Source organism: Paenibacillus alkalitolerans, from assembly GCF_016482785.1.
GTDB classification, from domain to species: domain Bacteria; phylum Bacillota; class Bacilli; order Paenibacillales; family YIM-B00363; genus Paenibacillus_AE; species Paenibacillus_AE alkalitolerans.
The window spans coordinates 1-57,671 of the sequence record NZ_JAEMXM010000009.1 but is presented as its reverse complement, the minus strand read 5'-3'; the positions used below and the strand labels follow the sequence as shown (position 1 = coordinate 57,671).

Annotated in this window: 55 protein-coding genes and 1 pseudogene (1 of these 56 running past the window's edge); 5 read left to right on the top strand and 51 right to left on the bottom strand. The window is 54.1% G+C overall.

The genetic code is table 11. The features are described 5' to 3' along the window. Positions 1-473 carry the 5' portion of a CPBP family intramembrane glutamic endopeptidase gene (locus JET16_RS15620; RefSeq protein WP_199617306.1) on the bottom strand. It extends 115 nt beyond the left edge of the window, so 473 of the gene's 588 nt are visible here — the first part of the coding sequence; its start codon is at positions 471-473; the stop codon falls past the left edge of the window. A 170-nt stretch (positions 474-643) separates the two neighbouring features. On the opposite strand from JET16_RS15620, the gene JET16_RS15615 reads away from it, so the two are divergent. Both JET16_RS15615 and JET16_RS15610 read left to right on the top strand, forming a co-directional pair. Then, positions 644-1,180, top strand: coding sequence for a methylated-DNA--[protein]-cysteine S-methyltransferase (locus tag JET16_RS15615; protein ID WP_233531676.1), 537 nt, complete (start codon positions 644-646; stop codon positions 1,178-1,180). Next, positions 1,177-2,082 carry a DNA-3-methyladenine glycosylase family protein gene (locus tag JET16_RS15610; protein WP_199617304.1) on the top strand — a complete coding sequence of 302 codons (906 nt, stop codon included), beginning with the start codon at positions 1,177-1,179 and terminating at the stop codon, positions 2,080-2,082. The genes JET16_RS15615 and JET16_RS15610 overlap by 4 nt, the downstream gene beginning before the upstream one ends. Before the next feature lie 81 nt (positions 2,083-2,163). Here the strand turns inward: JET16_RS15610 and JET16_RS30610 are convergent, their stop codons facing one another. The 19 genes and pseudogenes from JET16_RS30610 to JET16_RS15520 form a co-directional block, all read right to left on the bottom strand. Then, positions 2,164-2,298, bottom strand: a complete 135-nt coding sequence (locus JET16_RS30610) for a hypothetical protein (protein WP_267908704.1) — start codon at positions 2,296-2,298, stop codon at positions 2,164-2,166. 6 nt (positions 2,299-2,304) lie between these two features. Then, entirely contained in the window at positions 2,305-2,847 is a 543-nt protein-coding gene (locus JET16_RS15605) for an accessory gene regulator ArgB-like protein (RefSeq protein ID WP_199617302.1), read from the bottom strand. Beyond that, positions 2,844-3,518 carry a hypothetical protein gene (locus JET16_RS15600; RefSeq protein WP_199617300.1) on the bottom strand — a complete coding sequence of 225 codons (675 nt, stop codon included), beginning with the start codon at positions 3,516-3,518 and terminating at the stop codon, positions 2,844-2,846. The genes JET16_RS15605 and JET16_RS15600 overlap by 4 nt, the downstream gene beginning before the upstream one ends. Positions 3,519-3,620: 102 nt before the next feature. Further along, complete coding sequence (locus tag JET16_RS15595; protein WP_199617298.1) at positions 3,621-4,928, bottom strand: replication-associated recombination protein A; 1,308 nt, start codon at positions 4,926-4,928, stop codon at positions 3,621-3,623. Between the two features lie 114 nt (positions 4,929-5,042). Continuing rightward, positions 5,043-5,798, bottom strand: coding sequence for a tRNA threonylcarbamoyladenosine dehydratase (locus tag JET16_RS15590; RefSeq protein ID WP_199617297.1), 756 nt, complete (start codon positions 5,796-5,798; stop codon positions 5,043-5,045). Between the two features lie 252 nt (positions 5,799-6,050). Then, positions 6,051-7,850 carry an aspartate--tRNA ligase gene (gene aspS, locus JET16_RS15585; RefSeq protein ID WP_199617296.1) on the bottom strand — a complete coding sequence of 600 codons (1,800 nt, stop codon included), beginning with the start codon at positions 7,848-7,850 and terminating at the stop codon, positions 6,051-6,053. Positions 7,851-7,899: 49 nt separating this feature from the next. Beyond that, on the bottom strand, positions 7,900-9,153 hold the full coding sequence (gene hisS, locus JET16_RS15580; RefSeq protein WP_199617295.1) for a histidine--tRNA ligase: 1,254 nt from the start codon (positions 9,151-9,153) through the stop codon (positions 7,900-7,902). A gap of 505 nt (positions 9,154-9,658) precedes the next feature. Then, positions 9,659-11,245: a coproporphyrinogen III oxidase gene (locus tag JET16_RS15575; RefSeq protein WP_199617294.1), complete on the bottom strand. Its 1,587-nt coding sequence runs from the start codon at positions 11,243-11,245 to the stop codon at positions 9,659-9,661. A gap of 90 nt (positions 11,246-11,335) precedes the next feature. Continuing rightward, on the bottom strand, positions 11,336-11,512 hold the full coding sequence (locus tag JET16_RS15570; RefSeq protein ID WP_199617293.1) for a hypothetical protein: 177 nt from the start codon (positions 11,510-11,512) through the stop codon (positions 11,336-11,338). 164 nt (positions 11,513-11,676) lie between these two features. Beyond that, a pseudogene (locus JET16_RS15565) lies at positions 11,677-11,862 on the bottom strand (glycoside hydrolase family 125 protein); the annotation flags it as partial. A 15-nt stretch (positions 11,863-11,877) separates the two neighbouring features. Further along, the gene (locus tag JET16_RS15560; RefSeq protein WP_199617290.1) at positions 11,878-12,786 is read right to left on the bottom strand and encodes a metallophosphoesterase family protein; all 909 of its coding nucleotides are present in this window, start codon (positions 12,784-12,786) and stop codon (positions 11,878-11,880) included. Continuing rightward, the gene (locus JET16_RS15555) at positions 12,783-14,150 is read right to left on the bottom strand and encodes a family 4 glycosyl hydrolase (RefSeq protein ID WP_199617288.1); all 1,368 of its coding nucleotides are present in this window, start codon (positions 14,148-14,150) and stop codon (positions 12,783-12,785) included. The genes JET16_RS15560 and JET16_RS15555 overlap by 4 nt, the downstream gene beginning before the upstream one ends. Beyond that, positions 14,147-15,106, bottom strand: coding sequence for a carbohydrate kinase family protein (locus JET16_RS15550; protein WP_199617287.1), 960 nt, complete (start codon positions 15,104-15,106; stop codon positions 14,147-14,149). Before JET16_RS15550 ends, JET16_RS15555 begins: the two co-directional genes overlap by 4 nt. A 12-nt stretch (positions 15,107-15,118) precedes the next feature. Further along, on the bottom strand, positions 15,119-16,126 hold the full coding sequence (locus JET16_RS15545; protein ID WP_199617286.1) for a LacI family DNA-binding transcriptional regulator: 1,008 nt from the start codon (positions 16,124-16,126) through the stop codon (positions 15,119-15,121). Positions 16,127-16,150: 24 nt separating this feature from the next. Beyond that, positions 16,151-16,978 (bottom strand): carbohydrate ABC transporter permease, encoded by an 828-nt coding sequence (locus tag JET16_RS15540; RefSeq protein ID WP_199617285.1) that lies wholly within the window; start codon positions 16,976-16,978, stop codon positions 16,151-16,153. A 21-nt stretch (positions 16,979-16,999) separates the two neighbouring features. Then, complete coding sequence (locus JET16_RS15535) at positions 17,000-17,911, bottom strand: carbohydrate ABC transporter permease (protein WP_233531674.1); 912 nt, start codon at positions 17,909-17,911, stop codon at positions 17,000-17,002. A 56-nt stretch (positions 17,912-17,967) separates the two neighbouring features. Then, positions 17,968-19,272, bottom strand: coding sequence for an ABC transporter substrate-binding protein (locus JET16_RS15530; RefSeq protein WP_199617284.1), 1,305 nt, complete (start codon positions 19,270-19,272; stop codon positions 17,968-17,970). Positions 19,273-19,846: 574 nt separating this feature from the next. Continuing rightward, on the bottom strand, positions 19,847-20,290 hold the full coding sequence (gene dtd / locus JET16_RS15525) for a D-aminoacyl-tRNA deacylase (RefSeq protein ID WP_199617283.1): 444 nt from the start codon (positions 20,288-20,290) through the stop codon (positions 19,847-19,849). A 25-nt stretch (positions 20,291-20,315) separates the two neighbouring features. Beyond that, positions 20,316-22,535 (bottom strand): RelA/SpoT family protein, encoded by a 2,220-nt coding sequence (locus JET16_RS15520; RefSeq protein WP_199617464.1) that lies wholly within the window; start codon positions 22,533-22,535, stop codon positions 20,316-20,318. Between the two features lie 219 nt (positions 22,536-22,754). On the opposite strand from JET16_RS15520, the gene uraA reads away from it, so the two are divergent. Next, positions 22,755-24,032, top strand: coding sequence for a uracil permease (uraA, locus tag JET16_RS15515; protein WP_199617282.1), 1,278 nt, complete (start codon positions 22,755-22,757; stop codon positions 24,030-24,032). A gap of 47 nt (positions 24,033-24,079) precedes the next feature. On the opposite strand, the gene JET16_RS15510 is transcribed toward uraA, so the two are convergent. From JET16_RS15510 to JET16_RS15490, 6 genes are all read right to left on the bottom strand, one after another. After that, on the bottom strand, positions 24,080-24,592 hold the full coding sequence (locus JET16_RS15510; RefSeq protein WP_199617462.1) for an adenine phosphoribosyltransferase: 513 nt from the start codon (positions 24,590-24,592) through the stop codon (positions 24,080-24,082). A 2-nt stretch (positions 24,593-24,594) separates the two neighbouring features. Next, positions 24,595-27,015 (bottom strand): single-stranded-DNA-specific exonuclease RecJ, encoded by a 2,421-nt coding sequence (gene recJ / locus JET16_RS15505; RefSeq protein WP_199617280.1) that lies wholly within the window; start codon positions 27,013-27,015, stop codon positions 24,595-24,597. Positions 27,016-27,050: 35 nt separating this feature from the next. Next, a complete protein-coding gene (locus JET16_RS15500; RefSeq protein ID WP_199617279.1) occupies positions 27,051-28,010 on the bottom strand; it encodes a cation diffusion facilitator family transporter in 960 nt (319 codons plus the stop codon). Continuing rightward, positions 28,007-28,897, bottom strand: a complete 891-nt coding sequence (gene secF / locus JET16_RS30175; RefSeq protein WP_325176701.1) for a protein translocase subunit SecF — start codon at positions 28,895-28,897, stop codon at positions 28,007-28,009. The genes JET16_RS15500 and secF overlap by 4 nt, the downstream gene beginning before the upstream one ends. Continuing rightward, positions 28,887-30,113, bottom strand: coding sequence for a protein translocase subunit SecD (gene secD, locus JET16_RS30170; RefSeq protein WP_233531693.1), 1,227 nt, complete (start codon positions 30,111-30,113; stop codon positions 28,887-28,889). Before secD ends, secF begins: the two co-directional genes overlap by 11 nt. Before the next feature lie 113 nt (positions 30,114-30,226). Then, positions 30,227-30,520: a post-transcriptional regulator gene (locus JET16_RS15490; protein ID WP_325176700.1), complete on the bottom strand. Its 294-nt coding sequence runs from the start codon at positions 30,518-30,520 to the stop codon at positions 30,227-30,229. Between the two features lie 163 nt (positions 30,521-30,683). On the opposite strand from JET16_RS15490, the gene spoVB reads away from it, so the two are divergent. Next, positions 30,684-32,243, top strand: coding sequence for a stage V sporulation protein B (gene spoVB, locus JET16_RS15485; RefSeq protein WP_199617278.1), 1,560 nt, complete (start codon positions 30,684-30,686; stop codon positions 32,241-32,243). Between the two features lie 17 nt (positions 32,244-32,260). Here spoVB and JET16_RS15480 read toward each other — a convergent pair whose 3' ends face one another. Further along, entirely contained in the window at positions 32,261-32,995 is a 735-nt protein-coding gene (locus JET16_RS15480) for a DUF421 domain-containing protein (protein ID WP_199617277.1), read from the bottom strand. Positions 32,996-33,150: 155 nt separating this feature from the next. On the opposite strand from JET16_RS15480, the gene JET16_RS15475 reads away from it, so the two are divergent. Then, the gene (locus JET16_RS15475; RefSeq protein WP_233531670.1) at positions 33,151-33,543 is read left to right on the top strand and encodes a TIGR04086 family membrane protein; all 393 of its coding nucleotides are present in this window, start codon (positions 33,151-33,153) and stop codon (positions 33,541-33,543) included. Between the two features lie 117 nt (positions 33,544-33,660). Here the strand turns inward: JET16_RS15475 and yajC are convergent, their stop codons facing one another. From yajC to JET16_RS15355, 24 genes are all read right to left on the bottom strand, one after another. Next, a complete protein-coding gene (yajC, locus tag JET16_RS15470) occupies positions 33,661-33,990 on the bottom strand; it encodes a preprotein translocase subunit YajC (RefSeq protein WP_199617459.1) in 330 nt (109 codons plus the stop codon). 39 nt (positions 33,991-34,029) lie between these two features. Continuing rightward, complete coding sequence (tgt, locus tag JET16_RS15465; RefSeq protein ID WP_199617276.1) at positions 34,030-35,166, bottom strand: tRNA guanosine(34) transglycosylase Tgt; 1,137 nt, start codon at positions 35,164-35,166, stop codon at positions 34,030-34,032. Positions 35,167-35,186: 20 nt separating this feature from the next. After that, positions 35,187-36,230 carry a tRNA preQ1(34) S-adenosylmethionine ribosyltransferase-isomerase QueA gene (gene queA / locus JET16_RS15460; protein WP_199617274.1) on the bottom strand — a complete coding sequence of 348 codons (1,044 nt, stop codon included), beginning with the start codon at positions 36,228-36,230 and terminating at the stop codon, positions 35,187-35,189. Positions 36,231-36,234: 4 nt separating this feature from the next. After that, on the bottom strand, positions 36,235-38,370 hold the full coding sequence (locus JET16_RS15455) for a SpoIID/LytB domain-containing protein (protein ID WP_199617272.1): 2,136 nt from the start codon (positions 38,368-38,370) through the stop codon (positions 36,235-36,237). Next, positions 38,367-39,380, bottom strand: a complete 1,014-nt coding sequence (ruvB, locus tag JET16_RS15450; RefSeq protein WP_199617270.1) for a Holliday junction branch migration DNA helicase RuvB — start codon at positions 39,378-39,380, stop codon at positions 38,367-38,369. Before ruvB ends, JET16_RS15455 begins: the two co-directional genes overlap by 4 nt. An 18-nt stretch (positions 39,381-39,398) precedes the next feature. Then, positions 39,399-40,052, bottom strand: coding sequence for a Holliday junction branch migration protein RuvA (gene ruvA / locus JET16_RS15445; RefSeq protein WP_199617268.1), 654 nt, complete (start codon positions 40,050-40,052; stop codon positions 39,399-39,401). Further along, positions 40,049-40,552, bottom strand: a complete 504-nt coding sequence (gene ruvC, locus JET16_RS15440) for a crossover junction endodeoxyribonuclease RuvC (RefSeq protein WP_199617266.1) — start codon at positions 40,550-40,552, stop codon at positions 40,049-40,051. Before ruvC ends, ruvA begins: the two co-directional genes overlap by 4 nt. Before the next feature lie 186 nt (positions 40,553-40,738). Further along, complete coding sequence (locus JET16_RS15435) at positions 40,739-42,022, bottom strand: ArsB/NhaD family transporter (RefSeq protein ID WP_199617264.1); 1,284 nt, start codon at positions 42,020-42,022, stop codon at positions 40,739-40,741. A gap of 187 nt (positions 42,023-42,209) precedes the next feature. After that, positions 42,210-42,848, bottom strand: a complete 639-nt coding sequence (locus JET16_RS15430) for a BofC C-terminal domain-containing protein (RefSeq protein ID WP_199617262.1) — start codon at positions 42,846-42,848, stop codon at positions 42,210-42,212. A 132-nt stretch (positions 42,849-42,980) separates the two neighbouring features. Then, a complete protein-coding gene (locus JET16_RS15425; RefSeq protein WP_199617260.1) occupies positions 42,981-44,441 on the bottom strand; it encodes a LysM peptidoglycan-binding domain-containing protein in 1,461 nt (486 codons plus the stop codon). 785 nt (positions 44,442-45,226) lie between these two features. Beyond that, complete coding sequence (gene ilvE, locus JET16_RS15420; protein WP_199617258.1) at positions 45,227-46,105, bottom strand: branched-chain-amino-acid transaminase; 879 nt, start codon at positions 46,103-46,105, stop codon at positions 45,227-45,229. A 25-nt stretch (positions 46,106-46,130) separates the two neighbouring features. Then, on the bottom strand, positions 46,131-47,009 hold the full coding sequence (gene pheA / locus JET16_RS15415) for a prephenate dehydratase (RefSeq protein WP_199617256.1): 879 nt from the start codon (positions 47,007-47,009) through the stop codon (positions 46,131-46,133). Next, positions 47,003-47,959 carry a homoserine kinase gene (thrB, locus tag JET16_RS15410; RefSeq protein ID WP_199617254.1) on the bottom strand — a complete coding sequence of 319 codons (957 nt, stop codon included), beginning with the start codon at positions 47,957-47,959 and terminating at the stop codon, positions 47,003-47,005. The genes pheA and thrB overlap by 7 nt, the downstream gene beginning before the upstream one ends. Beyond that, the gene (gene thrC / locus JET16_RS15405) at positions 47,952-49,028 is read right to left on the bottom strand and encodes a threonine synthase (RefSeq protein ID WP_199617251.1); all 1,077 of its coding nucleotides are present in this window, start codon (positions 49,026-49,028) and stop codon (positions 47,952-47,954) included. Before thrC ends, thrB begins: the two co-directional genes overlap by 8 nt. 36 nt (positions 49,029-49,064) lie before the next feature. Then, complete coding sequence (locus tag JET16_RS15400) at positions 49,065-50,351, bottom strand: homoserine dehydrogenase (protein ID WP_199617249.1); 1,287 nt, start codon at positions 50,349-50,351, stop codon at positions 49,065-49,067. Between the two features lie 58 nt (positions 50,352-50,409). Next, a complete protein-coding gene (locus JET16_RS15395; protein ID WP_325176699.1) occupies positions 50,410-50,874 on the bottom strand; it encodes an ACT domain-containing protein in 465 nt (154 codons plus the stop codon). A 142-nt stretch (positions 50,875-51,016) separates the two neighbouring features. Then, complete coding sequence (gene obgE / locus JET16_RS15390; RefSeq protein WP_199617247.1) at positions 51,017-52,327, bottom strand: GTPase ObgE; 1,311 nt, start codon at positions 52,325-52,327, stop codon at positions 51,017-51,019. A 14-nt stretch (positions 52,328-52,341) separates the two neighbouring features. Next, positions 52,342-52,953, bottom strand: a complete 612-nt coding sequence (locus tag JET16_RS15385) for a Spo0B domain-containing protein (RefSeq protein WP_233531668.1) — start codon at positions 52,951-52,953, stop codon at positions 52,342-52,344. A gap of 173 nt (positions 52,954-53,126) precedes the next feature. Next, positions 53,127-53,438: a 50S ribosomal protein L27 gene (rpmA, locus tag JET16_RS15380; RefSeq protein ID WP_199617245.1), complete on the bottom strand. Its 312-nt coding sequence runs from the start codon at positions 53,436-53,438 to the stop codon at positions 53,127-53,129. A 41-nt stretch (positions 53,439-53,479) separates the two neighbouring features. Beyond that, positions 53,480-53,815, bottom strand: coding sequence for a ribosomal-processing cysteine protease Prp (locus JET16_RS15375; RefSeq protein ID WP_199617244.1), 336 nt, complete (start codon positions 53,813-53,815; stop codon positions 53,480-53,482). A gap of 12 nt (positions 53,816-53,827) precedes the next feature. Then, the gene (rplU, locus tag JET16_RS15370; RefSeq protein ID WP_199617243.1) at positions 53,828-54,139 is read right to left on the bottom strand and encodes a 50S ribosomal protein L21; all 312 of its coding nucleotides are present in this window, start codon (positions 54,137-54,139) and stop codon (positions 53,828-53,830) included. A 176-nt stretch (positions 54,140-54,315) separates the two neighbouring features. Next, complete coding sequence (locus JET16_RS15365; RefSeq protein WP_233531666.1) at positions 54,316-55,581, bottom strand: Rne/Rng family ribonuclease; 1,266 nt, start codon at positions 55,579-55,581, stop codon at positions 54,316-54,318. Between the two features lie 24 nt (positions 55,582-55,605). Next, the gene (locus JET16_RS15360; RefSeq protein ID WP_233531664.1) at positions 55,606-56,478 is read right to left on the bottom strand and encodes a M50 family metallopeptidase; all 873 of its coding nucleotides are present in this window, start codon (positions 56,476-56,478) and stop codon (positions 55,606-55,608) included. Beyond that, complete coding sequence (locus JET16_RS15355) at positions 56,471-57,292, bottom strand: peptidoglycan DD-metalloendopeptidase family protein (RefSeq protein WP_199617240.1); 822 nt, start codon at positions 57,290-57,292, stop codon at positions 56,471-56,473. Before JET16_RS15355 ends, JET16_RS15360 begins: the two co-directional genes overlap by 8 nt. Positions 57,293-57,671 lie beyond the last annotated feature (379 nt).

Genomic DNA, 57,671 nt, shown 5'->3' with positions numbered 1-57,671 from the left:
TATCCGAGCCAGGCGGCATAATCGTAATGGGAGACTGCAAACAGCAATGAACTGATGATCGCCGCAAGCCAAAATCCAATCCGCCGATCCAGGAATGAAAAGATCATTCCCCGAAAAATTATTTCCTCAAGCGGAGATGAAATTAAGACCGATACTAAAGGAGCAGCGAGCGGTGTCGCGAACCCGATCTCCGGGCTGGCGATCCCGAATCCGTATTTCACAACGACTATTCCAACGGCTTGCATGATGAGTCCTGCAACAAGCGCATGATATACCGCTTTCCAATACGAGGACTCTTTCACGAAATTATAATCGATACTGTTCAATTCGTTCCGAAATAATATGACTGCCGTTAATCCCAAGGCTACCGGCAAAACAAGTGCCACTTCTTTAACGTGTGCGGCAAGCTCGGCAGTAATCATAATGATATAAAATGATAAGAGCCATATTCGTCTATCTAATTTCCGCAGCATTATTCCGAAACTCACCCCTCGCTTTAAGCAAAATAATTCGGGGTTGACGGGTAAAATCCTTTTTGCAAAAAACAATCTTGTCGTCCATTCTTAATCTTGCGGTTTCATTCCCGCAAACACGCGTTTCTATGCCTAGCCTGTTATAATAAGTATCAGGAGGCGGATTCATAATGATGGCATATGCTAATGAAGCAGGAAAACTTTTCGCTTATTTGAAGAGTGAATTGGGATGGATAGTTATTCGGGGAGACGGAAACGGAATTGAATCGGTGCATTTTCAAACAGAGAAACCTGAGCTTGAGACCCGGGTTACATCTTCGGAGGACAGCATCGTTCAACGGTGCGCGAAGCAAATTCAGGAATATTTGAATGGAGAACGGATAACTTTCGACTTGGCGCTGCGGCCTGCAGGAACGGCGTTTCAACAGTCCGTATGGGAACAATTGCTCCGCATCCCTTGCGGGGAAACAAAATCCTACGGCGACATTGCTCGTTCCATCGGCAAACCGAACGGAGTCCGCGCGGTGGGTGGCGCGATCGGCCGCAACCCAGTCAGCATTATTATCCCCTGCCACAGGGTGATCGGGTCCGACGGAAGCTTAACCGGTTATGCCGGAGAATTGTGGCGTAAACAATGGTTATTGCAGCATGAGAAGCGGTCGGATACGGATGTCGAAATATCGCAAAAGGAATCGTTTTACGCATGATCAAGTTCCCGCTGCAAGTAACACCTCCGTTCGATCCCCACGCCTTGTTCTCGCGCCTGTCTTTTACAGGCAACCGTCCCAGTTTGATCGCCGCTGACACCGAGCGCCAACGGCTCATCCGAACCGTGCGTGTCGGGCCTAAAGCGCTGCCGCTCATTATCGATTTCGGCGGTACGGTGGACGCGCCTCTCGCGTCGCTTTCCATTCCAGAAGAAGCGACGCCGAACGAACGGGACCAACTGTTAGAAATCGCCTCTCACATGGTCTCGGCCGATATCGATCTTTCGCAAATGTACAACCATTTTGCCGATAACGACCGTCTTCATTCCTTATTCGCCCGTTTACGAGGATCGAAGCTGTTTCTCGACCCCGATCCGTTCGAATGTTTGGTAAGGACGATCATTTGTCAACAGTTGAATTTGTCATTTGCGGGAACTTTAATTGAACGGCTTGCCCGGCTCGCCGGGGAGGAATATGTGATCGATAACCGTTCGATGCTGGCTTTTCCTACCGCCGAAGCCATTGCAACGTTAAGCGTGGAACAACTGCGCAAAGTGTCGTTTTCTCAACGGAAAGCGGAGTATGTTATCGATGCCGCCAGGCTAGTCGTTGACGGCGGAATCGACTTCGCAAAGCTTGCCGCTATGCCGGACGAGGAAGCGATTGCGCAATTGATCCGGTATCGCGGGATCGGCCGCTGGACGGCGGAATGCCTGCTTATTTTCGGATTCGGTCGGCCCGACCTGTTGCCATCGGCTGATATAGGTCTGCGTAACGGATTAAGAAAAATGTACGGACTTAGCACGCAACCGAGCGCTTCCGAAGTCGAAGCGTTCGGAAAAAGCTGGTCGCCTTGGCGGACCTATATCACGTTTTATTTATGGGAGTCTTTAAGGCTATGAGATACCGTAACAGAAAAAATTAGAGGGAAGATCGCTCTTCCCTCTCACCAGAAAGCCTATTGATAAGTAAAAACCAATTGACTACTTACCCAATTTTTCTTTCAATTCCGCCGGAGCTTCCGGATGATTCCAGTACATCGCGCTCGGAGCTGCGGCAACGGCTAATGCCAGTACCGCAAAAAACGCACCAGAGAGGACAGCGATTGTTCTTTTCATCGAAAACTACCTCCGATCAATGATTTTAAATAATAAATAAAAGGGCTTTGTTAACGTAAGGGATTGTAAAAGAAAAGCGTTGGCGACAACGGATGATTGAATCATAAAATTAACCGCCACGATCAATATCGAAATCCATTTGAGCTTCCCGCTGTGTTTTTCCACAAGTTTATAAGTGAAATTCGGATTATTCGGAGAAAATATAGCAACAAGCAGCAAGGCGATTCCATTCGTCACCCAACCGTAATCGGCAAACGAATAATCGATGTGCGCGATTGACAAGATGGCTACAACGGAACATACATCGCACTTCCAAGAGCTGTGCAGGTGAGCGCCGCCGGAAAAAATACGAAGGATAACGAACGAAGCGATCGCGATGAAACCTTGCATAAGATGGGCGGTAATAAGAGAAAAGAATAGAATTATAAATGTTGTTGCTACAGAATGCAAAAAAACGCTAATCCCATAAACCAGTACCTCTGTAGAGGCTGCTTTCTGATTATGTTTTCGGATGAAATGTGCCAACCATTGAGAGGCTGCGACGATCATTTCTTCCTCCTCAGATATCTCTCTTCTATTTCTTTCATATTAATTAAGTATGTAATAATCAATCCGATAATCATGACAACGATTAAACCTATCAATTCATATACCATCGGCCTTTTGTGGTAAAAAGCGACTATCGCGGTTTGGGTCAAAGCCACTGTAGATATAAAGATTCCAGCAATAAAGAAATCTCTCGGCTTAAGCTTGTCCTTCTTTAAAGTAAACCTGTTGGCGATCAACATGAATCCAAGCTTTTTCTTGTGAATAACAAACAGAATTATAGAAATAACGATTGTACTCGGTATGATCATATAAACCGATTGCAACTGATCCGGGTCAATCAATCCGGTTAACGAAGGAATCAGGATAACAGCCGTCTGCACCACACCGAATACAATATAACCGGTTGCCATGATCAACGCGGAATAGGCGATTGGCAGTTGAAACAAAGCTGCGACCAATATAATTCCGACAATAATATTAACCAAGATGTACATATCGGTATAGCCGAGAAGTTCTTTCTGAAAATAATTCACTGCAGTTAAGACGGCCGCAGAGCTAATGAGTCGAAAAATGTTATATTTCATCGGCAATCGATAGATCGAAAACGCAAGAAGCAGAAGAGATAGATTGTCGACGAACCCTGCCAAAAGGGTCAATATAGTAGCTGTCATGTGGAATAATCGCTCCGAACCAGCAATGAATGATTGCTCTCTGGTTCTAGAATACTACAAATCTAGTCTTTCGACAATGAGAGAATTGAACGGAACCTGCGGTCAGTCCTTTCTCCTCCGTTGCTGGTTCTCTCTCATCTTCGCTTCGGTGCCTTGAAGCGACGCCTCAAAGAACGTATATCCGGACAACCGGTCCGGCAAGTATTGTTGATCCACATAGTGCCCGGGGTAATCGTGCGGATATTTGTAGCCGGTGTGCCCGAGCTGTTTAGACCCTTTATAATGCGCGTCGCGAAGGTGAAGCGGAACCTCGGCCGAGCCGATTGTATCGAACGCTTTATATATACGATCCATAGCGTTGCCGATGGAATTCGACTTCGGACTTTCCACCGCGAACAGTATCGCCTGGGCAATGTTGTATCTCGCCTCGGGCCAGCCGATTTTATGGTAGGCGTCCATTGCGGTTACGGCCTGCACCATCGCCTGCGGATTCGCCAAGCCGATATCTTCGCTGCATGCGACAATGAGCCGGCGCAAAAACACCATCGGATCCATCCCCAATTTCTCTACAGCGTAAAGAAACCAGAACAATGCCGCGTCCGACGATCCGCGCACGCTCTTGTGAAACGCCGAAAGCACGTCATATTGCGTCGATTCGTCAGCCGCCACCGTCGGTTGGCGTATGGACTCTTCCGCGGCGGCAAGCGTAATGCGGATGGTGCCGTCCGCGGCGGGCGGCGTCGTCAACGCAGCCAACTCCAACGCGTTCAGCGCCCGGCGAAGGTCGCCGCCCGCAACAAGCGCGATATGCGACAACGCCTCATCGTCGGCCTGTACCGGCAGCGCGCCAAGCCCGCGCTCGCGGTCGGCTAGCGCGCGGCGCATCGCCTCGAGCGCATGCCCTGGCGTAAGCGGCTCCAGACGAAACAATGTCGACCTCGACAGCAGCGCCCCGTTGATCGAGTGAAACGGATTTTCCGTAGTAGCGCCGATAAAGACGATCGTTCCCGCTTCAACGGCGGGCAATAAAGCGTCTTGCTGCGATGTCTTGAACCGGTGAACCTCATCTAAAAACAATATCGTCTTTTTGCCGTATAACGCCCGGTTATCTTTCGCCTGCTCAATAGTTTCCCTCACGTCTTTGACCGAGGCGTCCACCGCGTTCAATCGAACGAATTGTCCGTCGGTCCGGTTGGCGATGACGTGCGCGAGCGTCGTTTTTCCGGTTCCCGGGGGCCCGTACAGCAATATCGACGTCACTTGGTCCGCCTCGATGGCACGCCGCAGCATTTTGCCGGGGCCGACGATATGTTCTTGCCCTATATACTCTTCGATAGTCCGGGCCCGCATCCGCTCCGCGAGCGGCTGCCGTCCGGCGTTCGCTTCAGCTCCGTATGTAAACAAATCCATAACTCGACACAACTCTCTTCATTTCGATATATGTCTATTATAACTGGTTTTTGACGAACTGAAAAAACAAGCGTTCTACGAAAGCCGCAGAACGCTCACTTATATTCAATGAACTTACGATTGTATTCCGTGCTTCACAAGCAAGTCTCTGACGATGACGCTAACCATAAACAATCCGGCCACCGGGGGCACGAACGAATTGCTCGAAGGCGGATTTTTCGCTTTACGAATTTCCGGGGCATTCTCGGGAACGATTCGCTGCGTCACGTCTTCGCGCGGCCGTTTCGGCTCCTCGGTCGAGAACACAACCTTGACGCCCTTCTTGACCCCCGCTTTGCGGAGCTCGCGGCGGACGACCTTCGCAATCGGATCGGTATGCGTCTTGGAGATGTCCGTCACTTGAAACTTGGTCGGGTCCATCTTGTTCGCCGCGCCCATGCTGGAGATGATCGGAATGCCCCGTTCCAGGCACTGCTTAATCACGTGGATTTTGTAGGCAATCGTATCCGAGGCGTCCATCACATAGTCCAGCGGGTATTCGAACAGCTTCTCGTACGTCTCTTCCGTGTAAAACATGCGGAGCGATACGGCATCGCAATCCGGGTTGATCAATTTGATCCTGTCGCGCATCAAATCCGCTTTCGGTTGGCCTACCGTTGTAGTCAGCGCGTGTACCTGCCGGTTAATGTTGGTCACATCCACTACGTCTTTGTCGATCATCACGATGCGGCCGACGCCGGTGCGCGCAAGCGCCTCCGCCGCGATCGAGCCGACGCCGCCGATGCCGAGCACGGCCACCGTGCTGCGCCGCATCACATCCAATCCTTCCGGACCGATGGCCAGTTCCGTTCGAGAAAATTGGTGAAGCATAGGTTTAACGGCCTCCAAAATAAGATGATAGGGTCAAAAATTGAACTTATTTATCCCGCTAAGATCATTTTTTGACCCTATTTTGCCCGTCACATGTACTGTACGGCCAAATAAGCTCAATAATTGACCTTATCCTCGCTTTTCGCCTATTCATTCAGGTCAAACATGATGGAATAGGGTCAAAAAAGGGTCTTATTGCGATCGATAAGCTCAAATTTTGACCCTATCCGGTACACGGTCTGTCGGCCGGTCTCAGGCTCCGGCGGTCCCAGCGCCTGTTGCGGCAGGCGCCTTCGCCGCCACGCGAATCGATAGCTGCTGAAGCTGCTTGTCCTCGACAGGCGACGGCGCGCCGCTCAGCAGGTCGGATGCGCTGGCCGTCTTCGGGAACGCGATCGTCTCGCGCAGGTTCGAGCGGCCGGTCAGCAGCATAACAAGGCGGTCGAAACCGAACGCGATGCCTCCATGCGGCGGAGTGCCGTAATCGAACGCGTCAAGCAAGAAGCCGAACTTGTCGTGCGCTTCCTCCATTGTCAGGCCGAGCGCCGCAAACATGCGCTCCTGCACGTCGCGCTTGTAAATACGCATCGAGCCGCCGCCGACCTCGTAGCCGTTGAGAACGAGATCGTACGCCTGCGCCCGGATGCGGCCCGGATCGGTCTCGAACAGCGGCAAATCCTCGTCGCGTGGACGGGTGAACGGATGGTGCTCCGCGACCCAGCGCTTGTCTTCTTCATCCCAGCCGAGCAGCGGGAAGTCGACGACCCAGGCGAATTTATACGCATTCTCGTCGATCAAGCCCAGCTCCTTGCCGATCTTCAAGCGCAAATTGCCCAGCACGTCCGCAACGACCTTCGATTTGTCCGCGCTAAAGAGCAGCACGTCTCCCTCTTCCGCACCAAGCCGTTCGGTCAACGCAGTAATTTCCGCTTCGCTCAAAAACTTCACGATCGGCCCTTTCCACTCGCCGTCCTTCACGACGATGTACGCCAAGCCTTTGCCGCCGTAACGAGCCGCGAACGGAGTCAGATCATCGAGCTCCTTGCGGCTCCAGTTCGCGCATCCCTTGGCGTTCAAAGCCTTTACGACTCCGCCGCCGGCTACGACGGACGCGAACACTTTCACGCCGGATTCGGAGACGATGTCGGATATGTCCGCAAGCTCCAACCCGAAGCGCAAGTCGGGTTTGTCGGAACCGTATTTGCCGATCGCATCCGCATAGGACAGCCTTTGGAACGGCGTCGGCACGTCCACGCCGATCGTTTCTTTGAACAACCGCGCAACCAACCGCTCCATAATTTCAAGCAGCTGGTCCTGCGACAGGAACGACGTCTCGATGTCGACCTGCGTAAATTCCGGCTGCCGGTCGGCACGCAAATCTTCATCGCGAAAGCAGCGCGCGATTTGGAAATAGCGTTCCATTCCGGCCACCATCAACAATTGTTTAAAAATTTGCGGAGATTGAGGCAAGGCGAAAAATTCCCCCGGATGCACACGGCTCGGCACGAGATAATCGCGCGCGCCTTCCGGCGTGCTCTTCGTTAAAATCGGCGTCTCGATTTCAACGAAGCCTTCTTCCGTCAAGAAGTCGCGAAACAGCTTCATCGCTTGCGCGCGAAGCATGAGCGTGCGCTGCATCTCCGGACGGCGCAAATCGAGATAGCGGTGCTTCAACCGCACCGTCTCGTCGATTTCGATCCCGTCTTCGATAAAAAACGGCGGGTTTTTCGCCGTATTGAATATTTCGATTTCAGTCACCTGCACTTCGATTTCTCCGGTCGCCAGGTTCGGATTGACAGTTTCGGGATCCCTTTCCACTACTTTGCCCTTAACGGCAATAACGTACTCGTTGCGGCACCGGTCCGCAATCTCAAGCGCTTCGCCGGAAAAGGCAGGATTGAACACGATTTGCATAATACCGCTCCGGTCGCGCAAATCGATGAACAGAACGCCTCCCAAGTCGCGCCGGCGCTGTACCCATCCGTTGAGCACAACCGCCTGGCCCACGTGCTCCTTCGTCAACAATCCGCAATGATGCGTCTTCAACATCATGATGTTCAAGCCCCCTATATAATTAAAAAATGTTTAACTTAACCGACTCCTATTGCCCTTCAAGCAGACGATCGGCAAGTTTATCCAATGCCACGGCTTCCTGTTCGCCGGTAGCGAGGTTTTTCAAAACGATTTCTCCGCGCAAAAGCTCGTCATCGCCCAAAATTGCAGCGTACTTCGCAGCCAGCCGGTCGGCCGATTTCAGCTGCGCCTTCATCTTGCGTCCGCCGTAATCCTTCTCCGCCGCAATCCCCTTCTCGCGAACCGCGTTGAGCAGCGATACTGCGCGTCTTTCGGCAGCCTCGCCGAGCGCCACGAAATACACTTCGGGTTTCGTCGCGGCAGGGAGCTCCGCGCCTTGATTTTCTAGAACCAGCAGAACCCGTTCAAGACCGAGCCCGAAGCCGACTCCCGTCTGCTCCGGTCCGCCGACGTCCGAAACCAAACCGTTGTAACGTCCGCCTCCGCCGATCGTGTCGATCGAGCCGATACCCGCCGCTTTAAACTCGAAAGCCGTGTGCGTGTAGTAATCCAGTCCCCGCACCAGCTTCGGATTGATGTCGTACGGAATGTTCATCTCCTTCAAATACGATTGCACTTTGTCAAAATGATCCGCGCATTCCGCATCCAAGTGGTCGAGCAGCGACGGCGCGCCCGCGAAGTGCTCTTGGTCGACCTTGCAATCGAGCACGCGGAGCGGATTGCGTTCCATCCGGGACCGGCAGTCTTTGCAAAGCAGATCCTTCTTGGGCGCCAGGAATGCAAGAAGCTCTTCGCGGAACGCCGCGCGAATGGCTGGCGTACCGACGGAATTGATCTCAAGCGTAAATCCTTGCAAGCCGATTTCCTTGTAAAATTGATGCCCGAGCGCGATCACTTCGGCATCCAACCCCGGATCGGAAGAACCGAACGCCTCGATGCCGAATTGGTGGAATTGCCGGTAGCGGCCAGCTTGAGGCTGCTCGTACCGGAACATAGGTCCGATGTAATACAGCTTCGTTATGTCCGGATCGCCGTACAGCTTGTTTTCCACGTACGCCCGAACGACGCCGGCCGTTCCTTCCGGGCGGAGCGTCATGCTTCTGCCGCCTTTGTCCTCGAACGTGTACATTTCTTTCTCCACGATATCCGTCGTTTCCCCTACGCCGCGTTGGAACAGCTCCGTCGCTTCAAATATGGGCGTCCGTATTTCGCCGTACATAAACCGCCGACATACTTCCCTTGCTTTGCTTTCAAGAAACTGCCACCGTTCCACCGTTCCCGGCAGCAGGTCTTGCGTTCCTTTCGGTTTTTGAAACGCCATAGTCTAACGACCTCCAGAAAAAAATAAGAAAAACTTCTATCTGAAATAAAAAAACTCCCGCCCCTCTGCCTAATCGCAAAAGGGACGAGAGATATGCAATCACCCGTGGTGCCACCCACATTCCGAAAACCGCTCTTCTTTCGCGGAATTCGCTTTATACGTATAACGCCCGTCTAGCGCATGGGGCTAATAACCGGTTCGAAATCGATCCGCCGTTCGCCGCATGTTCTCGGGGAAGTCTTTCGCTCGTCCATCGCAAAGGCGCTTGCAGCCGTATGACGCCTCTCTCTGTGTGCGTGGGTCCGAACTACTTTGTCCCGTCACCGAATCATCGTGTTATTGAAATTGTTATTTATTCTAATCACCTTATGCCGGAAAGTCAAGAAAAGAAAGAACCTGCAACGAAACGGCCGCAGGCTAAGGAAAAAATATATGTCAAAAAGGGGGTCAAGAACAGTGTATTCGATTTACGTTAAAAGGACATAGAAATTGCATTACAATACGGTTACAATTTGGAAACCGTTTCCACGGTTGTCTTGTCGTTATACGCCGTTTGCAATAACGCCAGTTTTTTCGACGTATATTCCTTGTAAGCTTGATTGTAATGAAACGGTTCTTTCGGATTCGGAAATCTTTCTATACGTTCCTGGACGTGTTGTCCGTCCCCAACGGCAGCGTCCGTTTTCGGGAACACGACTTTACTGACCGCACCGCATCCCAGACCGACAACCGTTTGCCGTTCTTCCATCATCAAGATATTGTACAGGCTTTCCTTCCCTTCCAAGCTGTAGCCGACGTTTTCCAAGTTGCCAAGTATGTTCTTCTGCCTGTACAAGTAATAGGGAACATAGTTGTGCCGCTTTGTCCACCGGATCGCCGCCTCCATCATGTCCCTTATTTCATCCCTCTCGGCCACATCGTATTTCTCGCGGTCTTTCGTCATCTTGGATGCCCGTTTGAATGAGAGCGTGTGAACGGTCAACGACTCCGGCAGCAGCCGCTCCACTTGATTCAGCGTATGCCCGAATTCCGCCATTCCTTCGTTCGGCAGACCGATAATAAGGTCCATATTGATGTTGTTCATTCCCATTTCCCGGGAAAGTATGAATTTGTCGACGGTTTCTGCCACGGTGTGGTGGCGACCGATCGTATCGAGCGTCGACTGCGTGAAGCTTTGGGGATTGATGGAGATGCGGTCTACGTTCCATTTTTTCAAAACTTGCAGTTTTTCCGGTGTGATCGTATCCGGCCTTCCCGCCTCCACCGTCAACTCCCGTACGTTATCCATGCCGGGGAACGATTCGTGCAGCGTGACGAACAAGGCGTCGATTTGCTCCGCTTCGATGCTTGTCGGCGTCCCTCCGCCCCAATAAATCGTCGTGATTCCGAGTCCCGCTTCTTTCAACCATCGTCCCGTCTCTCTGATTTCAAAGTGCAATCCTTCGAGGAAGGCGTCGACGGAGCCGTTGTTTCCGCGAATGTCGTATGCGGGAAACGTGCAATATGCGCACTTGGTCGGGCAGAACGGTATGCCGATGTATACGCTCACTTCCCGTTCGTTAATGCGGTGCAAATCGGGAATCACCTTCAATTGGCGAATTGCGACGTCCGTAAGCAAATCCGCTTTTTCCCCGGAAACGAAATATACCTCCCGCAGCATTCGCCGTGCCGTCTCCCCATCGTGTTTGAGCAGCATATTGTGCATCAGCTTGGTGGGACGCACACCGGTGAGCGTCCCCCAGGGCTGCTCCAGCCCGGTCGCATGTTCAAGCGCCTTCAGCAGGCCTGCTCCGATCGTCCTCTTCAACACCTTCTTCCGGTCGTCGCCGGCGATGCTTGCAAGAGGCCGCGAGTACTCGCCGGTCCAAGCTTGTTCTTCGTCCTTCTGTGTGAGCGTTACGTGAACGCCTGCCTCGCCGGCAATTTCGCGAATGTTTAGTTCGAGCCGTACGGCGATATCGAATGGATGAGCTTGATCCGGCTGTTCCCCGTTCTGAATGTTGACCTCCGCGTCATCGTAAAACAGCTTGCAAAGATGAAACAACTCCATATCGAAATCGGTAAAACCGATGCGTTGAATAAGAAAGTTCATTGAAAACGTCCCCGCTTCCCTTAATACATTGTACGTGGTTAGCATACCACAAGACGAAAATAGGCGCTAACGGTCTGTCGCCGTTAACGCCTAACGCTTCATTCCAGGTTGAATTCGGCGCGAGGCCGGATCGAGCTCCCCCGGCTCCGACGCGAATTCGGCAAACTCGCCCGCCGCGGATGCAGCCGACGCAGCTTCCCGCGGCTCGGGCTGCAGCCATTTGGCGAGTCCCCTTTGCAGCGACGCTTCTTTACCGGATTGATGCATGATGTAAGTAGGCCCCTTCCGCCGGTACATCTATAATGTGATCTTCCATCAGTGTTACCAAGCGGAACGGAAATTAGTACGGATATGAAGTTGCAGCGTCACGGGAGACGCTTTCCAGCCCGTTCGGGACGTTCGTCGCGGACTTGATGAGAGACAGGCGCTCAATCCCTGAGCCACATCGCCGGAATATCGCCCGTAAATACGAAGACGGTGCCATCCGCAAGCCGCTTGACCGTCGTTGCGAGCGTATTCGGATAACAGTTGCGAAACAGCTCCAGCAGCTTCGGATGGCCCGAAAGCTTCACCTCCGCCTCTTGCAGAACGGACAAAACGGATTTCGGCAATGTCATCAAGCGATCATCCTTCTAAGTAAATTGTACGGCTTCTCCGTTGTCCAGACGCAGCCATGTTACGAAGGACCTTCGCCCTTCGTGCATTCGAACGACCCGTGCGCCGCGCCGCAGCCCGCCGTAGCAGTTATATCCGGTCACCCGCCCGTAGCAAAGCTTGACGCCGTGGAGCGTTCCGCAATAATCATTATCGTGGTCGTGCCCGACGAAGACGCCCATGACGTCACCCGTCTCGACCATCGCCGCAAACATGCCGCTGTTGATCTTCGGACAGCATACGTCCTCGCTCTTGATCCCGACCGCCTTGCCCAACCGCCATACCGTCTCGTATTCGGGAAGGGGAATGTGGAAGAAGGCTAGCGCCGGGAGCGGAGCGGCCTTGCCGGCGTTCAACCTCCTTGATTGCGACGTGTACCAATACACCTGATCCGTATGAAGCCATTCGTAGCCGCCTACAGGTTCAGGCGACTCGGCCCCGGAATCCAGAAAGTAGAACACGGCGGCGTCGCTTCCGGAATCCTTGCTCCCGACCGTCAACGCATAATTGCCCGTTCCGCTTACATCGGCGGGACCCGATTGAGTGAGGCAGCCGGAGTTTTCCAGTTGAATCGCCAGGAGCTCTTCCCGGGTCACGCCCTGCTCCGCGTCGTGATTGCCGAAGACAGCCGCCCAAGGCACGCCGGACGCCGTTACGGGCGCAATCGCCCGCCGGAACGAGGAAGCCGGATCGGTTACCCCGGCGCTCCATATCATATCGCCGGTCAACACAACCAAGTCGGGCCGCTCGGTCGCGATAACCCGTTCGACCAGAGCGGCCGTCTTTCCGTCTTGTTCCATCTCGCCGCCGCCGCCGAAATGCATATCCGTAAACTGCACGATCGTAAACGTGCCGTCCGCGCGAAACTTCAGTCCGCCGCCGCTCATTTCCAGTCTCCCAAAATATCCCGGTACACATCCGCATAATCGTGGAAAAGCCTCTTCGCCAGCGAATAAGAGCCGACGAGCGGGTGAACCGTCAGCGCCTGGACAGCCAGCTCTACAGATCGCTCTCGGACCGCCTGCACGGTTAACCGTTCGAACAGCTTGACGTTCCTCATCAGCAAATACATTTCCTCCTGAACGGCGCCGATGATGACCGGCTTTACGCCATCCTTCGTAACGGTGCACGAAACCTCCACGACATCGTCGTCGCGAAAGCCATCGATGCTGCCGTCGTTCGGTACAGACAATACGATACGGTTCCGTTCTCCGGTTTGAAGCGACTCGACGAAATCGAGCATCACGCCGGCGTAACCGAGCGAATCGGGCAGCCCCAGCTGCCCGGAAGACGGAAGCGTCTTCGCCTGCGCATTCGTCTCGATCGCCATGTAAGACGCTTCGCGCTTGTGCGTGTAGTACAAATAGGTTTGAATCGCCCGGTCCGGATCGCGCTCGATATCGATTTCACGCAGCGCCGCGAGCATGTCCCTGTTGTTTTGAACGATCATCTGCCCCCGCGTCATACCGGACTTCACAATATTGTTGATCGCTTTCTCGCGGTGATAGTAATAGTATAAATATTCGTTGGGTAAGTAAGGAAGCGACTTCAACAGATCGGGGTCGAACATCTTGAATTCATCGATCCGGTTCGTTAACGCAGGGTCGTTCTTCAACCGTTCCAGCAAGTCCTCACCCTTGTAAACCGCCTTCCTCATCCACGACAGATGGTTCAACCCGAACCATTCGACATACAGCTCTTTCGGATGAGCGCCGAGCGTCTCGGCTATACGCAGCCCCGTATGGCTCGGTGTGTCGCATATCCCGATCACCCGATCGTAGCCCGCGGCGCGCAGCGCCTGCGTCACAAGGCCGGATGGGTTGGAAAAGTTAAAAATCCAGGCGTCCGGAGCGTATCTTTTCGCCATTTCGCAGTATTCCAGCAACACCGGAATCGTGCGGACCGCCATGGAAAATCCGGCAGGCCCGGTCGTCTCCTGCCCGATCACTCCGCAGTTGAGCGCAATCTGCTCGTCGGTATAACGCGACGGTTCCTTGCCGACGCGAACAGTGGTGACGATATAATCGGCGCCCTTGATCGCTTCAAGGCTGTCCGTCGTCGTCTCCAACTGCAGCGGAACGCCGCTTCGCCCGATCACGACGGCGCATAGCCGGCCAATCAACGCGAGCTGCTCCTCATCCGTATCGTGAAGCACCAGCTTCGTAATGTTCGCCTGCTCCGCTTTCAACGTCAGGCTCTTCGTAAACAGAACGGCGCGGACGCCGCCGCCGCCGATCAATGTCAATTTCATAACGCCGCCTCCCAAGCGTCCGATATCGTTCCGTCGAAGCCGGCAACAAACGCTGCCAGAGCTTCCCGATCGGGCGTTCCCGCACTGCCTCCGTACGCTTCAACGGACAAAGCGCCGCAAGCGTTTCCGTAAATCAAACAGAACTCGACCGGCTTGCCCGTCAAATACCCGTACATGTAGCCGGCGTTGAACGAATCCCCCGCTCCGGTCGTATCGACCGCTTTCACCGCGTAGCCGGACCGGTACAGAAGTTCTCCGCCGCGCAGCGCAACCGCGCCTTTGGAGCCGAGCTTCACGACGACGTGGCCGCCGTGCCGCGCCAATTCGCGAACACTCTCCTTCATTCCGCGGCAGCCGGAGTAATGGAGCGCCTCGGTCTCGTTCATAAAGAACACGTCCGCAAGTCCCATCACTTCGAAAACGCCGGAATACCATTCGCCCGTATCGTCCCACCCCACATCGCACGATACCGTCGCGCCTTTCGCCTTAAGCGTTCGAATCGTGCCGACAAACTCGTCATGATTGCGGCTTCCTTTATATCCTGTCAAATGCACGTGCCTTCCCGCCGCGACGCTTTCCATATCAAGCTCCCGCACATTCAGCTCGGCGTTCGAGCCCGCATAGGTGATGAAAGAGCGGTCCTTCTCCGGGTTGATCGCGATCGAAATGCCGGTATGATGAAGCGAGCTTGTTTTAATGTATCTGGTATCGATTCCATATTGGCGAAAACGATCCAGAATGAATTCGGCATAACCGTCCCCGCCCAACACGCCGTTAAATGCGACTCTCAAACCGAGTTTGGCGAGGGCCAACGCAAACAACGCCGCTCCCCCGCCCACATGCATCGTCATATTGTCCACAAATACTTCCTGCCCCGGCAAAGGCAGCTCGTTGCACCCGGCAACGACCAAATCGATATTCGCATCGCCGAACACGACAACGTCGTATGTTTTCAAATGTCGTTCACCTCAGAGTTTCTTGCAGCTGTTTCGAACAACGAGCTTATGTTTCAGAATAATATCGCTTGTCGCCGCATGCTCGTCATCGGAAATCAGTCCGAGCAGCGTCTCAACCGTAATCTTCCCCATATCGTGAATCGGCTGCTCCATGGAGGTGAGCGTCGGGCGAACGAGCTCCGTCAGTTGGCTTCCGTCAAACCCGATGACCGATATGTCGTCCGGCACCTTCAATTGATGATCGCTGATGCAATTCATCGCCCCGACCGCCATATCATCGCTTACGGCAAACACCGCCGTAGGGAGCGGATCGCAGCGAAGCAGCTCCTTCATCATGTCGTACCCGCTTCTAATCTTGTAGTCTCCGAACCTGATGTAGTCGTGGACGATTTTTTTGCCGCTGTCCATCAGCGCATTGCAATAACCGACATAACGGCTTTGTCCCGACGTGACGTCTCTCATATCCCCGCCGATAAAGGCGATTCGTTCATGGCCTAGATCGAGCAAAAAACGCGTCGCATCGTAAGCCGCGTCGTAATCGTCTACAATGACGGAGATGAACCGCTGGTCTCTGGGTCGGACGCTGGAAAAAATAACGGGAACCTGCAGCTTGGTCAGAAACGAGCTTATTTCCTCGTTAATTTTTTCATGCATAATGATAATTCCGTCCACGCGCATTTCGTGGAACACGTTCAAATATTTGAACTCCTTATCGATATCCTCGATAATGTTGCAGACGAGCAGATTGTAATCGTTCATGCTGGCCGTTTCTTCAATGCTGCTTAGAATCGTGGAATAAAAGTTGGAAGTCAGGTCGGGCACGATGACGCCGATCAAATTCGTTTTTTTCCGAACAAGGCTTCTGGCGATATGGCTCGGCGCGTACCCGAGCTCTTCAATCGCGCGCTGCACCCTCTTTTTCATATCGTCCTTCACATATTTCTCGCCGTTAAGCACCCGCGATACGGTCGTGACGGACACTCCCGCTTTTTTCGCAACATCTTTAATCTTCGGTACCATCGTCCTCATCCTGCTTTCCGCATCCTAGCTCTTCACGGCGCCCTCTGCGATTCCGGCGATAATGTGCCGGCTGGCCAAAAAGAAAAATACGATCAACGGCACGGTGGCCATTAACGTCCCCGTCATCACCATTGCATAATCTTGTGTATGAACCGATTTTAACTGGGCCAGCGCGAGCATTAACGTAAACTTGGACGTATCCGTCAATACGATCAAAGGCCACATGTAATCTTCCCAGTTCCCCATAAACGTCGTAATCGCGAGCAATGCCAGCGCAGGGCGCAGCACCGGCAAGCCTACGTGCCAATACAGCCGGAAATTGTTGCAGCCGTCGATCCGCCCGGCGTCTAGCAGCTCGTCGTGTATGGCCGCTGCATACTGCCTGATCCAGAATATGCCGAACGCGCCCGCCATGCCTGGAATAATTAACGCCTTGTAGCTTCCAAGCCACCCTAACTGCTGAATCATAATAAATTGCGGGACGAGCAGCATTTGCCCCGGAATCATCAAGGTCGCCAGCATCAAATAAAACAACGCTTTCGAGCCTGGGAACGTAAATTTGGCAAATGTAAAACCGGTCAACGATTCAAAAAACAAATGAAGCGTCGTGCTCACCGCGGCCACGAACAGCGTATTGAGCAGCGCGCGGAAAAAATCGATCTTCTCCAGCACATGTTGAATATTCGTCATGAAATAGCCGCCAAACGTCAGCTTCGGCGGAAACGCCAGCACGGCGCTCGTTTCATTCGTGGACATGACGACGAGCCAATAGAACGGGAACACGGAAATGGCGACGCCGATCAATAAGCAAGCGTGCGTGATTATCTTTTTCCATACGCTTTCATGAGTCATCCTGTCGTTCTCCTTATTTTATCAATCGCCGGATCTGCTGAAAAGCTTCCAATTCAATACGGACAACAACCCGATGATGAAAAACAACACCCACGATACCGCTGCGGCATACCCGTAGTGGAAAAACTTGAACGCTTCCCGGTACATATAAAGAACGATCGTTTCCGAACCGGGATACGGCGCCGCGCTGCCCGCAAGCACCTGAGGCTCGGTGAAAATTTGAAACCCGCCGATCGTCGACATCATCACCGTAAACAATATGACCGGCCGAAGCATCGGCAGCGTAATGCGCGTAAACGTTTGAACCATGGTGGCGCCGTCAAGCTGTGCCGCTTCGTACAAATCTTTCGGAATGTTTTGCAGACCCGCCAAATAAATGATCGCGTTGTACCCCATATATCTCCATGCGATCATGGACGCAATCACCACCTTGACGCCGAAGCCCGAGTTGAACCAGGCGACCTTCTCCAGACCGAAATTTTGCAGCACAAAGTTAATGAGCCCGTATTGGCTGCCGAACAAGGATTGAAAAATAATGACGACAGCGACCATGGAAGTCACGTTCGGCAGAAAATAAGCGACTTTGAAAAAGCTTTTGAACCTTACGATCGACAAATTGATGACGAACGCGATGACCAGCGCGCACATGAGCTGCGGCACGTTCCCCAGCAGCCATAACCCGATGTTGTTGGCGAGCGCCTGCCAAAAGCCCTGGTCCCCAAACATATAACGAAAATTGTTAATGCCGACGTACTCCATTTCCCCGATGCCGTCCCACTTATGGACCGACAAGTAGATGGAAAACAAAATCGGAAACACGGAAAAGACCAGAAACAAAATATAAAAAGGAGAAATGAACAAATACAACGTTCTGGATCGGTATATTTGCTTAAGCAGGCCGTTGCCCATCCAGTTCCACCGCCAATCGGCCAAGGCGGAAGTCCCGCGAGGACTACCGCCCTGACATTTATAATCGATTTCGTTCTCCGTTATCGATTCAACTGCTGTTTGATTTTTTCCTGAGCGTCTTTCCAAGCCTGTTCGGGATCTTTCTTTTGAGTGTCGACCAAAATAATTTCGGCGATCAACGCATCGCTGACAATATTGTCCCTCGGGTCCGTATGCGCGATTTTGACGTCTTTCGCCGCTTCGCCGAACACGACGCTCAAGTCCTGGCCGCCGAAAAACTCGTTTTTGTTTTCCATTTCCGGCTTGCCGTACAATTCGGGCGTGGACGGGTAGTTGCCGAACTCCTTATACGCCGTAATCAGATTTTCCGGGCTGACGAGAAACTGTATCACTTCGAAGGCTTCCTTCGGATGCTTCGTCGATTTCAGCGCACCGAAGAAAGATCCTCCTTGATTGCCCACGCCCCCCGGCGGATAAGCGATGCGCCAATTGCCCTTCGTGTCCGGCGCCGCTCCCATCAAATCACCGGCGGACCAAGAAGCGCCGATGTAGGAAGAAATTTGTCCGTTGTTGAGCGCTGCGTTCATCTCCGAGCCTTGGGAATAAGGGAACGTCAGGCCCATCTGATAAGCTTTCACCGCCTCGTCCCAAGCTTGCTTCACATGCGCCTGGTCGCCGATATAATTGCCGGATTCGTCGAAGAACCATTTGCTGTTTTGACCGATCGTGTTACTGAAAATATCGGCGATTGAGCTGATTTTCGAGCCTGTGGCGTCCATTACCGTCTTCTGAAGCTTGAAATAGTCGTCCCACGTTTTCACTTGATTCTTAAGCTCTTCCGGCGTGCTCGGCACTCCGGACTGTTCGAACAGGTCGCTGCGGTAGAACAGAACGACCGGCGCGACGTCGATCGGCATGCCGATCAAGTAGTCGTCTTCAGGGGTTGCGGCCATCTCCCACTTCCACTCCAAATACTTGGATTGGACATCTCTGGCTCCCACGTCGTACAGATTGACGAACTTCTCTTTATAGGGGAGCATCGACGGCACCCAGCTGTCCATCGCCACGATGTCCGGTCCCGCGCCTCCGCCGGCAATCGTCGTTTTCAGCTTCGTCAAATATTCGTCGCCGGAAGGAAGCTTCTCCGCCTGCAAATCGATATTCGTAAATTTCGCCTTCGCTACCTCGATCGTCGAATCCGATATCGCGCCGTTCCAGTACCACAGCTTCAGCGTAATTTTCTCGTTGGATGCGTTTTCAGCCGCCGATGCATTCGGCGTTTCGCCGGTATTGCTTGAAGGTTTCGCTCCGCTGCCGCTGCAAGCAGCCACCACAAACGCCAAACTCAGGACCAGAAGTGCGCTAAGTAACGACTTGATTTTCATCGATCGTTCCCCCTGTACAGGTAATTTTTGTGGAAATGAACGTCCGAACATTCGCAATTTCAGCAGTCAAGCTCCATTCGACCAGTGCCATGCATGCGCCGTCCCTTGCCTTCGGCATTCCAAGCGTGCTGCATCGGCTTTCACCACCTTTACATAATTTACCTGGAATCGATACCATATTTTTGTTAACGCTTACATAGTTTGTTTTCTCTCGATTCGGTGATTGCCAGGAAACTCCTTGCAATTGCGGCGCGTAGTCTGGCCGTTCTTTAGGCAGCTCAGCAACGACGGGGGAGACATACTGTTAAGCGAAGTGACACGTTAGGTTTATGGTATCGATACCAGAATGAGGCAAAAAATAACAATCCATTGAAGCCCAAGCTGTAAATATTAAGTTAACTATATTATATTAGCCAGGGGGTGACAAGATTTTTTTCTACCTTCTCGCCGTAATTCCGCAAAATATTTGCTGCTTACGCATTATGGCAAGACAGTGGTCATAATCGGTCTTTTTGGCGGCGGGTTATGAACACGGGATTTCCATAACGTTTGCAGGGCCTTCTCTGCTTCAGAGTCAACCTTTGCTGTCCAGCCAGATCGTCACCGGTCCCCAGTTGACGAGCGACACATCCATCATCTCGCCGAATCGCCCCGTCTCCACATGGATGCCGCCGTCCCGCAGCAGCTCATTGAACCGCTCGTACAACTTCAGAGCATGATCCGGCTTTGCCGCCGCCATGAAATTCGGCCGTTTCCCTTTGCGAACGTCGCCGTACAGCGTGAACTGGGATACGGAAAGCAACGCGCCACCGGTATCGGTCAGGGACAAGTTCATCTTCCCCGACTCATCTTCAAAAATGCGCAGCCCCACCACTTTCTCCGCCAAATAAACGGCATCCGCATCGCTGTCGTCATGGGTTACGCCGAGCAGCACGACAAGCCCGCGGTCAATCGAACCGACGACTGTGCCGTCAACCGTAACTTTCGCTTCCTTGCTGCGTTGAATAAGGGCGCGCATGCGTGTAATTCCTCCAAGATCCCGGTTATTGCATGATGCGCTGAACGGAATACACGTCGCGCACCCGCTTGATTTTTTCCACCACCGACTGAAGATGCTCCGTATTCCGGATCAATAACGTCATGTGGATCATCGCTACTTTGTTTTTATCGGAGCGGCCCGACACCGCGGACATATTCGTCTTGGTTTCCGAAACCGCCTGCAGCACTTCGTTCAACAACCCGCGCCGCTCGTGGCCTGTAATTTCAATATCGACGCTGTAATTGGCTTCGGGCATGAGAGGGGACCATTCCACTTCGATGACCCGGTTCGCGTCGTCTCCGGCGCCTTCCTCGCACAGGGCGATATTGGGGCAATCCTTGCGGTGCACCGATACTCCGCGCCCCCGCGTAATATAACCGACAATATCGTCGCCGGGAACGGGATTGCAGCAGCGTGCGAACCGGACGAGCAGATTGTCCACACCCTTTACCCGCACGCCTTGCGCGGAACGGGGACGCGAAGACCGCACGGCCGTTTGGGAAGCAGGCTTCAATTCCCTCACTTCGGATGTAAGCTGCAGCTGTGACGTTTCTTCCGACTCCTTGCGCAGTTTCTCCGTCAAGCGCGTAACAATTTGCGCGGCGGTAATGCCCCCGAAGCCGATAGCGGACAGCATATCCTCGATATCGTTGAAATTAAACCGCTTGGCCGTCTCGAGCAGCTTTTCGTCCGTCAACACCTCGGACGTTTCGTAGCCGAGCCGTTTCACTTCGCGCTCGAGCGCTTCCCGTCCCTTGGCGACGTTCTCTTCCCGCTTCTCTTTCTTGAACCATTGCTTGATTTTGCTTCGGGCGTGCGAAGATTGGGCGATCTTCAACCAGTCCTGGCTAGGACCGTACGAATGCTTCGATGTAAGAATTTCGACGATATCGCCGGTTTTCAATTGATGGTCGAGAGGGACGATTCGCCCGTTTACTTTCGCGCCGATCGTGCGGTTGCCGATCTCGGTGTGAATCCGGTACGAAAAATCGAGCGGCACGGATCCGGCCGGAAGCTCGATCACTTCGCCTTTCGGCGTAAAGACGTACACCAAATCCGTGAAGAAATCCATTCGAAGCGACTCCATGAATTCCGCGGCGTCTTTCGCTTCGTGCTGAAGCTCCAATATTTCGCGGAAGAACGTCATTTTCTCTTCGAACGAACCGGACGGCACCGCCGTGGCCGAACCGTCCTTTCCTTCCTTGTACGCCCAATGCGCGGCAATCCCGTATTCCGATGTGCGATGCATATCCCATGTTCTGATTTGCACCTCCGTCGGCTCGCCCTTCGGACCGATGACGGTCGTATGCAGCGACTGGTACATGTTCGGTTTCGGCATGGCGATGTAGTCTTTGAAACGTCCGGGCATCGGCTTCCAAAGCGTATGGATGATGCCAAGCGTAGCGTAACAGTCTTTCACGTTGTCCACGATGATCCGAATCGCCAAAAGATCGTAGATTTCATTAAATTGCTTGTTTCTGGACATCATTTTCTTATATATGCTGTAGATGTGCTTAGGGCGGCCGCTGATGTCGGCTTCGATGCCCATCTCCACCAGCTTCTCACGGATTTTGTCCATTACTTCCGAGATATGGAGCTCCCGTTCGGCACGCTTTTTCTGCATGAGATTTACGATTCGATAATACTGCTGAGGATTTAAATAGCGAAGCGAGATGTCCTCCATCTCCCACCGGATGGCGGCCATCCCGAGCCGGTGGGAGATCGGACAGAAGATTTCAAGCGTTTCCTCCGAGATGCGGCGCCGGGCCTCCTCGGATTGAAATTTCAACGTACGCATATTATGCAGTCGGTCAGCCAGCTTGATAATGATCACACGAATATCTTGCGCCATCGCGATAAACATTTTTCGATAATTTTCGTTCTGCGCTTCTTCTTTCGATTTAAATTCGATTTTCTCAAGCTTTGTGAGGCCGTCGACCAGAAGCGCGCACGTGCGCCCGAACTTCGCTTCCAAGTCTTGCGTCGTCACGTTGGTGTCTTCGACGACATCATGAAGCAGACCGGCGATGACGGTCGTTGCGTCCATTTGGAGGTCCACCAAGATGTCGGCAACCGCAACCGGATGAAGAATGTAAGGTTCGCCGGATTTGCGGGTTTGGCCGCGGTGGGCTGACTCCGCGAACGCATACGCCTCCCGGATGCGCGCCAAGTCGGCTTCTTTAATATATGAAGATGCCTTCTCGAGCAATTGCTCGATTCCCATCGGCTGCCTTTCTTCCATAAACGCTTTAGACTCCTAAAATCGAATTTTGTAATCCATTATGCCTTTGTTTCATGCTTTACGTCAAGAATCGCGCATATTGCAAGAGAAATACTACCAGACGAATTGTGAAGTTTTTGTTAATATGTCGAATGAAATGGAAATAACAAGAATTTTGTCGAAAAATGTCCACAATCATTTGAAAGGGGAACTCGATCCGCCATGTCCACTGAACAACGCTCCATCGGAGTGCAAGAGAGGCCTCCGCTGCTTGCGGCATTGCCGCTTTCCTTGCAGCACTTGTTCGCCATGTTCGGCGCAACGGTGCTCGTGCCGGCGCTGTTTAAAGTCGATCCGGCGACAATCCTGCTGATGAACGGGATCGGAACGCTGTTTTATCTCATCATATGTAAAGGGCAGATTCCTGCGTACCTAGGCTCAAGCTTCGCTTTCCTTTCCCCCGTATTCGTTGTGCTCGGTTCGAAAGACTACGCCCATGCATTGGGCGGGTTCGTCGTCGCCGGCGTTATTTTTACGGCGGTGGCGCTGCTTGTATGGGCGGTGGGTACGCGTTGGATCGACGTAGTGTTTCCGCCGGCCGCGATGGGCGCGATCGTTGCCGTCATCGGCCTCGAGCTTTCGCCGGTCGCCGCACGGATGGCGGGATGGCTTCCCCCCGAGTATACGCGCCCGGAAGATTGGACCCCCGATCCGAAAGCGATCACGGTGTCCGTTATCACGCTGCTCGTCACCGTAATCGGTTCGGTGATGTTCCGCGGATTTTTGAAAATCATTCCGATTTTGATCGGTTTCGCCGCCGGTTACGCGGTTGCTGCCGCGTACGGGCTCGTCGTCTTCGATCCTGTGCGCGAATCCGACTGGTTCCGTATTCCGACGTTCACGGCTCCGGTATTCGATGCGGCTAGCATCGCGATCATCGCGCCTGCTGCGCTCGTTGTCATCGCGGAGCATATCGGCCACTTAATCGTTACCGGAAACATCGTCGGCAAAGATTTGACGAAAGAGCCGGGACTCGGACGCTCGCTGCTCGGCAACGGCATCTCGACGCTGGCGTCCGGCTTCGTCGGCTCGACGCCGAACACTACATACGGCGAAAACATCGGCGTGCTGGCCATTACGCGCGTATACTCCGTGTGGGTCATCGGCGGAGCGGCCGTCATCGCCATTCTCCTTTCCTTCGTCGGCAAATTGGCGGCGCTCATCGCGACGATCCCGGAAACGGTCATGGGCGGCGTGTCGATCCTGTTGTTCGGCGTCATCGCCGCATCGGGCGTGCGTATGCTCGTCGAGACGAAAGTGGATTATTCCAAACCGTCCAACCTAATTTTGACCGCCGTCGTTCTTGTCATCGGCATCAGCGGCGCGACGTTGGCGTTCGGCAGCTTCTCGATCAAAGGGATGGCGCTCGCAACCGTCGTTTCGATCCTGCTCGGCCTCTTCTTCAAGCTGCTGGAGCTGCTCAAGCTGAAGAACGAGTAAACAATCCAAAAAAAGGACGCCCTCGGCGACGAGGACGTCCTTTACTCTTAGTATGTGATTAAAGAAGCGACATCGATCTCTTGCAGTTTTTCTCTTCCGGACAAGTAGGAAAGCTCAATCAAGAAAGCCGTCCCGACAACTTCCCCGCCTAGTTTGCGCACCAAGTCGACACACGTGGAAATGGTGCCGCCGGTCGCCAACAAATCATCCGCGATCAGCACCTTCTGGCCCGGTTTAATGGCATCCGCATGGATCGCAAGTTTGTCTTTGCCATATTCCAAATCATAGCTTGCTTCAATGGATTCGTATGGCAGTTTGCCGCTCTTGCGGATCGGTACGAAGCCGATGCCAAGCTTATACGACAGAGGGGCTCCGACGACGAAGCCTCTCGCTTCCGGACCGCATATGACGTCGATCTGCTTGCCTGCCACCAACTCCGCAATGGAGTCAATCGCCTCTTTGTACACGGGACCGTTACTAAGCAGCGTCGTTATGTCTTTAAACCGAATTCCCGGCTGCGGATAATCCATGATGACCCGAATGTGGTCTTTAAAGTTAATGCTCATAAAATAGCCTCCGTTATTTGTTCAGCTTCTTGATCTTCAAGGAGGTCGAGCGGCGCAAGCAACCTCCGCGTCAACGTTTCAACCGGACATCCCGCCCAATAGCGGCGGGCTCTTTCCGCTTCTTCTTCCATTCGGTACGTCGGCGACTCCCGCAAATCCCTCTTCCTCGGAGAAGGCGGGCACCGGATGATTCCTTCGCCGGCCTCTTCTTCCAACAGCTGAAGCTCGCGAAACACCTGAAGCGCAAATCCGGCTTGTCCGATATCGAAACCGGTAAGGCGGGAAACCGTTTCCACAAGCGCATTATGCGGTGCGGGGCATGCTTCTTTCACGGCCGAGTACATAACGCCAAGCGACGACCTGTCACACAGCCGGTTCGCACCGGTGTTTCGTTCACCGAACGCTGCGTATATCCGCTCTAAAGAAGCACACTGTTCTAGTATATGACGAAATGAGTGCAAAGGAAACGGGCAGCATGCAACGATCATATCCGTAACGTTCTCGAACGTCGGATTGCGGGCGGCCCCAGCGTTGGCCGGCTCGCACTTCCCGTCGTATTGAAACTTATGTACCGGCATGGATTCGGCCCACGGTTCGAAGAGCGGAGGAACTCCGTCGCGCTCGGAAACAAGTATGGCCGCATTTCGTTGCGCAATTCCCCATTGCAAGAAGTTGTCGTTCATCGCCTTCGATGTCACAGCTCCGCGCCAATCGAACAGCTGCCTGTGCGGAATGCGCAAGTCCTTCACGATCAACTGCGCTGATTTCCGTCCTTTCCACTCGTTGACGGACAGCTCGCCGAGCAGATCGACGCGGGCTCCTGAGCTGATGAACGGAGCAAGTCCGCCCATTCCGAAGCATACCGCATTCACCTCCGCGCCGGTGCGGTCGCCCCGCAACGCGATTTTCAAGTGCTTGCGGTCTTTGCCGAGCACCGACGCGCTGCCGGCGACGGCGCCTCTGAGCACAAACCGGGGCGTCGTATGCTGCATCCCGTATGGAGCGAGCTTGTCCAACTCCTCTATATTTTCCACCGTAATGTCCCCTAAGCTTAGCTCCGAATCCGCGGCGAGAGACGGGAGCTTCATTTCCGGAGTAATCGTGCGTTCGGCATACTCGTTCAACCGGCGGACGAACTGTTCCAAACGATCAATCCGCACGGTAAGTCCGGCGGCCGATTCGTGCCCGCCGAAATGCTCCAAACAATCCGCGCAGTGCTGAAGCGCTTCAAACAGATGAAAGCCTGGCACCGCGCGGGCGGATCCTTTGCCGAGTCCCGTCTCCTCATCAACAGCGATAACGATGGAAGGTTTGAAGTAACGCTCCACAAGCTTGGAAGCGACGATCCCGATGACCCCAGGATTCCATCCTGAAGAAGACACGACGATGGTATCCGACGGTTCCGGAAACTTCTCCACTTGCTCAAAAGCCTCCGCCGCCGTTTGTTCAACGATCGATTGCCGTTCGCCGTTCAAGGCGTCAAGCCGCAGAGCGAGCGTCTCCGCCTCGTCCTCCTTGTCCGTCACGAGCAAGCGAACGGCCTCGTCCGCGCTGTCGAGACGCCCGACAGCGTTCACACGCGGCGCAACGGAAAATCCGATCTGACCCGCAGTGACCTCTTTGCCGGAAATGCCGGCAACTCGAAACAATGCCCGGAAACCGGCATACGGGCTGTCCCGCATTCTCTCCAAACCGAGCTTCACGATGCAGCGATTTTCCCCGGTTAGCGGCATTAAATCGGCGATCGTCCCGAGGGCGGCATATTCCGCAAGCTCTTCGGGGACGCGCCGCAGAAGCGCTTGAGCAAGCTTGAAAGCGACCCCTACGCCTGCCAATCCTTTAAAAGGGTACGGGCAGGCTGATTTTTTCGGATTTATTACGGCCACCGCATTCGGCAGCACTTCCGGCGGCTCGTGATGATCGGTAACGATGACATCCAAGCCGAGCTCCGTCGCCTTGTCCACTTGCTCCGCCGCGCTGATCCCGGTGTCGACCGTCACAAGCAAGCCCACTCCTTCGCTATGCGCTTGCTCGATCGCATGGACATGGAGGCCGTAGCCTTCCGTTACCCGATGCGGAATGTAATAGTCGAAACGCGCGCCCAACATCCGCATCAGCCGAACCATTAACGAAGTGCTGCTGACGCCGTCCGCGTCGTAGTCCCCGTATATGCGTATGTATTGTTCGTCCCGCACGGCCCGTTCGATACGTTCCGCCGCGACTGCCATGCCGTCAAGAAGCATCGGGTCATGAAACTCCAATTTCGCCGAAAGCAAAATTTCCGCTTCTTCCGCACCGATGCCTCTTGCGGCAAGCAGCGCGGCGAGCAGCGGACGTATGTTCAAACGGTCTTGAAGCGCTCGGGCGCCGGCCGGATCGGGGGAGCCGATCTTCCAGCGCGCCTTCGATGAAAGCATGCAAGCATCGCTCCTTTTCCCCGCCCTAATGCAAATTAATGTAATAAGGTCGGAAAATCTTCTTGATTGGTATCGCTTGCGCTTTTGTACGGATAACCCGGATCATACGGGTTCACGTGAATGAATACGTCCGACACATGCGTGTACGACTTCATCAGCTCATGCTTTACGGCTTTGGCAATATCGTGGCCTTCCATCACCGTAATACGCGGATTTACACTGATTTTGCAATCGACAATGACATAATGGCCGTGCTCTCTCGCCCGAAGCTCATCCACCGTAATAACGCCCCGCACGCTTTGAGCGGTTTGGATCAATTCCTCCGCGTCTTCCGCATGAAGAACGTGGTCCATCGTGTTATGGATCGATTCCATAATTAATTTGTATCCCATGCGAAGCACCAACACCGCGACGAAAAATCCTGCCACCGGGTCGGCATAATACAGCCACGGCATCCCTAGGCGCTCTCCCAGAACTGAAGCGCCCACCCCAAGAAGCGCGGCGGAAGAAGACATTACGTCGGTTCGATGATCCCATGCGTTAGCAATGAGCGCTTGGGAATTCAACTCTTTACCAAGACGGAATTTATATTGAAACAGAATTTCCTTGGCTACAATGGCGATAAGCAGCGCTACAATGGCATACCACTTAGGCGCCTGCGGCGGTTCATCGGCGAAAAAAATCGCATGAACCGCCGACTGGGCCACTTCGAAACCGACCAATAACAGCAGCACCGACACGATAATCGCCGCTATCGATTCGGCCTTGCCGTGCCCGTACGGGTGATCTTTGTCCGGCGGGCGCTTGGCCGCCTTTAAGCCGATCAATACGGCGAACGATCCGGCGACGTCGGAAGCGGAGTTGGCGGCATCGGCAATCAACGCTTTACTGCCCGACAGAAAACCGACGACCCCTTTCATAACAGCCAAACTCAAATTTCCGATAATGCCGAGCCATGCGGCGAATTCCGCCCTGGCGTGACGATTCTCCGTCATTTGGACCTCCCGAGACTCCTTTTTTTCAATTCAAACCATATCGGAGATGCGATACATATTGAAGAATATGCGCCGCTGACCAGACCGATGATCATCGCAAGCGAAAACAGCCGAATCGATTCGCTGCCGAATATGAATAGGGCGACGGCGGCAATCAATACGGTCATCACCGTGTTGACGGATCTTGTGAACGTCTGCCAAATGCTGTTGTTTATCATAGCGGATAAGTCGCCCGCCGATTTGAGCTTCGCAAAACGCAAATTCTCGCGGATCCGGTCGAAAATAACGATCGTATCGTTAATAGAGTATCCGATGATTGTCAATATCGCCACTATAAACGGCAGATTCACTTCAAGGCGGAATATGGAGAACACGGAAATGACGATAAATGCGTCGTGGAGCAGCGCCGCAATGCCTGCAATAGCGAAGCGCCACTCAAACCGGATACTGATATAGATGATGATGAAAATGCTCGCCACCAGTACCGCAATACCCGCGTTGGTAAGCTGCTCCCGTGCAAGCTCCGGGTCCACCGTATTCTCTTCTTTGGATACTTGATCTCCATACTGTGCTTTAAAAGCCTCTTCGACGGCGATCACTTGCTGCTGCGTCAAAGGATCTTTAAACCGCACCGTAACGCGCTCGCCCTCACCGCCTACGGTAGGCGTTACGTCCGCGAATCCCGCCTTCGCGAATACTTCTTTCGCTTCCGCCGCGGTCGTCGGTTTGCCGACATCAATATCCAGCGAAGATCCTGCGCGAAAATCGACGCCGTAATTTAACCCTAACGCAACGAGCGTAATAATCCCTAGCAAGGTCAAAGCGGTGGAGAAGACGTAAAATTTCTTGCGATGCTTGATAAAATCGAAGTTGAACTTATAGCGCACTGATTTCCGCCTCCTTCACGCCGAAATAGCCCGGTTTCTTCACAAGATTGCTTCGCACGAGAAGGTTGAGCAGCAGCCGCGAGAAGAATACGTTCGTAATGATGCTCGCCACAATGCTCGCAATGAGGATCAGTCCGAAGCCTCGCACGGAAGACGAACCTAGGAACATGATGACCGATGCGGCGATGATGGTCGTAACATTCGCGTCCATGATCGTGCGGAAGCTGTTCTTCGAACCGGCGCGCAGAGCGGATAGTATGGACTTGCCGCTGCGAATCTCGTCCTTGATTCGTTCGTACGTGATGATGTTGGCGTCGACCGCCATTCCGATGCCGAGCACGAACGCCGCGATTCCAGGCAATGTGAGCGTGACGCCCATCAGCTTGAACGCAAGCAATAAAAGCCATGTGTACGATATTAAAGAAATGCTGGCAACGACGCCGGGTATCCGGTAAAACGACAGCATAAATAGCAATATGATCGCGGAACCGATGATGCCGGCGAACATCGTCTCTTGCAGAGACTGCTGTCCGAGCGTCGCTCCGACGCTTTGCGTATATTTTTCGGTCAGCTTGAGCGGCAGTGCGCCTAGATTGATAATGTCGGCCAGTTCCTTCGCTTCATCGAAGGTGTAGTCGCCCGTAATGATCGCCTGGCCGTTCGTAATGACGGCATTGACGGTAGGCGCTGAAATCATCTCTTCGTCCAAATAAATGGCCAGCGGTTGGCCCAACAATCTCTCCGTCACATCGGCAAACTTTGCCGCGTCCTTCACCTTCAAAGCAATGTACGGCCGCCCCGCCTGATTGAATTCAACGGATGCGCCGCCTTGCACGAAGTCGCTTCCGATCATCTCTTTCGTTCCGTCCGGACCGCGAAACGTCAGCTCCGCCGGTTTGCTAAGAATGGCGCGAACCTCCTCTTCATTCTCCACGCCGGCAATCTTCACCCGGATCCGGTCTTTGCCTTCCGGTGTAATTTCCGGTTCCGACGTCCCGACGTCGTTTACCCGCTCCTCCAAGCTGCGGGCCGTCTCGCGCAGCGAGTCTTGGGTCACGGCTTGTCCCTCTTCCAGCGGTTCAGCCACGTAAAGAATTTCAAACCCGCCCTTCAAATCGAGTCCGAGCTTGATATCCCCCAACAAGGACGGACTAGTCCCGGCTACGACCCCTAGCGTTACGAGCACGATGAGAATAAAGGCCGCGATTCGTTTCATATCCATAGCAGCAAACTTGCTCCCTTCTTGTGTCCAATAGTCTCATTATACCACCTCGTAAAATCCAGTCAAAAACGCAAAAAAGAACGGCCGACGGGCCGCCCTTAAGCTTCTCAACTCATTTTCCAAGCGCTTAACGTCATCCAGTTCATCAGCTGCGTAGTCTTTAAAGACAATATATCGTTGACGACCCGGTGCAGCGGAGGAGTTTCTTTATATTTGCTGCTCACGCAATCCCATATATCTTTGCCGGTGACGCTCCCGTAACCGAGCATGTGAAATTCTTCCGCTTTACTCATGCAAATCGTTTCAATCATGGCGTTCAATTCATTGTCGCTCATTCCCTGTACATCTTCGCGTTCCTCGGCGATATCTTCGCGCCCAAGGCGTTGATCCCGTTCGGTCATTGCCGGTCTCCCCCGATCCAGTCTGACTCCTCTTATTGTATCACAAAAGACAAGCATGTTGGCGATAAATGACACATAACCATAAGGAAACGGACAACTTCCGCCTCGTCCGTCCCGTGAAACGGATGCGGAGCTCGAGGAAGGATCGCGCGAAGGAGCGGCTATGAACAGACAATCGTTCATTCAAGGGACAATGATATTGCTGGCGGCCGGGTTGATTAACCGCATTCTCGCATTTGCGCCGCGGATTGCCATGCCCAGGATCATCGGCGCGGAGGGGGTGGGACTGTATCAGTTGGGTTATCCGCTGCTGATCGTAGTGCTTACGTTTATAACCGGAGGCATACCGCTGGCCGTCGCGAAGCTGGTAGCCGCGGCAGAATCCGACGGTGAAGAACGGAAAGTGAAGACGATCGTCCGGCTCTCTCTGTTTTGTACAGTGCTGCTAAGCCTGTTGTTCACCGCGGCGATCGTTCTCGGCTCCTCTTGGATCTCTTCGGCGCTGCTCAACGATTCGCGTGTACGTTACACGATATTGGCCATGAGTCCGATGATCTTGATCGTAGGCGTCTCTTCCGTGTACCGCGGATATTTTCAAGGCAGGCAGAACATGATTCCCACCGCTCTTTCGCAAATCACCGAGACCGTCATCCGCATTGCCGCCATGCTTCTGTTCGCTTACTGGCTGCTGCCCTACGGACTTCATTTTGCGGCGGCGGGCGCCATGTTCGGAGTTACGGTCGGGGAATTGAGCGGACTTGCGGTGATCGCTTTTCAATACATGCGAACGAGGGGCTTCTACGCGGCTGCGGCGCTCAATGAAAATTCAAAGAATGAAGCTTCCCGAACGTCACCGGCTCTGTTTCGTTCGTTAATGCGAATCGCCATCCCGGTTACCGGCAGCCGGCTCGTCGGATCCGGCTCGTATTTTCTTGAATCGGTCATGACCGTTCAAGCGCTGGCGGCCGCGGGCGTTGCTGCGGCGGTTGCGACTGCGCAATACGGCGCTTTGCAAGGAATGGTCATCCCGGTGCTTCTGCTTCCGGGGGTACTGACCTATTCGCTCTCCGTGTCTCTCGTCCCGTCTCTTTCGGAGGCGGCCGCCCGCAGCGATATGAAGACGATCCATAAGCGTTTGCATCAAAGCTTGCGGCTCGCTCTTGTTACCGGTGCGCCGTTCGCCGTCTTTATGTACGTTCTTGCCGAACCCATTTGCTACTATTTGTACAACGAACCGGAAGTGGGAGCGATGCTGAAAATGATGGCTCCGGCCGCTATTTTCCTCTACTTCCAAGGTCCGCTGCAAGCGACGCTGCAAGCGTTGGACCGGCCGGGAGCCGCGCTCTTGAACACGTTCTACGGGGCTGCGATTAAATTGACGCTCATATTCCTGTTAGCCACACAGCCCAGATTTGGAATATACGGCGTGATCGCCGCCATCAATGTGAATATCGTTTTGGTGACGATGCTTCATTGGAACAGCGTCGTCGGTTTCATCAAATACCGCTTTCCGATTGCCGATTTGATCAAGACGGGCGCCGCGGCTTGCTTAACAGGTTATGCGGCGCATGCGTTATTCGTGACGGAGTGGTCTTCATCCCCGCTTCTCCGGTTTGCCGCCGCAGCATTAGGGGGAGGCTTGCTGTATTTGTGCTGCGTCTTTTTGTTAAAGCTGGTGGATAAGGACGACTTCGGCCGGCTTCCGTTTCACCGCAAAAAATAAAATTGAACGCCATACCGCTACTTCTTATCGATAAACATTTTGCCGCGATGGTCGATCGTACATAGAAATACGTCTTTCGCATCCGAGATGCCCCGGTTTTGCAGTTCGTTCTTGAGCCAAAATCTTGTCTTGCCGATCACTTTCAAGTTTTCGTCATGAACCTTGCCGTCCATGATGAGCGGAATGGGCAAGCCTTCGTACCGAAACGTGACGGGCTTGCCTTCTTTGCCGTTGAATTGCACAACGGAGGACTTCTTCGATTGGCCCGAGTCCTGCGGATCGCGGCCGTCTGCTCCACGGAACTCCTGCCGGGTCGTGACGGACAGCTTCCCCGTTGTTTCCAAGATCGCGAACTCGACGTCCGCTACGTTGTTCACTTTGCTCTCCCGAAGCTGCATCATGAGGTCATCCAAGCTGTAACGCTGTCTTCGCATCTCTTCGCGGTTCAGTTTCCCGTTTTCGATAATGACGCTCGGTCTGCCTTCAAAGACATTCCGGACCGTGCGGTTTTTTAAGGTGAAGTATGCAATCGTCACTTGCGTCAAGGCGAGCACGACCATCGGCAATACGCCTTCCCATATCGGCCGGTCAGTCTCCCCGATGAGTAAAGCGGCCATCTCTGCGATCATTATCGAAATGACTAAATCGAAAACGGACAGTTTGCCGATTTCCCTCTTGCCCATAATTCGAAGGATGATGTTGATTACAAAGTAGACCAGCAGTGTCCGCCATACGATCGAAAGAGCTTCCATGCGCCTCCTCCCTTCGCAGTGAATCCGCTAAACGTATTCTCACCGCGGTTTTGGCAAGCCATGCAAAAAATGCACGCGTAACTTTTGGCAGCTTGGTCTTTTTTTCACGGCTTGACCATATGGTGTACTAATGAATAGCTGCGGAGGTCGATGGCATGAATACGATGAAGGGAATGACGTCCGGCGTGCGAGCGGGATCTCCGATACTTACGGGTCTCCTCTATTCCCTCGTTTCGATGGCGCTTGCAACGGTTATCGTCTCGTTGGTTTTAAAGTTTTCCGGCATGAAAGAAGGTTCGATGACGACATACGTATATGTCATTCACAGTGCGGCGTTGTTTATCGGCGGGTTGGTGACGGGGAAACGATCGGGAAAACGCGGCTGGTATAACGGAGGCATGATGGGTGTATTGTACAGCGTAGTGGTCGTATTGATCGGATTTTTAAGCTACGATGCGGCTTTGACGATGTACACGTTAGTGTTGTTCGCGCTGTCGTTCTTCATGGGAGCGTTCGGCGGCATGATCGGCGTCAATTTGCGGAGATGATTTGGAACTGGGGCAATTTTTTCGCTTTGCGGGAAAATAACGGAAAAAGGAGCCTGTCGTATAAACAGACAGTCTCCTTTTTTGTTAGTCAGTCCACTTTATATTGTTTCATCCGCATTACTCCGGCTTCGTATCCGATGCCGGCGCGCTCGATACGACCGTCTCAATCGCAGCGCGGTTAAACGTCAGACGAGTCGAGTCGTTCACAAGCACTACGGCCACGTCGTCGGTCAATTCCACAACTTTCCCGTGAATGCCGCCGAGCGTGATGACTTTATCGCCCTTCTTCAAATTCGCAAGCATCATATTTCGAGTCTTTTGACGCCTCTGCTGCGGGCGGATGAGCAAGAAATAGAAGATTGCGAACATCAATACGAAAGGCAGCAGCGACATCCACGCGCCCGCCCCGCCTTGAGTTCCTTCCGCCGCAGCCGCGGCACCAGCCATAATAAACATCCAATTTCCTCCTTGTGCAATAAAAATTGATTAAAAACCTTTGTCATTGTCATGCAATCCGTATTTGGAGAAAAACTGCTCTCTATAATCGCCTAACCGATCCTCCACGATCGCTTGGCGCACGTTGCGCATCAATTCAAGCAAGAAATGCAAGTTGTGGTACGTCGTCAGCCGGATGCCGAACGTTTCGTCGGCTTTAATCAAGTGGCGTATGTATGCGCGGGAGTAATTCCGGCACGTGTAGCACGAGCATTCCGGGTCGAGCGGACCGAAATCGCGGGCGAATTGGGCGTTGCGTATGACCAGGCGGCCCCCGCTCGTCATCGTCGTGCCGTTGCGCGCAATACGCGTCGGCAGCACGCAATCGAACATATCGATGCCCCGAATGGCGCCGTCGATCAACGCGTCAGGCGACCCTACACCCATCAGGTAGCGCGGTTTGTTCGACGGGAGCAGCGGCGCCGTATATTCAAGCACCTCGTACATGAGATGCTTCGGTTCACCCACGCTTAATCCTCCAATAGCATACCCCGGGAAATCCATGGAAGTCAAATCCGCGGCGCTCTGCCTCCGGTATTTCTCGTACATTCCCCCTTGCACGATCGCAAACAGCGCCTGATCGTGGGGCCGGGCATGCGCCTTCAAACAGCGTTCCGCCCACCGGGTCGTCCGTTCCGTCGACTGCTTCACGTAATCCTCTTCCGCCGGATACGGCGGGCATTCGTCGAATGCCATCATGATATCGGATCCGAGGGCGTTCTGAATTTCCATGGCGGTTTCCGGACCGATGAACAGCTTGTCACCGTTAAGATGCGAGCGGAAATGGACGCCTTCTTCCGTAATTTTCCGCAGATCGCTTAACGAAAACACTTGGAAGCCGCCGCTGTCGGTCAAAATCGCCCGATCCCAATTCATGAATTTGTGAAGCCCGCCCGCTTCGCGGACCAATTCATGGCCGGGCCGAAGAAAGAGATGATACGTATTGCTTAAAATGATGCCCGCGCCCATCTCCTTCACTTCTTCCGGGCTCATCGTCTTCACCGTCGCCTGCGTGCCTACCGGCATGAATGCCGGCGTGTCGAAGGTGCCGTGAGGAGTGTGCACTTTGCCCAATCTTGCGCCCGTTTGCTTGCATGTTTTGATCAACTCATATGTCACTGCTGCCATCCGTCACACTCTTTTCCGCATCAATAAATGAACATCGCGTCTCCGAAACTGAAAAAGCGGTATTCCCGATCCACTGCCTCCCGGTACGCTTCCAACACCCGTTCCCGGCCGGCAAGCGCGCTGATCATCATTAGGAGCGTCGATTTCGGCAGGTGGAAATTGGTGATTAATGCGTCCACCGCCAAAAACGTATAACCCGGATAAATGAAAATGTCGGTCCACCCGCTCACATCTTCGTCCGTACCGGATAAAATCTGTTGCGCGGCCGTCTCGAGCGTTCGCGCCGACGTCGTACCCACCGCCACGACGCGTCCTCCGCGCTTCTTCGTTTCGCGAACGGCGCGCGCCGTTTCGCCCGGAACGTCGTAATATTCCGCATGCATGACATGCTCTTCCACTTTGTCGGCGGATACGGGACGAAACGTTCCGAGCCCTACATGAAGCGTAACCGTCGCCGTCCGGACTCCCGAAGCGCGGATCCGTTGCAAGTATTCCTCGGTAAAATGCAAACCCGCCGTCGGCGCGGCGGCCGAACCCGGATTCGCCGCATATACGGTCTGATACCGGTCCTTATCTTCCAGTTGCTCTTTAATATACGGAGGAAGCGGCATGTGGCCCAGGCGTTCGAGCAGCTCCAAGAACACTCCTTCATATTGAAAGGCGACGATTCGACCGCCGCCTTCCGTCTCCGCTTCCACCGTCGCGCGCAATAACGGCGACAGCGGATCGTCGCCGAATACGATAACGGCTCCTTCTTTTAAACGTTTGCCCGGTTTGGCCAATGTTTCCCATCTGTCGTCTCCGAGCGGCTTCAAAAGCAGCAGCTCGGCTTTCGCTCCGGTGTCGGCTTTGACGCCGTATAATCTTGCCGGCAGCACCTTCGTGTCGTTCATGACAAGCAAATCGCCGGGCGCGAGCATATCGATCAGGTCGGAAAAATGTTTATGCTGTATTTCCCCAGTCCGGCTATTTAGCGTCATAAGACGGGATGCCGTCCGGTCGGACAGAGGTGTCTGAGCGATCAAGCGCTCCGGCAAATCGAAATCAAATGCGCTGACGTCCATGAGCTCAACCTTTCACAAGGGTAGCGTCTTTGTAGTAGTATTGCAGAATTTTCCTATAGTCATACCCGAGCTCCGCCAGTCCGAACGCGCCCCATTGGGACATGCCGAGACCGTGACCGAAACCGTACCCCAAAAACCGGAACTGCGGTTCTCCGGTTGCATACCGCGCGGTGCCGTCGCCCGTCGTGATCAAATAGCCTTCTCCGTTCAAGGCGCTCTTGCGGCCGCCGGCGGCAATCGCCGACAGGGAAGCTGCTCCGCCGGCATTCGGCAAGGCCGTTGTTCGCCCACCCGATCCGAGCACGGTCACTTTCGCCGTCTCTTCCACCTCGAACCGCGTGCTCGGGAGCCCGAGAAGCGTTCGGTAATGCTCCGGCCGGTTCATCTGAAGGAGACGGTCATTGACGGTCATGCCGGTCACACGGCCGGTAGCCGCACCCCGGGCCGAAACCTCAAGCTCCCTGACGGCGGTTATTTGAGCGAGCTCCTGCGATGCCACACCGCTTGATGCCATGAGGGTAAGCAGCCGGCCGGCCGAAACCGGTCCGCGGATCCACTGGTATGAGGTAGACTCCATGTCGCGGCCGAAAATCGTCACTTTGTCGCCTGCGTTCAATTGGCCGATCGGCGCATTCGTCTCGTTATTTACATATGGAGCTTGTCTTACGTTCACCGTTTCGGTCGCCGTTCCCGTCGGAAAACCGGCGCGGTTCGTCCCGTCGGAAAGAAGAATGAAGTCCGACCTCACGTAACCGACGGTTCCTTGACCATAAGCGACCCGATACCATACAAGCTTCCCGCGTTCGGCGGAAACGTCCAAACTCGGAACGGGGGAAATCCCGGCGATCGGCTGCCCCGTCACTTCCGTCGGATCCGCCGTCATGTTTCCGGAATTGCTATGATAGAACGCATCGAGAAGCTGCCCGTCGGATCTCATCAGCACCTCGCCCGACGTCGCCGTCACGGCGCTCTGAATCGCCGGAAACTCCCGTTCGATCCCCCGGTACGACTGATCGTTCGTCGTATCGCTCACATGGGCGACGCCGTATTTCAAGCCTTGTTTCAATGCGTATGTTCTTGCGGCGACCGCTTGCGCTTTCAGCGCCTCGGCGGGCCACGCGGCGTCGAGCTCGGACCCGACGACGGACGTTACGTACGATTCGAGAGGAACGCGGTTAACAACCGCCAGAGCGTTGTTGTAACGCGATAACTCGACCGTTCCGCGGTACGTTCGTCCGGAACGTTCTTTGACGCGCACGCCCGCGCCGGAATTTTTCGGAGCGGCGACGACCGTATGTCCTTCTCCTCCGAACGAATAATGAACCGTTGCGGCGCCCAATGCGGTCGCGGTAGTGCCGGAACGATCGATGCGGCGGATAAGATAGGGAGCGGCCGCGTTCACGGAGACTGTCGATATGCCGCTCACTTTCCGGCTTGCCTCATCGACCGCTTTCTTCAGCTGTGCCTCGTCCGCCGTTTCGCCGATCCAGACGGAATATAGCGTCGATCCGCTCTCATTCGGAGCGGCGGCGATAACCCCAAACACGCCTGCGTCCCACAAGGCGGCCGCTGCGGACAGCGCTTCCGCTTCGGTCGAATAAGAACCGGCGCTGGCGTACTGAGGACCGGAGAGCGTCGGCTGCGCGCCTCCCGACAGCTTTGTAATCGCGGCATTGCCGGCTAAAGATATGCGGACCGTATCCGCTTGGGAGCGGCTGGAGAACGGACCGGCGTAAATGCGGTACGCCGGGTTTCCTTTAACCGTGTGCTCGTACACTGTGCCGGGCTGCTTCGCTCTTTGCAGCTCGGCAAGAAGGGCCGCGGCTTTCGCTTCGTCGCCGGTTTGGGCGACGAACACCCTGTAAACGTCCAACGAAAACCGGGTTTCCGCTTGATTCGCCGCTTCCAGCCACGGCGCTACCGCGCCTTCCTTCATCATTGTGCCGAACGACAAACCGCCTTCTGCGGACAAAGTCACGTGCGAAGACGCAGCGGCGTATTTGTCGGTCGTAATAAATAAAGCGACGCGAACGTCCTGCAAGGCCGGGATAGCTCCGCTTTCAGCGGCGGATGCGCCCGGCACAGACAATGCGATGCATATGCATAACGATAACGCGAAGCGAAACCAACGAATCTTCATTCCCCATCATTTCCTTTCGGAGCCGGCAAGCCCAAATGTTTGTAAGCCGACGGCGTTACTACGCGTCCTCTGGGCGTCCGCTGCAAAAATCCGATCTGCAGCAAGTACGGTTCGTATACGTCTTCAATCGTCTGGCTCTCTTCTCCGATCGTTGCGGCGATCGTGTCAAGCCCTACGGGACCGCCCTTGAAATTGCCGATTATCGAACGAAGCATCTTATGGTCGATCGCGTCCAGCCCAAGCTCGTCTACTTGGAGCATACGCAGCGCCGTATCCGCGGCTTCGCTCGTAATGATCCCGTCGCCGCGTACTTGAGCGTAATCCCGCACCCGCTTCAGCAGACGGTTGGCGATGCGGGGCGTGCCGCGCGACCGCAAGCCTATCTCGCGCGCCGCCTCTCCTACGATTTGAACGCCGAGAATGTCCGCCGCCCGCGTCACGATGTAGGTAAGCTGGTCGACGGTATAAAATTCGAGACGGCACACGACGCCGAAGCGGTCGCGCAGCGGGGACGACAGCAATCCCGCGCGGGTTGTGGCCCCGACTAACGTAAACGCCGGCAAATCCAAGCGGACGGAACGGGCGCTCGGTCCTTTGCCGATGATGATATCGAGCGCGAAATCCTCCATCGCCGGATAAAGAACTTCCTCCACCGTGCGGTGAAGCCGATGGATTTCATCGATGAAAAGCACGTCGCCCTCCTGCAAATTCGTCAGGATGGCGGCCAAATCTCCGGGGCGCTCTATCGCGGGGCCCGAAGTGGTTCGCAAATTTACGCCGAGTTCGTTCGCAATAATGTTGGACAGCGTCGTCTTCCCTAAACCCGGCGGTCCGTACAACAGTACATGGTCCAAACTTTCCTTGCGCATCTTGGCGGCTTCGATATAAATTTTAAGGTTTTCCTTCACCTGTTCTTGTCCGATATACTCGGACAAGTAACGTGGACGAAGGCTGTACTCCACTTGATTGTCTTCCATCATCAAGTGAGCCGAAATGATCCGATCCTCCATGATGCTCCCTCTCCCATGTTACTTTGCCTGATACAAAGCCTGCAGCGCCAGCTTGATGAGCGCATCCGGTCCGGCGCCTTCTTGAGTCTTATTGCGGATGTCCCTCCATGCGCGTTCCGTTTCGGATTCTGAATATCCGAGCGACAACAGGGCTTCCTTCGCTTCCCTCCATGCAGAGGCGATGGAAGCCGGAGTTCCGTGCGCCGCGGCGGCGGCCGCGGTAGGCACGACCTCGCCCCCCGACGACGTTCCGGACGGAGCGCCCGCTCCGATGCCATCGAGCTTGTCTTTCAAGTCCAATACCATTCTCTGCGCCGTCTTTCGCCCGATGCCGGGCAACCGCGTGAGGAACGTGATGTCCTCATCCTCGATGGCGCGTGCGATCCGTTCAGGGCTCCCTCCGGACAATACGCCGATCGCCACGCGCGGACCGATGCCGGAAACGTCCAGCAGCTTGCGGAACAGCGATTGTTCCTCGCGGCTGCCGAAGCCGAACAGCTGGATGGCGTCCTCCCGCACATGATGATGGATGAACAATGTCACCGGTTCTTCCCCTTTGGCTGCAACCGCATACGGATTGGCGCAAAAAACACGGTACCCGACGTCGCGCACGTCGAGCACGACAAAATCGGTATCCACAAACACGGGCTTCCCCCGCAAAAAATCGATCATGGCTTATGAACCTCGTTCATTTTGTCAGTAAACGTCGATGTGTGCGCGTGGCAAATCGCTACGGCCAACGCGTCGGCGACGTCGTCCGGTTTAGGGACGGCGACCAAGTTCAAAAACATGCGGACCATCTCCTGCACTTGGCGCTTCTCCGCCTTTCCGTAACCGACGACGGCTTGTTTGACTTGCAGCGGCGTATATTCGGCGACCGGCAGGCCGCGCTGCACGGCGGCAAGGAAAATAACGCCGCGGGCTTGTCCGACGCTCAGGGCCGTCGTAACGTTCTTATTAAAAAACAGCTTCTCAATCGCCACCGCATCGGGTTTATATGTATCGATCAACCCAAGCGTCGATTCGTAAATTTCCTTCAAGCGCACCCCTTGATCGGTTTCCGCTTCGGTTTGGATACAGCCGTATTGAATCGGCAGCAGCCGGCTGCCGTTCTTATCGACAAATCCGAAACCGACGATCGCAAGCCCGGGGTCGATTCCCATTATGCGCAACAGCGCCTCTCCCCTTGTGCGAACATATGTATTCCTTCCGTTATTTTATCAGAGGAAAACGGGAGCGTCCATCTCCCGTTAGCCCCATTTGACCTCGGACAGCCATCCGTGCTTGAACAGCTGAAGCAGAAAGTCGGCATAGTAATCCGGGCTACCGTGTATGTGAGCATCCTTTGCCCCCTTTCCTCATGCCAAATACCTTAAATACACATATGCTGTGGCGACGACGATCGACAGAAGCATGAGCGGAAAGCCGACTTTCAAATATTGCAAAAATGAGATCGGATGACCTTCTTTAGCCGATAACCCGGCGACAATCACGTTTGCGCTTGCCCCGATCAGCGTCCCGTTGCCGCCGAGACAGGCGCCGAGCGCCAGACTCCACCATAATGGCTCTAAATCATCAACACCGAGCGCGCCCATCTCTTGAATGAGCGGAATCATCGTCGCTACGAACGGAATGTTATCGATGAATGCGGAAGCGATGGCGCTCAACCATAAGATGAGAATGGCCGTCGGCGCGATTTCGCCGCCCGTCAATTCGATCGCGGCTCGCGCAAGGTCCTCGATTACGCCCGTGAATTCCAAGCCCGACACAAGCACGAACAAGCCGACGAAGAAAAAGATCGTCGTCCATTCGACTTTTGCAAGGGAATGCTCCAACTTATGTTCGCCTGTAAGCAGCAGCAGCAAAAACGCGCCAGCCAACGCAACGGTTGCGGATTCAATATGAAGAGCCTGATGCAGGAAAAACCCCGCGATCGTCAGCCCGAGCACCGACAACGCTTTAATAAGCAGCTTTTTGTCTCCGATTTCCAAGCGCTCGTCCATCTTCATCATATTTTGTTTCAAATCTTCGGTCGTTTGGATCTGCTTGCGGTACATGAATGCAAAGATGACCAGCGTAACGATGAGTATTGCCGCGGAAATAAGCGCCAAATTGTCAATAAATGCTATGAAGCCCCCAAGCTCCTCCACTCTGCTTCCGATCATAATATTCGGAGGATCTCCGATCATCGTCGCCGTGCCGCCGATATTGGAGGAGATGATCTCCGATATGAGAAACGGCATGACCGGAAGCTTCAGTTGCCGAACGATGCTGAACGTCACCGGCACCATAAGGAGCACTGTCGTCACATTGTCCAAGAACGCGGACGCGATTGCGGTAATAAGGTTCAATGCGACAAGGATCCGCACCGGATCGGCCTTCGCTATTTTCGCCGATTTAACGGCCAAGTAGCGGAATATTCCGGTCTCCGACGTAATATGCACAATGATCATCATTCCCGTCAGCAAGCCGAGCGTGTTGAAATCGATCGCGTGGACGGCTTCTTCTTGCGATACGATTCCGAACGCTACGACCAGAACGGCCCCGGCCATGGCGACGATGGTGCGGTGAATTTTTTCGGCAATGATAAATCCGTACGTGATCAAAAAGATCGCGACGGCCCATACCGCTTGTTGTTCCATGAGTTTCTCTTTCTCCCTTCTTGCGCTGCAATAACATTCTGAAATTATATAAGAAAACCTGCTTCGATGCCAACAGAAAACAGCTTCGACCGAAGCGATACAATGCACGGGGTACAGAAAAAAAACGGCCCCGGGAAGCTCAATGCTTTCCGTGAGGCCGTTTTATTGTTATTGCCGTTATCCGTATTTATGGATGGGGTTTCATCACTTTCTCCGTCTCGTCGACGGCAAAATCGCTGAAGGTCGACAATACGCTGTTGTATTCGGCGATGTCCCGAATGCGTATGCCCCGCTTCAAATCCTCGACCACCTCTCCGGGGAGACTGCTTTCGAGATGCCCGACATCGAGCTGGTAAAATGTCTTCACCGCTCTCTCTTCCCGAGGGGGACCGTCGTACAGCGTCAAATTGCCCCCCGCGTCGATTCCTATATACGAATTCATTTTGCATTCGGAGGACAAATCGTCAACGTGCACTTCGAACGTTGCTTTATTATCGATCACCCCGACATACTCCCAATTGGGATGCTCTTTCGCAGTTTTGCGGATGTCATCGGGCGATAGAACGCCTAGTGAAGTATACTCTTCTCCGCACACGTATATCGTATGAAGAATGGTCTCGCTTGCTTTGACTAAGTTGGCTGAAGGCTCCGCCTCTTTACGGATGCCTGCCAGCGTTGCGACGGCGGGTTCGGGATTGTGGGATTCGGAAGCCGCGTACCAAACCAAACCGCCGAGAGCCAACACCCATACGCCGAGCGACAGCCAACGCCGTTTGAAACGGATCCGCTTTTTTAGTTGTCTTTTAAACGCACCGAAAAAGCCCATTTTCTCTCCTTCACCCCTGACTTTTAAGTGGCAATTGCAAACAATCCTTTCAAAGGTTGTTTGCTTACTATTTTAGCCAGCGGGCAAAGAGGATATACGCATTCGCAGCGCGGCGGGCTTTCCCGGAGCGTGTCAATTATAAATCCACGGTTTGTTAGCCCGGCGGCCCGGCTTCCGCTTCGCTTTCGAGTTTTTTAACAGCTTCCGCAGCGCCTCTACGCGAGAGGATACTTTTGCGTGTTTCTTTGTCTTTGCAGCGGTTCGTTTGCTGTCACCGGCTTGTTCCGCTTCGTCGCCGGCGGCCGCCGCGTCGCCGGTTTGGGCCGGCTGCTGCGAAGGGAAGCCGCTGACTGTCGGCCATTCCGCGAATGCGTCGGATGTGTACGGAAGAGCGTATGGCAACGATTGACGGGCGCCCTTGCCCCCACAGCCGCAATCGTAATCAGGCGCTCCGTATGGTGCAGGTGCGGTCCCGTACGGAGTCAAACCGGGATAGGCTGCGGTGAAAGCGTCGGTTTGCTGCATGCCGAACAAAGGTGTTGTACTGAAAGGCGCGGCTCCGAAACCCGGCATTGTACCGAATGCTGGTGCGGTACCGAATCCAGGTGTCGTATCGAATCCAGGTGTCGTACCGAATCCGGGTGTTGTACCGAAATCTGGTGTCGTGCCGAACGTAGGCATCGTCCCGAAAGCAGGTTGGCCGTATGCGGGGTACCCCATCATGTCCTGACCGCTTCCAAAAGCTGCGGCTGTGCCGTATGGTCCGGCCGCCGGTTCGTACGGCACTCCCTGCGGGAACTGAGCCGCTGCGCCGTAAAGCGGATTCGCATAAGCGCCCGCTTCAACCGTTGGCGTCGGAAATTGCGCATACGGATGCACCGCGTCTCCGGTATTTCCCGTCAGCTTGACGTTGAGCGGAGAATAAGCGGATGCCTGCAAATCGGTCTTGTAGGAAGCAGGCTGCTGTTCGGCGAAAGCGTGAGTTTGCGGGAGCAGCGCCGGGTTCGGCGTCGAAAAACCTTGAACCGGAGGTAAGTATGGCGCGCTTGGCAACGCTCCTGTATACGGCACATTCCCAAAGCTTGGAGCTTCTTGCATCGGCAACGGCGCGGCGGGATACGCTGAGTACGGATTGACGGAAGGTATGTTTTGCGCGTAAGCTCCGGCTGTAATGTTTATATTCGGCTCGAGCTTCTTGTCGGGCGCGGCAGCAGGAGCCGTTGGCTGCTGCACCGGGCTCACTTGTTGTTTCGGCTTTGCAAAAGGGGAGTAGGTTTCGGCTTCGATGTCGGTAGCCGGCTTTTTCTCCTGTGCTGCGGCGATAGGCGCCGCGGGCTTTTTCTCCTTCGCAGCAACGGGTGCCTCAGCCTTTTTCTCTTCCGCCGCGGCGACAGGCTTCACCTGCTTTTTCTCCTCCTCCGCCGCCGCAACAGCCTTCACCGGTTTTGAAGGAATCTTCACCTTCTTACCCGGCTCGACTCGATTCGGATCGGTAATATCCGGATTTGCCGCGATAATGTTTTCAAGTTCGACTCTGTATTGTTGCGACAGGGAATACAGCGTATCCCCTTCCTTCATGATATGGATTTTCATGAGCTCCCTCCCAAGAGTAGTATTCCGATCGGCGGACGCGCTTTAGGTGTGCGAACGCCCAGTGCACTACATCTTATGCAGGGAATGGGCATTTGACATCATAAAATTTGCGTTATTCAAAAAGTCGTTCGCCGGAAGAGCAATTTTTGCGGTTGAAAATGTGTGCCGCCGCCGACAGAGAAGTACATTCAAGCATACAGCTTGCTTTTCCGTCGACATTTGGGCGAAGGCGGAGCTTGACGACCGTGGATAAGGCACAAGAAGGGATTGAAGATTGTAAGGTCAAATTGCGCCTGAATAGCCATTTTCTGAACGAGAGGGATAGTTCCCGCAAGAGTAGTAGTATGAGGTGGGAAATCACGCCCAAATTGCTTTATTTGGAAAATGAGGATAGCACCTGGAACAAAAGTGGGAGCCGAAATAGAGGTAATAGCAAAATCACCAAATCGGCTTATCTGAACGAAGGGTATAGTGCTGATAAGGGAGTTCGAAACGGATGTCAAGCCGCGATCGGCCAAGCGAACCTATTGGATCGTTCCTAGAAGCTAATAATTTGTCCAATAACCATAAAAAAATTTTAAGCCTCCCGTTTTGCCGTAAAAATTATACTTATACAAGAAAAACTTCTATCGTAGTTCATTCAAGGATGACCGACCGCGATGTAGAGGAAGTTTTTCTTGGTATAGAATTTACTCGTTTCATGTTGTGGCACAAAACTTATAAATTCTGGCGTTAAAAAAGACGCCAAACGGCGTCTTGGCGTCTCTTATCTATATCTTATACGATTACTTAAAGACCTTCACGCCGTCCTGATTGACGATGCCGCGGAATTGCTGCAGCAGACGCGTCGTAACCGGTCCGGCTTTGCCTTCGCCGATCACGCGCCCGTCGACTTCGCGAACCGCGATTACTTCAGCCGCCGTGCCCGTAAAGAACACTTCATCGGCCACATACACGTCATGCAGCGTAAACGGCTCTTCCTTCAGCGGGATGTCTTCGCGGCGGCAAATCTCCATGATCGCGGCTCTCGTAATGCCTTCCAATGCCCCGACATATGCCGGAGGCGTGAACACGAAACCGTTTTTCACAATGAAAATATTATCGCTCGAACCTTCCGCCACATATCCTTGCGAATTGAGCATGATCGCCTCGCCGACGCCGGCCAGGTTCGCTTGAATTTTAACAAGAATATTGTTCAAATAATTGAGCGACTTGATTTTCGGATTGAGCGCGTCCGGCACGTTTCGGCGAGTCGATACGGACACCGTCTTCAGCCCGTTCACATAAGCTTCCTCGGGGTAAATCGACAGCTTCTCCACGATTATGATGACGTTCGCTTTCGGCGAACGGCGCGGATCGAGTCCCAAATCGCCGGGACCGCGCGACACGACCAGACGGATGTACCCGTCGCGCATCCCGTTACGGCGAATCGTCTCGACAAGCGCTTCTTGCATTTCGTCATACGACAACGGAATGTCAAGCATGATCGACTTCGCCGAGTCGTACAGTCTCTTTAAGTGTTCTTTGCATTTAAAAATGTTCCCGTCATAAATGCGAATGCCTTCGAAAATGCCGTCCCCGTATAAGAAACCGTGATCGTAAACGGATACCTTCGCATTTTCTTTGGTAACGTACTCACCGTTTAAGTAAATAACCTGCGACATATTATCCTACACCTCCGAATTTGCTTTAAACGTATGAATAACTGGGGTAAGACCCCATGATGCGCACACTACAGCCTACCGCTTTTATTTCCTCAATAGCTCCGGCCAGCAGCACCGATTCGAGCGGCGCTTGCACGTCGATGTAAAAATAATATGTGCCCAGCTTTCGTTTGGTCGGGCGGGATTCGATTTTCGACAAGTTCAGCCGTCTCCAAGCGAAGGCCGACAACAGCTGATGCAGTCCGCCCGGGAAATCCGCGTCGGGCATCAGGAGCAGCGTCGTTTTGCGCTCAGCCGCCACGTGCGCTTCGCCGGATCGGGAGGGCAGCGGCGTCTTGCCGACCAGAACGAATCGCGTGTAGTTATCTTGGCTGTCCTGTATCGATTCCGCCAATATCGACAGTCCTTGGCGCTTCGCCGCCAATGCGGTGCCGACCGCGGCCGTATGGACGTCTCCGCGTTCTTTCAGGAGCCGCACGCCTTCCGAGGTGGTGCCCACCTGTTCCAGTTCGGCTTTCGGCAGCCGATCCGCAAGAAATCTTCTGCATTGGCCAAGCGCGACGGGATGCGATATTACTTTGCGTATCGTACCCAGCCGGTCTTCCACCGGCACTTGAACATCGTCCGGCGGCAGCCCGATTAAATTGACCGCGATCGGGTACACCCACTCCGCTTGAATGGGCAAATCCACATCATGGACGAGCCAATCCAGATGAAGCGAAACCGAGCCTTCGATCGTATTCTCGATCGGGATGACGCTGTAATCTGACATTCCGGATACGCACGATTCGAACACCTCGGCGATCGTCTTGCAAGGTACAAGCTCGCAATCGAATCCTTGCAAGAACCACTGAGCGGCTTCTTCCGAGTATGTGTTCGGACCAAGCAGCGCTATCTTTAACATGATGAGCCAACTCCTCGAACCGCATCCATCAGCGGCAGTTCCGCAGGCAATTGCTCCAACCCCGCGGATGCCGGTTTGAGCCAAACCGTATCAGCCTGCACGCCGTGTTCTGCTAACGTATTCTTCATGAACGATTCCAATTCGCTCTTGCGGTCGGACTCGGTATCGACAAGCGCAATAAGCGTCGGGCCCGCCCCGCTCAACGCGGCGCCTAACGCGCCGTGGTCGGCGGCTTCTCGAAGACAGCGTTCCATGCCCGGCACGAGAGGAGCCCGGTACGGCTGATGCAGCCTGTCCTCCATCGCCGTGCGGATGGCGCCGAAATGACCTGTCGCAAGCGCCGCGACAAGCATGGAGGAATGCGACAGGTTGAACACTGCGTCGGCCCTGCTCACCAGCTCGGGGAGCGCGGCGCGCGCCTTTCCCGTCGACAATTCGAACGACGGGATGGCCGCCAGCGCCTCGAGACGCGGGTGCGGTTCGATGCGCACGTGCGATGCGCGCGCCCCGTCCCATACGGCGGCGACTATGCCGCCGTAAAGAGCCGCCCCCACGTTGTCCGGGTGGCCTTCGATCTCGGCGGCCAGTTGAAACAGATCGTCTTGTCCGAACGGATGGCCGATCAAGGCGTTGGCCGCGCCCAGCGCGCCGACGATCGCGACGGCGCTGCTTCCGAATCCCCTCGCCAAAGGGATATCGCTGTAAAAGGAAATATCGAGCTCCATCTCACCGGCGCCAGCTTCCGCGAACACCCGTTGAGCGATTTTGTACAATAGATTCGACTTATCCGTCGGCAATCCCTGCATTTTTCCGCCAAGCAGCGTCACTTTCGTCTTCTCCGCCGGAGCCATATCGATCCAGGCGTATAAATTGAGCGCCATGCCGAGCGCATCGAAGCCGGGGCCCAGGTTCGCCGAGGAGGCGGGCACCTTCACACGCACGTTACGCATAAGATTTAACCTCTTCCGCTCTCGAAATGGCCTCAAGCACGGCCTCTTCCGTATCCTGCACGACGATCGGTTCCCCGGCAACCGTCTGTATCGCAATGTTCGGATCTTTCAAGCCGTGGCCCGTCAGCACGCAAACAACGGTCGCGCCTTCGGGCAGCGTACCTTCCCGGCGCAATTTCATCACGCCTGCTATGGAAGCTGCGGAAGCAGGTTCCGCAAACACGCCCTCAGTCGCCGCGATCGTCCGGTACGCGTTCAATATTTCCTCATCCGTTACGGAGTAAATTCCCCCCGCCGATTCCGTGTACGCTTCCACCGCCGTATTCCAGCTCGCCGGATTGCCGATCCGGATCGCGGTCGCCACCGTCTCCGGATTCGGGAACGCGGAGCCTGTTACAAGCGGGCTCGCCCCCTCCGCTTGGAAGCCGAGCATCTTCGGCGCCGATGAAGCCTTTCCGATGCCGCGGTATTCTTTGAAGCCTTTCCAATACGCGGAAATGTTGCCCGCGTTGCCGACAGGTATCGCCAAATAATCCGGGGCGCGGCCGAGCGCGTCGACGATTTCGAACGCCGCGGTCTTCTGCCCTTCGATCCGGTACGGGTTTACCGAGTTCACGAGCGTAATCGGATGCTTCGACGTAATGTCGCGAACGATCTCCAGCGCGCGGTCGAAATTGCCGTCGATCGCGATCACCTTCGCTCCGTACGCGAACGCTTGGGCGAGCTTGCCGAGCGCGATGTTGCCGTTCGGAATAAGCACGATGCAGCTTAACCCGCCCCGCGCGGCATACGCCGCCGCCGCTGCCGAGGTATTGCCCGTGGAAGCGCACATGACGGTGCGGCTGCCTTCCTCCATCGCTTTGGCGACGGCCATGACCATCCCCCGGTCCTTAAACGATCCGGTAGGATTCATGCCTTCGAACTTGAAATATAAATCGAGCCCCAATTGCTCCGACATCCGGTCGGCGCGCATAAGCGGCGTGTTTCCTTCGTGCAGCGTCAGCATCGGCGTCCGTTCCGTTACGGGCAGCAAGCCGCGGTATCGATCGATCAAACCCATATATCTCATAACGGCGGATAGTACTCCCTTCGAAAACTCCTCATGTTACCCTATTACCCGGTATACGCTCTTCACCTGATTCACGACATCCAAATTTTCGCATTCCGCGATAACGTTTTTCATGCTGGCTTGGTCGGCGTCATGCGTAATGATGATAATTTCCGCACTCGGATTGGCCGCGTTCGGATGCTGCAGCACCGATTCCAAACTGACGTCATGCTTTGCGAACACTTGCGTAATTTGCGCAAGAACGCCCGCTCTGTCTTCCACATGCAGCAGCAGGAAAAACTTGCCGCGAATCCGGTCGTCCGTCTGAAGCCGCTTTTCTTTATAAGGACGGCTCAAGCGTTGGCCGTTCACGTTGAGGCGCATATTTTTCACGACGGACACCAAATCCGCCACGACGGACGTAGCCGTCGGCATCGCTCCAGCTCCTTGGCCGTAGAACATTGTTTCGCCTACCGCTTCACCATACACATAGACTGCGTTAAACACGCCGTTGACCGAGGCCAACGGGTGCGACTTGCGGACCATCGCCGGCTGGACGCTTACGGATACCGAGTCGCCGTCGCGTTCGGCGAGTCCGAGCAGCTTCAGCTCATATCCAAGCCGCTGTCCGTATAATATATCTTCCTTCGTCACTCCGGTAATGCCTTTCGCTTCGACATCCGACAGCGCAACGTTCATCCGGAACCCGAGCGTCGCCAAAATCGCCATCTTCCGCGCGGCGTCAAGCCCTTCCACATCCGATGTGGGATCGGCTTCGGCATACCCGAGCGCTTGCGCTTCTTTCAGCACTTCCTCGTAGGAGGCGCCTTCGAGGCTCATTTTCGTCAAAATAAAATTCGTCGTCCCGTTCACTATTCCGAGCATCCGCATGATCCGGTCGGACGAAAAGCTCTCGGTAAGCGCGCGAATGATCGGGATGCCTCCCGCAACGCTCGCTTCGTAGAAAATATCGCAGCCTTGTTCCGCAGCGACGGAGAGCAGCTCCGCTCCGTGCAGCGCCATCAAATCTTTATTCGCCGTAACGACATGTTTGCCGCTGCGCAGCGCCTTCTCCAAAAGAAGCTTTGTTTGCGGAACTCCGCCCATCACTTCTACGACGACATCGATATCCGGTGCTCCGGCAATGTCCTCCGGGTCGGTCGTCAGCAGATGCTGCGGCACGTTCACGTCCCGAAGCTTTTCCGTCGATTGCACCAAAATTTTGCGGATTTCGATATGAGATCCGGTTTGACGAAGCAAATCGTCCCGGTGATTTTCCAATATGCGAACAACGCCCGAACCGACGGTTCCGAGTCCCATTAAACCGATGCGTATCGTATCCATTCGTCTTCCTCCTCTGAACTCCCAGCCATGATACTTTCTTTGTTTCTCTTGCTCTTGATCAGCCTTGCCCGATAATCGCCGCTCTCTTAACCCCGTCTTCCGCCCGAAGCGCCTCCATCAACGGATTCAACGTATCGGCGGCGTTCGTTTCCACCGACAAGACGACGTTGGCCAATCCTTGAAGGGGTATCGTTTGGTGGATGGTCAATACGTTGCCTTCGAACGCGGCGACCAGACCAAGAACGCGCGACAACACCCCCGAACGGTGTTCCAAGTCGATCGACACGGTTACGATGCGTTCCCGTTCCAACAGGTTCAGCGGGAAGATGCCGTCTTTATATTTATAGTAAGCGCTCCGGCTCAACCCGACTTTCTCGGCGGCTTCCCCGACGGTTGCGAACTCCCCCCGGGCGATCGATTCTTTGATTTGCAGCGTCTTCAACAAAGCTTCCGGCAAGATGTCTTCCCGAACGAGATAATACGGCGCATGTTTCGTTTGTTTCACAACATTGGTTTCAGACACGCCTCGAGTCCTCCGTGGGTAGACTTTTGTTCTCGTATGATGGACATTATATCTTATTCGACGCCGCTGTTCAATGATTTTATTGTGTTAACAAAAAAGTAACCCCGCCCAAAATATCGGCGAGGTATTTCCATACATATATCTAATCCTCATGCTCCACAAACTCGAATTCATAATCGCCGATGCGGACGAAGTGGCCGTCCTGCGCACCACGCTTGCGAAGCTCGCGGTCAACGCCCATCTTGCGCAAAATATGCGCGAAGCGCTGCATGGCGTCGTAAGAGCCGAACTGCGTCCGCTTGGCCAACCGCTCGATCGCTTCACCCTCCACGATAAACGTGTCGTTCTCGCGGCGAATGCGGAATTCGTTCTCACGGTCGCGCCCCTCGTATTTGTATACCTTTCGTTCTTCCGTCTTCGGCGTTTCGTCCACGAGCGGCTCGACGGGAACCGCTTCGACCATATCGGCCAACCGGTAAAGCAGCTCTCTGATACCTTGCCTGGTCGCCGCCGAAATTGCAATAATTTCCATCTCTTCGTGCCCGTGCTCCTTCAACTGCTCTTTAAACAATTCCAGATTATCTTGGGCTTCCGGGATATCCATCTTGTTGGCGACGACAATTTGAGGGCGATTTGCAAGCTTCTCGTTATACTCGCGCAGTTCTTTGTTGATGACCACCCAATCATCGTACGGATCGCGTCCCTCGGTGCCGGACATGTCGACCACGTGCGCGATGACCCGCGTACGCTCCACATGCCGGAGAAACTCATGGCCGAGTCCTACGCCTTCATGCGCGCCTTCAATGAGACCGGGCAAGTCGGCCATTACGAACGAACGGCCTTCCTCGACGTCAACAACCCCGAGATTTGGCGTGAGTGTCGTGAAGTGATATGCGCCGATTTTCGGCTGAGCGGCGGATACAACCGACAGCAGCGTGGATTTCCCGACACTGGGGAAGCCGACCAATCCGACATCGGCCATTACCTTCAATTCAAGCACGACCCATCGTTCCTGGCCTTCTTCGCCCTTCTCGGCGATTTCCGGCGCCGGGTTGTTGGCCGTCGCGAACCGGGTGTTGCCCCGTCCGCCTTTGCCTCCCTTTGCCACAATCACTTCTTGACCGTGGCGCGTCAAGTCGGCGATCACTTCTTTCGTATCATCGTCAATGACGACCGTTCCGGGCGGGACGCGAACAATCATATCTTCCGCGTTCGCCCCGTGCATGGACTTGGTCTTTCCTTTCTCCCCCCTGGGCGCTTTGAAATGTTTCTGATACCGAAAATCCATCAAGGTCCGGAGCCCTTCGTCCACCCGGAAGATGACGTCTCCTCCGTCTCCTCCGTCTCCGCCGGCGGGTCCGCCTTCCGGTACATATAATTCGCGGCGATAAGAGACGATGCCGTCGCCCCCGTCGCCTCCCTTAACGTATACTTTAGCTATATCGACAAACATGAATACCCTCCCGGTTATGCGCGTAACGGAAACAGCAGCGAAAGCAGCGCGGCGCCTTCCGATAAATCAGTTTCGATCCTGTTTGGGTTACCCTTATTCTTCCATATTTCGGCGATCTCCTCCGCTGCGCTTCTTAACTCCGGAGAGGCGTAAGCGCCTGTAAACACCAATTCAACGAGCATATCCTCCCGTCGTTTACGGAAACAGCAGCGGAGAACGTTCTCGTTCCCGGAATTCCCGTTCATTACAGCGAGTTCAAATGCGCCAAGCGCTATGCGTATGGACGCCGCCACATCGTTCCCAGGGGAAAGACATTCGGTGACGTCAATGGGCTCGTCCAGTTCCAATTCGAACCGGTACGGGAGCGGACGCGCCCGGTATGTATAAAGCAGCTCGATCAATCCGGGATCGCCGAGCTTGGCGGCGCGGCTCTCTTCCGTCAGTCTTTGTTTTAGCATGTCCACGCAAGCGGCCAATTTATCATACTTTTTCATTTGTGCATATCCCATGATCAGCTGCAAATCGTTTAACCAATCGTGTCGTGCGTGGTTCATGGTATTGATCCACAACTTCCGATGCTCGTCGAGCATATTCGGGAATGAAACAAACTCCTCTGCGCGTTTCATGCCATTTTCCCCGTTTCCATCCTTCATTTCCTAAGTGCGTTATCTAGTATACCAAAGATTTCCGACTCTGACAGCAAGGATAAACGGCCTACTGGAAAAACTATCTGAATCGGCGAAAAAAGAAAGCCCCGGCGCTATTCCAGCCGAGGCTTTCCATTCGAATATGCAGTCGATTACTGCTCCAAAGTCGCTGCCACAGGAGCAACTTCAGCCGCATATACGCTAACTTTCTTGCGGTCGCGGCCCAAGCGCTCAAACTTCACAACGCCTTCGACCAATGCGAACAGCGTGTCGTCGGAGCCTTTGCCTACATTGTTGCCTGGGTGAATCTTGGTTCCGCGCTGGCGAACGAGGATGCTTCCCGCCGTCACCGTTTGACCGTCTGCACGCTTCACGCCAAGACGCTTCGCGATGCTGTCGCGGCCGTTCTTTGTGGAACCTACACCCTTCTTCGAAGCGAATAACTGAAGGTCCAATTTCAACATGTCCGTCAACCTCCTTACTAATGTTTGATTAATCATATTTGTTAAACGAAACGATCCGTAACCCTTATATATTCACCGTATGAATCTTCAATCGACTTCAGCATGACAACCATGCTTTCCAGTACAATTTGCAACGATTTCCCGGTTTCGTCCGGCAGCCCCTCGGGAACGCCGACGTGCAATATGCCCCTATCCGTCACAGCATCCAGCTTTACGCCTGCAACCGCTTCGGCGGCGTTGACGGCACCGACCGTTACGGCCGATACTCCCGCGCAAACGATGTCTCTGCCGGATTCGTCGAAAAGCGCATGCCCTTCGGCTTTAAATCCCCGAATGACGTTCGACGCGCGATCCCTGCGAATGTTTACCCGAATCAACGGAAAACCCTCTTAACCTTGGATCTGCTCGATGATTACTTTCGTGTACGGTTGACGATGGCCTTGTTTGCGGCGATAGTTTTTCTTCGGCTTGTACTTGAACACGATGATCTTTTGGCCTCTGCCGTGCTTGTCCACCTTGCCCGTTACGATTGCGCCGGTCACGAACGGTTCGCCCGCTTTAAGACCTTCGCCTCCGGAAACAGCCAATACGCGGTCGAACGTCACTTGTTCGCCTTCCGCAGCTTCGAGCTTCTCGACGTAGATGACATCGCCTTCCTGCACTTTGTACTGCTTGCCGCCGGTTTCAATGATTGCGTACATTCTAAGCACCTCCCTCATAATATAAAGACACGCCTCATGCGGGTGGCGAATCGTAGCCGATCACGCGCTTTGTAAATAACCCGATCAGTGCGGTGGTCGTTAGACGACGCACTCGAATATATTAACACAATACCAACGGAAAAAGCAATACGTAATTTTCGCTTCCTAACTTTGGCTTACATGAACGTCCTCGTTTGAATTTTTCCGCGTCCCCCGCATGCCTTACACGGTTCAAAGTACAACGTATCCTTATTTTCTCTCACTTTTTTCCTTGTCATCTCCAACAATCCCAGTTTGGTCCACCCGATGATGTGCGATTTCGTCCGGTCGCGCCGCACCGCCTCTTCCAACGCTTGAATAATGCGGCGCTTGTGTTCTTCGAATTCCATATCGATAAAGTCGATAATGATGATGCCTCCGATGTCGCGAAGCCTCAGTAAGCGGGCGATTTCCGACACCGCTTCGATGTTGGTGGCAAACACCGTTTCTTCCAAATTCGTTGTGCCGGTAAATTTTCCGGTATTTACATCGATTACGGTTAGCGCTTCGGTTTGATCGACGACCAAATATCCTCCGCTGGATAACCATTGCTTCGGCTGGAGAGCTTGTTCGAGCTGTTTGCGCACTTGGAACACTTCATTGATCGGTTCTTTGCCGGTGTGATGGTGAACGCGTTCCCGAAGCCCGGGCGCTATCGATTCAAGTATCCGATGAGCTTGAAGCAGCTGCTCTTTATTGTCAACGATGAACTCATCGGTTTGCTCCGAGAATATATCCCGGATCAAACGCGGAACCAGTTCCACGTCGTGGAACAGCTCGCGAGGCGCTTTCGCCCGTTCGGCGCTTTGTACGATTCGCTGCCATTGATCGCGCAGCACGCTCATATCAATCTCCAGGGATTGTTCGGACTCGCCTTCGGCCACAGTCCGAAGAATAACGCCTTCCCCGGGCCTGCATAGCCGCTCGCCGACCGACTTCAATCGGCGCCGTTCTTCTTCCGATTCGATTTTCTTAGATAGCGCCACATACCCCGCCTGCGGCATATATACGAGCCACCGGCCCGTTAGAGCGTAATGCGTCGTAACCCGTGCTCCTTTGCCTCCAAGCGGCTCACGTACGATTTGGACGAGCAGCTCGTCGCCCGGTTTGACCAACGTTTCGATGGGCGGCTTCACTTCCGGCTGTTGCTCCAGGTGCGCCGGCAGCAAATCGTCTATATAAAGAAAAGCGTTCTTTCCAATTCCGATATCGACGAATGCGGCTCCCATTCCGGGGAGTACGTTTCCTACCCGGCCTTTGTAAATATTTCCGACCAATTTCCGGACGGAGGGACGTTCGACGTAAAATTCGGTCAATTTGCCGTCTTCCAGCAGAGCGACCGTCGTTTCTTCTTTATGGCTGTGAACCACAATTTGTTTCAAGGCAGCTGCCCCTCTTTTCATTACAATAATTCCCTCTTTTTTATTTTACATGAAAAGATCGGCGACTGCACTGTCCTTCTTTTTTTCCAAATAATGCGTCGTGCAATATTGTTCGGGCAGGACGGTAAGCAATTGTCCGCGTTCATCCATGACCAGTACGATATGAAGCCGTTCCCGCAATAATTTCGTAACGACGGCGGGAAGTTTGTCCTTGTGTTTAACGAGAATCGGCCGGGCCATAACACCGCGGCGCATCCAATCCTCAACGCGTGCATTGCGTCTCATTAGAAATCTAATGAACCTGTAAGGAAGTGTCTTCCATTCATACCAGTTCGAATACAGCAAGAACGATGCGATCATTGCCAAATTCAGCTCGATTCCCCCGGAGCCGAACCGGCTCAGCGCCGTTCCGAGCATCGCGGCGCTCGCAAGCAGCGAAACCATAACGGTTACGCGCAGCGTGCGATGGTACGGAACCGCCAAACTGAATAAAGATTGAAGCAGCTTCCCGCCGTCAAGCGGCATCACAGGGATCAAGTTAAACAACAGAAGCGTCATGTTCGCGCGGACCCAATAATGCATCCACGCTTCCGTCCATACGCCCGCAGCCTCCAAACCGTACGCAAAGCCGATCATCAGCACGTTCATGAGAGGCCCGCTAACGGCGACGACAGCTTCTTCCCGGGCAGGAACGGAACCCGCTTCATCCGTCACCGCGACGCCTCCGAACGGAGTAAGCCGGACTTCCCGCATTCGCCACCCGAAATGTTTCGCAGCGGTTATATGACCGAGCTCATGGATAACGACGATGCCAAACAACGTGATTATTTCGATAAAATGCCCGGTAACGGCCGACAATAACAGCACAATCGTCAGCAGCGGATGGATTCGGAAACGAACGCCCCAAATATTAATCAAGCGAAACCACATCGAGGGGGTTCACATAGCCGCCGTTTCGATTGACGGCGAAATATAGCATTCCGTCCGATCCGTCTCCGCCGATCCCTTTCACCGACCCGATTTTCTCTCCTGCGTCCACCCAATCGTCTTCGGTTACGTTCACCTTCCCCAAATGGCCGTAAACCGTCTGAACGCCGCCCGGGTGCCTGATCGCAACCGTCATTCCCGTTTCGGACGTCTCACCGACGAAGGTGACCATCCCCGTGTCCATCGCACTGACGCCGGCCCCGGGACCGGTGCGGAGGACGATGCCCGCACCGGCGCGAACGCTGCCGAACGGTTCGACCACATTTCCGATCGCCGGTAGGGCATATTCCCTGGCCGGGCTGGCATCCGCCTTGCGAGCTTCCGCCCCCGACCTGTCCAAAGCCGGTATGAAGGCGGGCATATTTCCGAGCTTGTCGCGATACCAGGCGGCGAATTGCTCAAACGGAAGCTCTTCCGTTAATGAGGCCGTGACGAAGGATTGCGTTCTTGCCAAAACCGGGTGATCCCATTGGAACAATGCCCATACGGCGGCAAGCACAACGACCGATAAAGCCGTTTGAATACGCAATGTCCGCGTGAATCCCGGGGACGGACCTCTCCACGGGTTAGTACGGTGATACCACAGATATTCGGGATCTTCCCGAAGCCTTCGATCATGTTCGTAATAGCCGGGGTACAGATGGGTTTCCGGCGGCCCATAGTCGTCGTATCGGTCCCCTTCGCTGCTCAATATATGTTGAATGCGCCGCTCGCGCCTTTTTCGCAATTCATCCTTGCGGTCCATCGTCCACGCTCCTTTCCCGATCGTTTCCAGGGCTTGTTTATAACCCTAGAATTTATAAGTTACTACAAAGTAATAGCAATTCTAGGGTTGCAAGAAAAACTTCCGCTAAAGGACGTACCCGCTCTCCTTGGATTTGCTTCGATAGAAGTTTTTCTTATACCATCATATGAGTTGTCCAACCGGAATATGTGAATTGCAAGGATAAACCGGCCTTACCGTCCTCATATCGTCAAGGATAAACGGCTTCGCCGTCCTCTTCGAGGTCGGCGCCGTTTACCGTTGAAATATAAGCCAAGTATAGATGTGAAACTTATACTTTCTTATATTTTCAAAAAAACCGTCCGGACATTTTGAACTGTGACCCGTAAGATGGACACTT

Bases quoted from the DNA above. Each gene is read 5' to 3' on its own strand.
- JET16_RS15615 (WP_233531676.1), top strand. From the start codon at position 644: ATGATGGCATATGCTAATGAAGCAGGAAAACTTTTCGCTTATTTGAAG.
- JET16_RS15610 (WP_199617304.1), top strand. From the start codon at position 1,177: ATGATCAAGTTCCCGCTGCAAGTAACACCTCCGTTCGATCCCCACGCC.
- JET16_RS30610 (WP_267908704.1), bottom strand. From the start codon at position 2,298: ATGAAAAGAACAATCGCTGTCCTCTCTGGTGCGTTTTTTGCGGTACTG.
- JET16_RS15605 (WP_199617302.1), bottom strand. From the start codon at position 2,847: ATGATCGTCGCAGCCTCTCAATGGTTGGCACATTTCATCCGAAAACAT.
- JET16_RS15600 (WP_199617300.1), bottom strand. From the start codon at position 3,518: ATGACAGCTACTATATTGACCCTTTTGGCAGGGTTCGTCGACAATCTA.
- JET16_RS15595 (WP_199617298.1), bottom strand. From the start codon at position 4,928: ATGGATTTGTTTACATACGGAGCTGAAGCGAACGCCGGACGGCAGCCG.
- JET16_RS15590 (WP_199617297.1), bottom strand. From the start codon at position 5,798: ATGCTTCACCAATTTTCTCGAACGGAACTGGCCATCGGTCCGGAAGGA.
- aspS (WP_199617296.1), bottom strand. From the start codon at position 7,850: ATGATGTTGAAGACGCATCATTGCGGATTGTTGACGAAGGAGCACGTG.
- hisS (WP_199617295.1), bottom strand. From the start codon at position 9,153: ATGGCGTTTCAAAAACCGAAAGGAACGCAAGACCTGCTGCCGGGAACG.
- JET16_RS15575 (WP_199617294.1), bottom strand. From the start codon at position 11,245: ATGAACTTTCTTATTCAACGCATCGGTTTTACCGATTTCGATATGGAG.
- JET16_RS15570 (WP_199617293.1), bottom strand. From the start codon at position 11,512: ATGCATCAATCCGGTAAAGAAGCGTCGCTGCAAAGGGGACTCGCCAAA.
- JET16_RS15560 (WP_199617290.1), bottom strand. From the start codon at position 12,786: ATGAGCGGCGGCGGACTGAAGTTTCGCGCGGACGGCACGTTTACGATC.
- JET16_RS15555 (WP_199617288.1), bottom strand. From the start codon at position 14,150: ATGAAATTGACATTGATCGGCGGCGGCGGCGTCCGCGCCGTTCTGTTT.
- JET16_RS15545 (WP_199617286.1), bottom strand. From the start codon at position 16,126: ATGGTACCGAAGATTAAAGATGTTGCGAAAAAAGCGGGAGTGTCCGTC.
- JET16_RS15540 (WP_199617285.1), bottom strand. From the start codon at position 16,978: ATGACTCATGAAAGCGTATGGAAAAAGATAATCACGCACGCTTGCTTA.
- JET16_RS15530 (WP_199617284.1), bottom strand. From the start codon at position 19,272: ATGAAAATCAAGTCGTTACTTAGCGCACTTCTGGTCCTGAGTTTGGCG.
- dtd (WP_199617283.1), bottom strand. From the start codon at position 20,290: ATGCGCGCCCTTATTCAACGCAGCAAGGAAGCGAAAGTTACGGTTGAC.
- JET16_RS15520 (WP_199617464.1), bottom strand. From the start codon at position 22,535: ATGGGAATCGAGCAATTGCTCGAGAAGGCATCTTCATATATTAAAGAA.
- uraA (WP_199617282.1), top strand. From the start codon at position 22,755: ATGTCCACTGAACAACGCTCCATCGGAGTGCAAGAGAGGCCTCCGCTG.
- recJ (WP_199617280.1), bottom strand. From the start codon at position 27,015: ATGCTTTCATCGAAGGCGCGCTGGAAGATCGGCTCCCCCGATCCGGCC.
- JET16_RS15500 (WP_199617279.1), bottom strand. From the start codon at position 28,010: ATGACGGAGAATCGTCACGCCAGGGCGGAATTCGCCGCATGGCTCGGC.
- secD (WP_233531693.1), bottom strand. From the start codon at position 30,113: ATGAAACGAATCGCGGCCTTTATTCTCATCGTGCTCGTAACGCTAGGG.
- JET16_RS15490 (WP_325176700.1), bottom strand. From the start codon at position 30,520: ATGACCGAACGGGATCAACGCCTTGGGCGCGAAGATATCGCCGAGGAA.
- spoVB (WP_199617278.1), top strand. From the start codon at position 30,684: ATGAACAGACAATCGTTCATTCAAGGGACAATGATATTGCTGGCGGCC.
- JET16_RS15480 (WP_199617277.1), bottom strand. From the start codon at position 32,995: ATGGAAGCTCTTTCGATCGTATGGCGGACACTGCTGGTCTACTTTGTA.
- JET16_RS15475 (WP_233531670.1), top strand. From the start codon at position 33,151: ATGAATACGATGAAGGGAATGACGTCCGGCGTGCGAGCGGGATCTCCG.
- yajC (WP_199617459.1), bottom strand. From the start codon at position 33,990: ATGGCTGGTGCCGCGGCTGCGGCGGAAGGAACTCAAGGCGGGGCGGGC.
- tgt (WP_199617276.1), bottom strand. From the start codon at position 35,166: ATGGCAGCAGTGACATATGAGTTGATCAAAACATGCAAGCAAACGGGC.
- queA (WP_199617274.1), bottom strand. From the start codon at position 36,230: ATGGACGTCAGCGCATTTGATTTCGATTTGCCGGAGCGCTTGATCGCT.
- JET16_RS15455 (WP_199617272.1), bottom strand. From the start codon at position 38,370: ATGAAGATTCGTTGGTTTCGCTTCGCGTTATCGTTATGCATATGCATC.
- ruvB (WP_199617270.1), bottom strand. From the start codon at position 39,380: ATGGAGGATCGGATCATTTCGGCTCACTTGATGATGGAAGACAATCAA.
- ruvA (WP_199617268.1), bottom strand. From the start codon at position 40,052: ATGATCGATTTTTTGCGGGGGAAGCCCGTGTTTGTGGATACCGATTTT.
- JET16_RS15435 (WP_199617264.1), bottom strand. From the start codon at position 42,022: ATGGAACAACAAGCGGTATGGGCCGTCGCGATCTTTTTGATCACGTAC.
- JET16_RS15430 (WP_199617262.1), bottom strand. From the start codon at position 42,848: ATGGGCTTTTTCGGTGCGTTTAAAAGACAACTAAAAAAGCGGATCCGT.
- JET16_RS15425 (WP_199617260.1), bottom strand. From the start codon at position 44,441: ATGAAAATCCATATCATGAAGGAAGGGGATACGCTGTATTCCCTGTCG.
- ilvE (WP_199617258.1), bottom strand. From the start codon at position 46,105: ATGTCGCAGGTTATTTACTTAAACGGTGAGTACGTTACCAAAGAAAAT.
- pheA (WP_199617256.1), bottom strand. From the start codon at position 47,009: ATGTTAAAGATAGCGCTGCTTGGTCCGAACACATACTCGGAAGAAGCC.
- thrB (WP_199617254.1), bottom strand. From the start codon at position 47,959: ATGCGTAACGTGCGTGTGAAGGTGCCCGCCTCCTCGGCGAACCTGGGC.
- thrC (WP_199617251.1), bottom strand. From the start codon at position 49,028: ATGAGATATATGGGTTTGATCGATCGATACCGCGGCTTGCTGCCCGTA.
- JET16_RS15400 (WP_199617249.1), bottom strand. From the start codon at position 50,351: ATGGATACGATACGCATCGGTTTAATGGGACTCGGAACCGTCGGTTCG.
- obgE (WP_199617247.1), bottom strand. From the start codon at position 52,327: ATGTTTGTCGATATAGCTAAAGTATACGTTAAGGGAGGCGACGGGGGC.
- JET16_RS15385 (WP_233531668.1), bottom strand. From the start codon at position 52,953: ATGAAACGCGCAGAGGAGTTTGTTTCATTCCCGAATATGCTCGACGAG.
- rpmA (WP_199617245.1), bottom strand. From the start codon at position 53,438: ATGTTGAAATTGGACCTTCAGTTATTCGCTTCGAAGAAGGGTGTAGGT.
- rplU (WP_199617243.1), bottom strand. From the start codon at position 54,139: ATGTACGCAATCATTGAAACCGGCGGCAAGCAGTACAAAGTGCAGGAA.
- JET16_RS15365 (WP_233531666.1), bottom strand. From the start codon at position 55,581: ATGAAAAGAGGGGCAGCTGCCTTGAAACAAATTGTGGTTCACAGCCAT.
- JET16_RS15355 (WP_199617240.1), bottom strand. From the start codon at position 57,292: ATGGACCGCAAGGATGAATTGCGAAAAAGGCGCGAGCGGCGCATTCAA.